The sequence below is a fragment of the Nesterenkonia alba DSM 19423 genome, assembly GCF_000421745.1.
Taxonomy (GTDB): Bacteria; Actinomycetota; Actinomycetes; order Actinomycetales; family Micrococcaceae; genus Nesterenkonia; species Nesterenkonia alba.
The window spans coordinates 1-57,671 of sequence record NZ_ATXP01000011.1 but is presented as its reverse complement, the minus strand read 5'-3'; the positions used below and the strand labels follow the sequence as shown (position 1 = coordinate 57,671).

Sequence of the window (57,671 nt, the reverse complement as noted above, 5' to 3'; positions counted from 1 at the left end):
CCTCACCGAACACGGCGTCGACCTGGTGTTCGCCCCGCCGGTGGAGGAGATGTACCCCGACTACCCCCATGGCCCCCTGGTGCGGGTCACCACCGGAGAGCTCGGACGGCGGTGGGAAGGTGCTTCTCGGCCTGGACACTTCGACGGTGTGGCCACGGTGGTCACCAAACTCTTCACCATCGCCACCCCACAGCCCGGAGCGGTGATGCCCAGCGGCACAGCCCCGCAAGTAGAAGCGTGGTTCGGGGAAAAGGACGCTGAACAGGTGGCGATCATCCGCCGGCTGGTGGCTGACTTCAACCTGCCGGTGAGAATCCGCTCAGTGCCGATTGTCCGCGACGAGAACGGGCTGGCCCTTTCCAGCCGGAACCAGCGACTCAGTCGGGCCGACTACCAGGCGGCCTTAGCCCTCCCGCGCGCACTGTTCACCCTCCGGGAGGCTGCCGCGGCAGGTGACCCCCTGCCGCTTCAACGCCTCCGAGCCGAGCTAGACCGCACCGAGGGTGTGGACCTGGACTACCTCGTCGTCGTCGACCCCCACACCCTGGCCGAACTGCCGGAGCCTCACACCCCCCTGACCGGCCCGGCGCTCGCGCTGGTGGCCGCCAGGGTCGGCCCCGTCCGGCTGATCGACAATCTTGCTGTAACACCGCCCCTGTAGGCTTCCCGCTAGTGAGCCCGTCACGACCTATCTGTCCAAAGGAGTGCAGTCACCGATGACCGCCACCGCATCCTTCCCGTACATCGACGACACCGTCCGCGCCCAGGACGATCTCAACCGGCACGTCAACGGCAAGTGGCTGGCCACCGCGCAGATCCCCGACGATCTCGACGCCTATGGCAGCTTCCTCGAACTGCGGGACAAAGCTGAGGCTGATGTGCGCGCCATCCTGGAAGAGTGCGCTGAGGCCGCACAGAACCCCTCCACCGGGGAAGACGACCAGCTGCGAACCCGGATCGGCACCTTCTACTCCGCGTTCATGGACGCCCAGCAGGCCGAGGAGCTCAAGCTCACCCCGGTGACGCCATACCTCGAGGCCATCGAGCTGATCCGCAGCCCGGAGGAACTCATCCGGCACAGTGCCACCTGGCAACGCGAAGGCGTGGACGGGCTGCTGCAGGCCGGGGCGATGCGCGACGCCGGCGACCCCACCCGGATGCTCTGGCACATCATGCAAGGTGGGCTCGGTCTTCCCGATGAGGCCTACTACCGTGAAGACACCTACGCGGAGATCAGGCAGAAGTACCAGTACTACCTCACCCGGGTGCTCAGTGCCGCCGGATACGGCGACGCCGCCAGCTCCGCCGAAGACATCCTCGCCCTCGAGAAGCGCCTGGCCGCGGCCCACTGGGACCGGGTCGCCACCCGGGACGCGCAGAAGCGGTACAACCTGACCTCCCGGGCTGAGGCGGAGAAACTCTTCCCGCTGCTGCCCGAGGCGATCAGCGGCTGGGGATTGACCGAGGACCAGGCCGCAGAGATCGTCATCGGCCAGCCCGATGTGCTGCCAGCCTTCCACGCCGCGCTGACTGAGGAGAGCCTCGGCACCTGGAAGCGCTGGCTGGCGGCCCGTGTGCTCTCTTCCTTCGCACCGCTGCTGCACAGTGACCTGGTCACCGAACACTTCGAGTTCTACACCAAGACCCTCGGTGGGGCCACACAGCTCAAAGAGCGGTGGAAACGCGGTGTGGCCCTGACCAACGCACACCTCGGTGAAGACGTGGCCCAGATCTATGTGGCCCGCCACTACCCGCCGGAGGCCCGCGCTGCCATGGACGAACTCATCGCCGCGCTGGTGGAAGCCTACCGCCGCTCCATCTCCCACCTGCCCTGGATGGGAGAGGAAACCCGCAGCAAGGCGCTGGAGAAACTGCACGCCCTGCGGCCGATGATCGGCTACCCGGTGAAATGGATCGACTACTCCACCGTCCACGTCGCCGCAGACGACGTCGTCGGCAACGTCACCCGGGCCAGTGTGGCCGCCTGGGAACGGGACATCAAGAAGCTCGACGACGGCCCGGACCCGGACGAATGGCACATGACTCCGCAGACGGTCAACGCCTACTACTCCCCGCTGGAGAGCGTCATCTGCTTCCCTGCGGCCATCCTGCAGGATCCGTTCTTCACCGCCGAACGGGACATGGCTCAGAACTTCGGGGCCATTGGTGCGGTGATCGGGCACGAGATCGGCCACGGTTTCGACGACCAGGGCTCCCGCTACGGTGCTGACGGGTCCCTGACGAACTGGTGGACCGAGGAGGATCGGGCGGCTTTCGAAGAACGCACGGGCAGTCTCGTCGAGCAGTACAACGAGCTTTCCCCCTCCGTGCTTGAGGACGAGCTCACTGTCAACGGTGAACTCACCTTGGGAGAGAACATCGGTGACTTAGGCGGAGTGGGCATCGCCTACCAGGCGTACAAACTGTGGCTGGCGGCGAAGAATCAGGGTGTGGCCATCGCGCAGGTCGAGGGCCCAGAAGACAAGGACGACGACGTCGCTGAGGGCCTCACCGGCGATCAGCGGTTCTTCTACTCCTGGGCGCAGATCTGGCGGAACAAGACACGCCCTGAGCGGGCCAAGACCCTGCTGAGTATTGACCCGCATGCTCCGGCCGAGTTCCGGGCCACCCAGCCGGTGAAGAACGTGGACGCCTTCCACGAGGCCTTCGGCACCGCACCCGGAGACGGGATGTGGCTGGACCCGGACCAACGCGTCACTATTTGGTAAGGCGTGTGGGCGCCGCCTGTGGTGTCAGCTACACCCCACACGTGTTCTACGGGGTGTAGAAGACCGTAGGATAGGGGGGTGACTGCACAGAGCCCTTCCACCGAGATCGACACCACTGACCAGCGTGCCGTCCGCATGGATAAGCGGGCCCGGCTGTTCGATAAGGGGGTTGACCCCTACCCGGTGAGCGTGGAACGCACCAGCTCCCTGGCGGAGGTCCGCGCCCGTTTTCCTGACCTGGAACCCGGCGCCTCCACGGGGGAGACCGTCTCGGTGACCGGGCGGGTCATGTTCATCCGCAATACCGGCAAGCTGTGCTTCGCCACGCTGCAGGAAGGCGGACCGGAAGGTCGCGGCACCCGGCTGCAGGCCATGCTCTCCCTGGCCGAAGTTGGAGAAGAGGCCCTGGCGGACTGGAAGGCACTGGTAGACCTCGGCGACCACGTCCAAGTCACCGGTGAGGTCATCACCTCCCGGCGCGGAGAGCTCAGCGTGATGGCCAGCTCGTTTACCGTCGCCTCCAAGGCCCTACGCCCGTTGCCGGTGCTGCACGCTGACCTCAATGAGGAGACCCGGGTCCGGCAGCGCTATGCCGACCTCATTGTCCGCGATGAAGCGCGTCAGATGGTCTACACCCGCGCCGCGGTGACCCGAGCCATCCGTGACACCCTCCACTCCCTGGATTATGTGGAGGTAGAAACACCTATTCTTCAGCTGGTGCACGGGGGAGCCCAGGCGCGGCCTTTCCGCACGCACCTCAATGCCTTTGACCAGGACATGACCCTGCGGATCGCCACCGAGCTCTACCTCAAGCGCGCCGTCGTCGGGGGTATTGACCGGGTCTATGAGATAGGCCGGGTTTTTCGGAATGAGGGCGTGGATTCTACGCATTCTCCAGAATTCACCACACTGGAATCCTATGAAGCCTGGGCGGATATGTATGTCATGGCCGAGCGGATGCAGCAGATGGTCCTCAACGCCGCTGACGCCGTGGGTGCTGGCCGCCAGATCGACACCGCCGAGGGCACGATCAACCTCGACGGTGAGTGGGCATGGGTCTCGGTGTATCCGGGCCTCTCTGAGGCCGTGGGGGAGGACATCACCGTCGAGACCGACGCGCAGACGCTCCGCAGGATTGCTGCAGAACACGACGTCGACGTCGCAGCTGACTGGGATGCCCAGAAGCTGGTGATGGAACTGTTCGGAGAGATCGTCGAGCCCACGCTGATCCAACCAACATTCGTCTGTGACTACCCGCCGGCGGCTCAGCCACTGGCCCGCCCCCACAGGGATAAGCCCGGGGTGATTGAGGCCTGGGACCTCATTATCGGCGGCATGGAGCGCGGCACGGCATTCAGTGAGCTCATCGACCCGGTGGTTCAGCGTGAACGGCTGGTGGAACAGTCCCGCAAGGCTGCTGCCGGGGATGATGAGGCCATGCAGTATGACGAGGACTTCCTCCGCGCCCTGGAGTACGGGGCCCCGCCGATGGGTGGGATCGGATTGGGGATCGACCGATTGGTGATGCTCTTCACCGGTGCCGGGATCCGGGAAACGATCCTCTTCCCGCTGTTGAAGCCCGAGGCGCAGGAAGGCTGAGGGTACCGATGGACACTTTCTGGACCTACTTTGAAGTCCTGGCCCCCTCGATCGGTGTGGGGCTGGTGTTTTGGTTCGCTATTCGATCGATTTTTCGGGCAGACAGGTACGAACGAACTACTGAAGCGCAGGTGCGTGAAGAACTGTCAGAACAGCCCGTTGAACAGGAAGAACCCACTGAACGTGATGGCAAATGAAGCTGAATTTTTCCTGAAATAGTTCGAGTTGACGCCGTTTCCTGTTTCTTGAAACACTGAGCTCGTTGCCGCAGCTTCTTGCTCGCGGGACTGACCATCAGCAAAATGCCGGAGATCAGTGTGTACGGGGTGGGTTTCCGGGCCATGTCTAAACAGTGAGGTGCTTGAAAAATGGCGAAGAAGGTTGAAGAGGTTCTCGTCGACGATCTCGACGGTTCCCCGGCCAAAGAGACTGTGACTTTCGGTCTCGACTCCCGGTTCTACGAGATCGACCTCAATGAGGAGAACGCCAAGGAATTGCGGGACGCTCTGCGTAAGTTTGTGCGCAAGGGCCGGCCGATTGCCCCGCCGACCCCGCAGAATGAGGCCAAGCAGATCCGCGAGTGGGCCATCGCCAATGGCTACCAGGTGGCCAAGCGCGGTCGCCTGCACCGCGACATTGTTGAGGCCTACCGCAACGCGAAGAAGCGCTGAGGAAATTGATGTGACCCTTCGCACATTTTTTCTGGTGTGAGGGGATGAAATACCCCGGGTGCCGCTGTGTGCAGTGCGGTTGCCCGGGGTGTTTCGCGTATCGGGGACTTTTCCCTGTGGCGAACAGGGGAGTACGACGTCGTCGGCTGGCCGTAGTCTTGAGACTCAGAGCGACATCGAGGAGTGTTTGTTGGCTATGTTCGAGCGTTTTACCGACCGCGCGAGGCGGGTAGTGGTGCTGGCCCAAGAAGAGGCCCGCATGCTCAATCACAACTACATCGGCACTGAGCACATCCTGCTGGGCCTCATCCACGAAGGCGAGGGTGTGGCCGCCAAAGCCCTGGAGTCTCTGGATATCTCCTTAGGTGGCGTGCGGGAGAAAGTGCAGGAGAAGATCGGCCCTGGGCAGAATGCTCCCAGCGGGCACATCCCCTTCACCCCCCGTGCCAAAAAGGTGCTCGAACTCTCCCTGCGCGAAGCCTTGCAGCTGGGACACAACTACATCGGCACTGAGCACATCCTGCTCGGTCTCATTCGTGAGGGTGAAGGTGTTGCCGCCCAGGTGCTGGTAGAGATGAACGCCGACCTCAACAAGGTTCGCCAGCAGGTCATTCAGCTGCTTTCTGGATACTCCGGTGGAGGCGGGGAGCAGCAGAAGGCTGGTGCCGGCGTCGGGCAGGGTGGCTCCTCCGAGGGCACCCCCGCCGGTTCAGTGGTGCTGGACCAGTTCGGCCGCAACCTCACTGCTGCCGCCCGAGAAGCTCAGCTGGACCCCGTGGTGGGTCGTGACTACGAGCGCGAACGGGTCATGCAGGTGCTCTCCCGCCGGACCAAGAACAACCCGGTGCTCATCGGTGAACCCGGGGTGGGCAAGACCGCTGTGGTCGAAGGCCTCGCCCAGGCCATCGTCAACGGGGATGTGCCGGAGATCCTGCGGGACAAACAGCTCTACACCCTGGATCTGGGGTCCCTGGTGGCCGGTTCCCGCTACCGCGGTGACTTCGAGGAACGCCTGAAGAAGGTGCTCAAGGAGATCCGCACCCGTGGGGACATCATCCTGTTCATCGACGAAATCCACACCCTGGTCGGTGCCGGTGCCGCCGAAGGAGCCATCGACGCCGCCAATATCCTCAAACCCATGCTGGCCCGCGGTGAACTGCAGACCATTGGTGCCACCACCCTGGATGAGTACCGCAAGCACATTGAGAAGGATGCCGCTCTGGAGCGGCGTTTCCAGCCCATCCAGGTGGAAGAGCCCTCCGTGGAGACCACGGTGCAGATCCTGCGCGGACTGCGGGACCGCTACGAGGCCCACCACAAGGTCTCCATCACCGAGGAGGCTCTCGAGGCCGCGGCGAACCTGGCTCACCGGTACATCAATGACCGGTTCCTGCCGGATAAGGCCATCGACCTCATCGATGAGGCCGGTGCCCGGCTGCGCATCCAGAAGATGACGGCTCCGCCGGAGCTGAAGGAATACGACGCGAAGATTGAGGAAGTCCGGCGGGAGAAGGAAGCCGCTATTGACGCCCAGGACTTCGAAGGTGCCGCCGCGCTGCGCGACAAAGAGCAGAAGCTCGTCGAGGAGCGCAATGAGAAGGAAGAGGCCTGGAAGTCCGGGTCCATGGATGAGATCGCCGAGGTTGACGCTGACCTCATCGCTGAAGTCCTGGCCTTCTCCACCGGTATTCCGGTCTTCAAGCTCACTGAGCAGGAATCCGACCGGCTCAAGCGGATGGAGGAGGAACTGCACAAGCGCGTCATTGGCCAGGATGAAGCGGTCAAATCCCTCTCCCGGGCGATTCGCCGCACCCGTGCCGGCTTGAAGGACCCCAACCGCCCCTCCGGCTCGTTTATCTTCGCCGGGCCCACCGGTGTCGGGAAGACCGAGCTGGCCAAGGCGCTGGCCGAGTTCCTCTTCGGAGATGAAGATGCGCTCATCACCCTGGATATGTCCGAGTTCAGTGAGAAGCACACCGTCTCCCGGCTCTTTGGTGCCCCTCCGGGGTATGTGGGCTATGAGGAGGGTGGCCAGCTGACGGAGAAGGTCCGGCGTCGTCCGTTCTCCGTGGTCCTCTTTGACGAGGTGGAGAAAGCCCACGCCGACTTGTTCAACTCCCTGCTGCAGATCCTCGAAGACGGTCGCCTGACCGACTCCCAGGGGCGGGTGGTCGACTTCAAGAACACAGTCATCATCATGACCACCAACCTGGGGACCAAGGACATCTCCAAGGGTGTGATGACCGGGTTCACCTCGTCGACTGATACCACCACCAACTACGAGCGGATGAAGGGCAAGGTCAATCAGGAACTGCGCCAGCACTTCCGCCCCGAATTCCTCAACCGTGTGGATGACACCATCGTGTTCCCGCAGCTGGAGCAGCACGAGATCGTCCGGATCGTGGACCTGTTCGTCAAGCGACTGCAGTCCCGGTTGGCTGAACAGAGCATGACACTGGAGGTCTCCACCGAGGCCAAGGAATTCCTGGCGGAGAAGGGCTACGACCCCACGATGGGTGCCCGTCCACTGCGCCGGACGATTCAGCAGCTCATCGAAGATCAGCTCTCCGAGCGGATCCTCTACGGGGACATCCCCCAGGGGGCTGAGATCAGCATCGGCCTCACCGGTGAAGGTGAGGACCGCGAGCTCACGTTCGACTGGAAGATGCCTGCCGACCAGCTCGAGGCGGCCGAAGAGCCCGCTGAGATCGAGGCCTAAACCCTCCCTCTTCGACTACGAAAGCCCCGGGGCGCTCACCGCGTGGCCCGGGGCTTTCGTATGCTCTGCAGAGCTGTGCTGGCCGCTGGTCACCCGTGAGAGAGGGACGTCATACTCACGGTGATGTCCGGCCCTCCGATTAGCATCGAAGGCACGTACCCAGGACGTGGAGAGGCGGCAGCATGCGTGAGGCGACCAGCGGACAGGACCCGAACACCAGCACCGGCAAAAACAACCCCGGTCAAGACGGCCGGGACAACGAGGACATCCAGGAGAAAAACCTGGAGGAACTCAAGACCGAGCTCGGCGTGGACTCATGGGGTGATGTCGGTCCCGAGCAGTTGCTGCGTCTGGGTGAGGCCCGTGCGCTCGGGGACATCGACCCGGAGACCGCCCGCAATGCGCTGGGGACGATTCCGCATTTCAAGGAACTCGTCGTCGAGACCTCTGAACATCTCAAAGCGACGGTCTCCGATGCCAACGCCTCCAATGACCGCAGCCAGGAGCGGGTATACGCGACGTTCGAGCGGGTCCAGCACAGGATTGACAAGGAGCTTGAACGCGATGACCTCACCCCGGAGCGCCGGGACCACCTGTTGGAGCTGATGCTCAAGGCCGCTGATAAGTCGTATGAGAAGGACACGGAGAACAAGCGGTACCTCGGGGACACGATGAAGACTGTGGCGAAATGGAGTGCCGGCGCGATCGCCGCCGTCGGTGCCGTCGCCGTGGCCGGAGGCGCGGTCGTGGCGCGCGAAGTCATCCAGCAGCGCGGCTCCAACGGCGGCCAGAACCGGGGCTGAAACACCGTGTGAGTTTCTGGAACGGTTCAGTAGGTGTTCGGCAACGCGCTTGATATGTGACTGAACCCACGGCTCATCTCGGCAAACGCTGTTATCAAGCTGTGATGCAACTGAACATCCTGAGTGTGCCGGGTGAACGTGGACGTTCTCCGTAACCTTGGCTGTATTCATCCTGAGGCTAACTGTAAGTAACTTTTAGTTGCTTGAGTCAACGAAGTCACTCGTACTTCGTCTTGACCAAGGGGCCCATGGTGAATAAAAGCCGTGCATCGGCGCGTGCACTTCAGCCGCGCCACCAGCCAGGCAGGTTCGCCGCCGTCGCGCTGACCGCACTGCTGGTGCTCACCGGAATCGGCATGGGCCCTGGTCAGCCTGCGCATGCTTCCCTCGGCGGGCAGGTGCAGACCCATCCCGTGGACGGGACGCTGCACCCGATCATCGCCGAGGGTTCGGCCAGCGGCATCGTCAACACCCTTATTGACTTCCCACAGATTCTCGGGGATGAGGGGGATTACCAGCTCCCGGGGCTCAGCGCACCCACCGGCGATGAGAACGGTCACGGCAGTGCTGAACAGGAGCTCCCAGTCGGCCCGGTGGACGGTGTCATCACTGATGCTGAGGACGGGACAGTCGATGAAGACCCCGGCCGTGGACTGAATATCGACGGGGGCCACGAAAGCATTATTCGCACCCCCGCTGGGTTGCGCGCGGTGAGCCAGGTTGAGGGTTTCGAACTCAATGTTGCTGAAGTCAATGAGCGCATTGGGGCAGTGCTGGGCCACGACGAAGTCGCCTACGCCGACCAGGTGCGCACGGAAGCCTTCGCTGCGGTGTGGGATGAAGTAGAGGTCAGCACCACCGTCAGCGGACTGCGTCTCCTCGGAGAAGACATCACCCTCGAGGACGGTCGGCTCGAAGAGCCGGTCAGCCGGGAAACCACGATTGAGAGCAACGACATCCCGGAACTGATGCGTAGCCTCGGGGTCCGCGAAAGCGACATCGAGGAGTACGCCGGGCTCATCAGCAGTGGCACGATCCACGCCACGTTCACCGTGACAGCCGACACGCCCGAGGCCGGGGGGCTGCAGATCGGCGCGGATCTCGACATCAGCCTTCAGGTCAGTGCAGGCCTCCTGGGTAGTGCTCAGGCGGGGTCCGAAGGTGCCGTGCTTGAGGTGACAGTCGCAGGTGTGGCTGCTGAGTCACCGCAGCCCATGGTGCCGCACACCCTGGAACTTGAGTCCACCGAAGCAGGAGTGGGCCAAGAGGTCACCGTCACCGGAGAGGGGCTGGCTCCCCGGGTGACCGCGGTCTATGTCGGCGGTGTCGAGGCCGAGGCAGAGGTTGCCGAGGACGGACGCTCCCTCGTCTTTGAGGTTCCCGACGGTCTCCCCTCCGGTGAGCACCCGGTCACCGTCGTGGCCGCGGATGCTGAGGTGGCTGTCGGTGACCTGCAGGTGGTCCGCGATGACTTCGAGGTCACCTCGGTCAGGCCGCGCACCGCTGCCGACGGGTCCGAGGTCACGATCCACGGCGCCGGTTTCTTAGCGGGAGAGACCTCGGTCTTCGTCACTGACGCTGACGGGGAGATCGCCGTGATCCCTGCAGCTGAAGTCACGGTCGCCGAGGACGGGGAGACTCTCACCGTTCGGCTGCCCGAAGGCCTAGCCACCGGCGAAGCGACGGTGAGCGTCGAGACCGCTGGCCGTACAGGCTCCGCTCCGGTGGATATCACGGCGCTGACGCTCGAACCCATCACCGCTACCGGTGGTGGGGGTTCTTTCGCCCTGGAGACCACGACCCAGGCCGTGCGCCAGGAGGAAAACCACTCCAGCGGTCTCACCAGCCCTGATTGGCCGAGCCTGAACAACCCGGCGGGGACGACCTCCGGCCCCGTCCGCGCCGGCGACGTGAAGGTCCCGGCGCCGGATGAGGCCGGATTCGGTTCATCTGCCGATGCTGCTGCCGGGCTGACCACCACCGTCACCCGCGACCTGGAAAGCATCGAGTCCACCGTGATCGGGGAGAACGTCACGCTGGAGCTCCCCGCGCCCTGGGACCACCTGGTGGAGGCACCTGTCACCGTGGATGCCCTGGAGGTCACCTCCTCTGCCGCCCACACCGGGGAGACCTCAGCCTCGGTGGAACTGGCCGGTATGCACGTCTTCGGTCAACCGGTGGACCTCACCGACGGGCAGGTCACTGAGGCCCAGGAGTTCAGCCTCCAATACGACCACAACGACATGCGCCAGCACCGGCTCATGGACGGCACCTTCTGGTCCGCGGCCCATGAGGGCTACGACATTATGACCCAGGACGACCGCAACCTCATTCACCTGTGGATCCGGGTAGAGCCGCTGGCCGTCACCGAGGACGACGACGCCGCCTCCGCAGGAGCCTTCCGCCTGGTGGGGGATCTCCGCTACCGCTACCGTGGCGAAGGCCCAGAGGTTCTGTGGACTCAGGGTATTCGTCGCCACGGTTCTGGCTACAGCGATAACGGCGAACGGGTCAACTTCTTCACCCAGGACGTCGCCGTCGCCACGGCCCAGGCGCCTGAGCCCGTTGTCTCCGCCGTCACGGCAGCCGCACCGAACCTCATTGACGCCGGCGACGAGATCACTCTCACTGGCCGTGGTTTCACCGCTGAGACCGTGGTCCTCTTCGATGACCGAGAGATCACTCCCGAGACGATTGTGGACAACGGCACGGAACTGCGCTTCACCACCCCTGAGGATGTGTCACCGGGCACCTATGTGGTCGGTGTCCGCACCGCAGCGGGGCAGAGCAGTGTGGACCGAACCATCACTGTGACCAGCCAGCCGGAAGTCACCGCCCATCCGCAGGACCAGACGGCAGGGGTCGGAGAAGCCGTCTCCTTCACCGCGGCCGCAGACGGTCACCCTGCCCCGCGCCCCCAGTGGCAGCGGCTGATCGACGGGCAGTGGCACAACATCGAGGGCGCTACCGGCAACCACTACACCGTGGATCCGGAGGTTGACGACGACGGCGCCCAGTTCCGTGTCCTCTACATCAGCCCCATTGCCGAGGTCGCCACGGATCCAGCGACCCTCACCGTGGAACTGCCACCCACAGAGGAGCCGACCACCCCGGCGCCGAGCGAGGAACCCACACAGGAGCCCACCGAAGACCCCACTGCTGCCCCGACGGAGACTCCCACAGCAGGACCCACAGCGGACCCATCGGAGGAGCCCTCAGAGGAACCCTCCGACCCGTCGACACCCCCGGCGGATGAACCCACCCCCGAACCGACCTCCACCGGACCTCCCACCGATGAGCCAACCGCTACCGATGAGCCAACCGAGGACCCCACCGAACCAGTGGAGCCCTCAGAGAACCCCACGGACACCCCCACCACAGAACCCACACCGGAGCCGACCGAAGAGCCGACGGCCGAACCCACTGGGGAACCGACGCCGACGTCCACGCCCACGGAAGACCCCGCCGAACCCACCGAGCAGCCAACCAGCACCCCGGCTCCGCTGAGCAGCGAGGAAATCGACCAACTGGAGCCCATCGCCACGGACGTGGAAGACCGCCGAGTCACCGCAGACCTCGGCGAACAGCACGCCACCGGCTGGGTCGCCGCCTTCATTCACTCCGACCCGGTGTTCCTGGGCTGGCACCAGACCGACGCCCAGGGCCGCCTCACCGTGGAACTCCCCACGGATCTCCCCACCGGTGAGCACCGTCTGGTGATCCTGGATGCACAGGGTGAACCCCTCGGCATGGCAGTTCTCAGCCTCGAGGATCAGCCAACTGACGACCCCACCCCTTCTGACCCGACATCGGAACCGGACCCAGAACCCACCACGGAACCGACTGACACCACCGAACCGATTGACACCACGGAACCGCCTCAGGAGCCGAGCTCCGAGCCTTCAGACGCACCTTCCAGTGCACCGAGCCCGGACCCGTCAGAAGACCCAAGCTCCGAGCCCACACAGGACTCCACGGCAGAGCCGACCACCACGCCCACGGGGGAGCCCTCGGAAGCCTCACACCCCGAGGGTGAGACCTCATCAGGCGATCCCGAAACCGCCCCCGCCTCTCCCAAGCCGTCCCAGGGGTTGGCCGTGACCGGTGCCGAGACCACGGCCCTGGGGCTCGTGGCACTGGCGCTGCTGGCCTGGGGAGGGATGCTGATCCTTGCCGCGCGTCGCTCCCGCGCTGCTGCTGCCGAAGACCCCCCTGAATCCACCTGACCGCTGTACCCCACCCCTGAAATGAAGAACCCACCACTGAAGAGGAGACACACTCGTGTCTGAGACATCACGATATCGCCGGGGCCGATCAGGCGCCTGCGCTGCCGCAGCCTCTCTGGGCTTGAGCATGCTCATTGCTCCGTTCCCTGCTACTGCTGCGGGGGCCGAAGAGGAAACCGGCAGTGCGACCACCACACCGGTCAGCGCCGAACTGCACACGCTGCTCGCTGACGGTGACGCCGGAGGCCTGCTCTTAAATGCCGCCTTCGGCGGCGAGCTGCCCTATGGGATGACCCACTACGGCACCTTCGGTCTGGAGGGGATCGACTCTCCCACCGAGAACGACACTGTGGATCAGTCGCTGCCGGCCGGGGCCGTGCCCGGTGAGACCTTCCGCTACCGGGATGACTCTCCGCGGGACACCCCCGAGGGCATCACTATCAGCGGTGGCCAGGAGTCCATAACCCGCACCGGGGAGTCCATCACCGCTGAGTCCACGGTGCAGGACTTCACCATCCTGGTGGATGAACTCAGCGAAGAGGCCGCGGGTCTGCTCAATGTCGACACGGCTGTGAGCATCGGGGAAGTGTCCACCGCCGTCGACGCCGCTGACGGTGAAGTCTCCACAGAGACCACAGTGGAGGATCTGGTGATCCTGGGGGACACTGTGGAACTCACCGGCGGGGCCCTCGAAGAACCGGTCACCCGCACCACGGAATTCCAGACGGACAACGTCGTGGAACTGCTCCCGGGCCTGGGTGTCGATCAGGACGACGTCGACACATACGCTCCGCTCATCGACCGCGCTGAGGTCGACGCCGCGTTGACGGTGACTGTCTCTCCCGGTGAGAACGGCGGAGTCGAGGTGCTGCTCGATGTCTTCATCGACGTCGAACTGGACACCATCGGTGGCGCCATGGGGTACGCCTACCTTGAGGTGGACCAACCGTACCTGGAGGCTTCTGTGGCTCAGGTCTCCGCTGTTGCGCCTGCCGGGAGTGGTGAACAACCCGGTGACGAGGACGCCGACCTCCCCCTTGACGGCTTGGTCTCCCCGCTGCGGGTCGACATCAACCGGATCGAAGGTTACGGCGAGGCCCGCGGCGGTGCCATGGCCGGACTGGTCAACGCTGAGCTCGGCGACGGTGCCCGTCTCATCCGCGACGGCGAATTCCACCTGCCCACACTGGATGCTCCCGCCGAACCCGGAGTGGAGACATACCAGCGTGACGCCGGCAGCGCCCGCCACAACGGGGTGCGCTTCGGTGAGGTGAACTCCCAGATCGAGCGGACGGAAGAGGGCGTGCTAACTGCTGAGCACCACCTCGAGTCGCTGGTGGTGGACCACTACACCTTCGACGACGACGGCATGATCGGTCATCTGCTCGGAGACCCCGAGTTGGAACTCATCCGCATGACCACCAACGAGACCTCCGCAGCGGCAGGCACCGACGGTCTCGACGCCGGCGTGGAGATTGAGACGCTCGAACTGATGGGCGAGACCGTGAACCTGGTGGATGGTCGGCTCGAGGAGCCGGTGCAGCGTGAACTCAGCAACGAGCTTACCGATATCGACGAGATCCTCCAGGCCGCCAGTGTGACCGACGACATCGCCGACTACATCGACGACCCGAGTAACCTCTCCGGTTCGATGACCGGTACGGTCGACGTCATCGCCTCCACCCCGGTCAGTGCCGAGGACGACCTCGCCCAGGCCGCCATCGAATTCGAGATCGGTGTTGAGGTCGAGATCGAACTGCGCCTCTCCGGAGCCGATGCCATGCTGCTGGAAGAAGCTGACATGAGCACCGAGGGCCGGCAGGTGCTCTCTACGGTCACCGTGGGGCTGGCCGCCGCCGCCCAGAACGAGGCCGAACTACCGGCCCCCGGTGAGAGCCAGGACCCGGAGGAACCCGGAACCCCGGACCCCGACCCGGGTGAAGAGGCCCCGGAAGACTTCACCGGGTTGCCCAGTGAGACCCCGGACCGGGTCATCCTCACCACCACGGAGGATCCCGCCACATCCCAGTTCATCACCTGGCGCACCGCACCTGAGATCGCCAACGGTGTTGTTCAGTTGCGCTCCGGGGACACCGTCGAAGAGATCGAAGCCACGACCGGGGAGATCTTCACCGCGCACAGCTACGAGGAAGGCGACTACGACAGCCGCTCCCACAGCGCCACCCTGGAGGGTCTGAGCCCGAACACGACCTACGAATACCGGGTGGGTGACGGCGGTGAGAACTTCAGTGGCTGGTACAGCTTCACCACCGCCAGCGACTCCCACGACGCTTTCGAATTCCTGTGGCTCGGTGACGTCCAGAACGACATCACCGAACACGGTGGACCCAATGTGCGCCGCGCCATTGAAGGTTCCCCGAACGCGGAACTGGTGCTGCACGCCGGCGACCAGATCAACTACGCCGATAACGATTACGAATGGGCCGAGTGGTTCGGCATCGACGAGGACTTCTACGCCGAGATGAATCACGTCATCACCGCCGGTAACCACGAATACCACGCGGCGTTCCTGGGTCCCATCTGGCGGGAGAGCTACACCCAGCCGGGTAATGGTCCGCAGCCTTATGACGACGTCGACGAGTGCACCTACATGTATCAGGAGCACATGTCCGACCTGATGAAGGACACCGTGTTCTACACCGACTATCAAGGTGTGCGGTTCATCGTGCTTAACTCCAACACTGTCGAAGGCTGGCGCGAAATGCTCCCGGCCAACGACGTCGTCGAACAGTACGGCTGCGCCGACAGCAACCTCAACGCTGTGGAGATCTGGCTGGACTTCCAGGCCCGCTGGGTGGAGGACATCGTCGCTGAGGCCCCCGGTGAATGGACCGCGGCGCTGTTCCACCACCCGGTGTACTCCATGTCCTCCGGACGGGACAATGAGCACATCCGCGCCTCCTGGGCGACTGCCTTCGAGAACGCCGGAGTGGACCTCGTCCTGCAGGGTCACGACCACACCTACGGTCGCGGCTACTCCATCAACCACGAGATCGACCAGTCCACCGGCCTCAACGACGGTCCCAACTACGTGGTCTCCGTGGTCGGACCCAAGTACTACACCCTCGGCTCCGCCGAGACCTGGGAGAACTGGGGCGCCCGCCGGATGCAGGCGCTGCAGGACACCTCCGTTTATCAGCGGGTGAACGTGGACGGCAACACCCTGGTCCACGAAACCTACGACGTCGACCACAACCTCGTGGACTCGTTCGTTATGTGCTCCAGTGGTAACGGTGAAAAGTACGCAGCCAACACGGCTGAGGCGCTGCCGGCGGACTGCACCACCGAAGATGGCGGCGAGGAGGACCCCAGCGAGGAGCCCACACCGGACCCGACAGGGGAACCGACTGAAGACCCGACCGGTGACCCAAGTGAGGATCCCACCCCGGATCCCACCGAGGACCCCACAGGGGAACCGACAGAGGACCCGACCGGTGATCCGAGCGAGGATCCCACCGGTGACCCCACCGCGTCACCGACCTCAGATCCCACCGACGATCCGACCCAGGATCCAACGGGTGACCCCACCAGCGATCCGACAACGGACCCGACCGATTCACCGAGCACTCCGGCAGGGTTCAACCCCTCCACTGAGGACCTGGACGAGGAGCTTGAGGACCTCATCGAGATGCTCGGCTCCGGTGAGATCACCCCGGGCGGTGAAGCCACCGTGGTGGTCGGTGAAGAATTCGCCGATCAGGAGGCCACCGGTGTGCTCTTCTCCGACCCAGTCATCCTCGGCACCGAAACAGTGACCTCTGAGGGAACGGTGACCTACTCCGTGCCCTCGGACGTACCTGCCGGTGACCACCGTCTGGCGGTCTACGACACCGACGGGGAGATCATCGGCTGGACCGCGGTTTCTGTGGTCGCCACCGATGATGAGGACCCGGACGCCACCACCGATCCCACCGGAGAGCCCACTGAGGAGCCGACGGGTACGTCCACCGAGGAGCCCACCGAGGACGGGACCGGGCCGGCGGATGAACCAGATACCACCGAGGACGAGGAAACCCCCTCCGCGGATGGTTCCTCACAGAAGGACGGTGGACTGGCCGTCACTGGTGCGCAGGGAGTCTGGGTCTCCCTGGCAGCGCTGACGATCCTGCTAGTCGGCGGATTACTGGTGGTCCTCAGCCGCCGTCGCCGCCACGCTGCGCACCGTCACTGAGGCGCAGACGCCCCTGGTGTGAGCCGGTGACATCACCGGCTCACACCACCTAGCTGGGAGGCCCGGGACGGTCCCCACAGACCACACCCGTCCCGGGCCTCCCTTCCCCATGAGACCTGATCTTGACCCTCTTTCTGGTTCGCTGAAGGACATTCCATGAGACTCGCCCTGGCCGAGAGATCGCTGAACCGTAGCAAGAAGATCACCGGTGGTGCGCTGGCTGTGATGATGCTGGCCGCCGTGTTTTTCACCGATCTTCACCCCTCACCGACACCTGCTCCCGCCTCGGCGGTTCAGGGCGGTCAGATGCACACCCAACCGGTGGTCGGCGAGCTCACCCCGATCACCGCCCACGGCAGCCTCGGTGGCCAACTCAGCGGATTGCTTGATTTCCCCGAACCCCTCGGTGACTACGGTGACTACTCCCTGGGCGGATTGACCGCACCCTCCGGAGACCACACCGGCAACGGTGAAGTGCACCAGGATCTGCCCGCAGGCGACGTCGAGGGTGTCCTCTTAGACGGTGAAGACCGCAGTCCCAAGGACGAACCGGGGCGCGGGATGAGCATCAGTGGAGGCTCCGACCGCATTGAGCGCACCCCCGCCGGACTTTTCCAGAGCACTGAAGTCCTGGACTTCGCCTTGGATGTCGACGAACTGAATTCTCGAGTGGGGGCAGTGCTCGGGCAGGACGAGGTGCTGCGGGCCGAGGCCATCCGCACTGAGACCACAGCCAGTGTCACCGGGGACATCGACATTGAGACCCGGGTCGAAGGGCTGGAAGTCTTTGGCGAACAGATCCAGCTCGACCAAGGGCGCCTCCCGGAGCCGGTGAGCCGCACCCACCAGGTGCACAGCACCAATGTCCGGGACGTCATGCGCAGCCTGGGGGTACGGGAATCCGACATTAGCGACTACAGCTCCCTGGTGCGGCGGGGTAGCCTCGAGGCCGACTTCACGATGACAGTGGCCACACCGGCCTCAGGTGGCTTGAGCATCCAGGCCGAAATGCGTCTGGATGCCGAAGTCCGGCTTCAGCTGAGCCTGGGCAGCGGCGATGTGTGGGCTGATGACCAGGTGCTCGACGTCGTCGTCGCCGGTGTGCAGAACGTGGCAGCCCCCGAGCCGATGGAACTTCACGACTTGGCGCTCTCTGCTGAGGAGGCAGAGCCCGGGGATGAGGTCACCATCACCGGTCTTGGGATGGCTCAGGGGCTGACCGATGTGAGCCTGGGTGGCACTCAGGTGCAGGCGGAGACGTCCTCAGACGGCACCAGCACCACATTCACTGTCCCTGACGGTGTCCCCGGCGGTACTTACACCGTCACCGTGGCCAGTGCCGGAGACACCCGCAGTGCAGGTGCCCTGCGGGTGACCGGAGCCGAGACCGTCCCCGTGCGAGTGACCGGACTCGAGCCCAGTCAGGCGTTCCCCGATTCCGAAGTACGCGTCAGCGGTCAGGGTTTCCGGGCGAATGAGACCACTGTGGTGGTCACTGACGCCGATGACGAGACCTTCACGATCCCCTGGTACCAGGTCGATGTCGACGGCACGGGGCAGAATCTCACGTTCCGGCTACCGGCAGGGACTGCTAGTGGGGCTGCCACAGTCTCTGTGCGCATCGCAGACCAGTCGGACAGCAGTCAGCTGCAGGTGACCCCCTTCAGTGACCCTGGGCTGGCACCGCACAACGAAGACATGGAGCTGCTGGGACGGGTGCTGAACGACTATTCCATCGGCATCACCGAGCGTAACGACAGTTCGAACACGCTCACCCGGTGGAATTTTCCCCGGCTCCTCGACGGCTGGAACAACGAAGGTATCGGCCCGAGTGGCACTACGCGCAACGCCGTCTATCTCGCGGACCGACAGTATCCCGATCTTGACGCCGGCGGATACGGCTCAGATTTCATCAACGCGGCCGGGAATGTCCGGGTCGAACTGGACCGTGAGTACGACGCGCATATCGGCCGGGGGATGAGCAGGGACCGGATCGAGATCGAGCTGGACCCCTACTGGCAGGCGCTCTTCGGCTCAGACCCCATCGTGACGGTGGATTCCTATGAGATCGAAGCCCGCGCGAATGCGGACGGCACGACCTCGGAGGAGACCACGATCTCCGCCATGCAGGCGCTGGGACAGACTGTGCAGCTGCAGAACGGACGAATCGCCCAGCCCCAGGAGTTTCACCTCCGGGTCACACGCGATCAGATCAACAACGGTCACCTGTGGAACGGGGTGATCTGGGCCGATCAACAATCCGGTTACTCCACGATGGAAGGTGCCGATACGAACTACGCAGACCTATGGGTGACGGTCGAACCGGGCCGGAACAACGTCTCTGAGGGGGCCGTCGAAGCCAGTGCGTTCCGTGTGAGCGCAGATCTGCAGTTGCGCTACCGGGGCGACAGGAACAGCGTGACGGTGCGTCAGGGCTCCGGTGGCAGTGAGTCCGGCGAGCGGGTGACCTTCTTCGAAGCAGAGTACGGCTACCTCAATATCCTCGCCCCGGAGCAGCAGGCGCCGGTCATCACCGACATCTCCCATACCGAACGCTCCGGAGGCGAACGAGTCCGGCTCACCGGGCGGGGCTTCACCGAGGACAGCACTGTGCTCTTCGGCGACCGTCGACTGACACCGGTCGAGCGGGTAAGCAACGGAACGGAACTGGTGTTTGTGGTGCCGGAAGGGGCCGAAACCGGGGTACCGCACGACGTCGCCGTCGAAACGAGGAACGGGACCACCGAACCTTCCCGCAGCGTGACGGTCTATGGAACGCCGGTTGTAGTGGAGGATCCGGAATCGCAGACGGTGAGTACCTCTTTGCCGGTTGAATTCACCGCTCGCGGGTACGGGCATCCAGAGGCCTCGGTCCAGTGGCAGCAACGCCTGGAGGGGGGCCAGTGGGAAGACCTCGAGGACGAAACCGCCGAGCGGCTCGTGGTGGAACCACAGCGTGAACTCAACGGCACCCAGTACCGTGCCGTCTTCAGCAACTCCCGGGGATCAACATCCACTGAGCCGGCAACGTTGCACTACGAGTTCCGTCCCGAATTCACCACCCACCCGGAAGACGCCACGTTAGGTGAGGGTGAGACCCTGCAGCTGAGTACCGCAGTGGAGGCTCAGCCGGAGGCCGAGATCACCTGGGAAGTCAACCGGGGTGGCAATTGGCAGAGCATCGAGGACGCTGCGGGGGAGAACCTCGAATACGAGGTCACATGGGAAGACCACGGTGCCCAGTTCCGTGCCGTGGCCGAAAACTCCCACGGCAGCCGACACTCGGACACCGCAAATGTGGCGGTCACGTACGCGCCACAGATCACACGTCAACCCCAAGACGTCGTCACCGAGGCCGGCTTCCCCGTCCTGCTCTCGGTGAGCGGGCGAGGCAATCCTGTTCCCCAGGTGCAGTGGCAACACGTCAACGGCGAGGAGTGGGAAGATCTCGACGGCGAAACCGCCACCGAACTGACGATCACGCCCAGCAGGGAAGACAACGGTACGCAGTACCGTGCCGTACTGACCAATGACGAAGGTCGTGTCTTGAGTGAACCGGCCGCGGTGGTCGTGGAATACGCCCCGGAGTTCCTCCGCCACCCCGAAGACGCTGAGGTCGCAGAAGGCGAGACCGCCGAGTTCGACGTGGAGATTCGCTCCGAACCAGACGCCGAGATCCGCTGGGAGATCCTGCGCGATGAGGAGTGGGTCGTCGTCGAGAACGTCGAGGGTACTCACCTCAGCGTGGAAGCGACCCGCCAGGAGCACGGGGCGCAGTTCCGAGCAGTGGCCGAAAACGACCTCGGCGAGGTGGCTTCTGACCCGGCACGGCTGACCGTTGAGGTCCCTGCCGAGGAAGAACCAGAGCCCACCGAGGAGCCCACGCCCACCGAGGAGCCGGCCCCCACTGAGGAGCCCGTGCCCACGGAACAACCCAGCACGGAGCCGACGCAGGACCCCACCACCGAACCAATACCGGAACCGAGCGAGGAGCCGACCTCTGACCCGACCAGCGGCCCCAGTGAGGAACCGAGCCAGAGCCCCACGGATGGGCCCACCACAGACCCCGGGCAGACACCGACCGCTGAACCGACTGAGACCGAACAGCCCTCGGAACAGCCGTCTGACGAGGTCACAGAAACCGCTTCACCCACTGTCGAACCGACTGAGGAACCGACAGAGCTCGACCCCACTGGCTCCGCGCCCAGCGATCCGGGTGAGCCTACTGAGGAGCCCACAGAGAGTGCCACCGCCGAGCCCACAGACAGCTCGTCGCCACGGGAGGAACCGACCAGCACTCCTACGGCCTTGACCCCCGAGGAGCTGGAGGAGATTCCCGGCGATCGCTTTGCCGTGGACCTTGATGGACGCACAGTGACCGTGGAATTGGGGGACCAGCATGCTGAGCAATGGGTTGCGGCCTTCGCCCATTCCGAGCCGGTGTTCCTTGGATGGCACTTCACAGACAGTGAAGGGACATTCACCGTAGACATCCCCGACACGCTCCCGGCGGGCGAACACCGGCTGGCGGTGCTCAGTGCAGACAGCGAACCCATCGGCTGGGCGAGCATGACCCTGGTGGAGGAGAACGGCACACCACCATTCACCACGGAACCCACCACCGAGCCGAGCCCGGAGACCACGACGGAACCCACTGAGGGTGGTGATCCGACGTCGGAGCCCTCCAGAGCACCCACCCAGTCAGTGGAGACTCCCACGGCTGAAGCCACGCAGACGGAGTCCTCCGCACCCTCCGCCTCGCAATCTCCCACCTCGACACCTTCCACCTCGACACCGCCACAGAGCGCCGGTACCACGGAGCGGCCGATGGCCGAAGACGAAGATCCACACACTGAGGGATTGGCCGCGACCGGAGCTCCGCCTGCTGGCTGGTTACTGCTGAGCCTGATAGCACTTGGCGCCGGAGGGCTCGCTCTGCTGGGAGGCCACCGTGCATCCCGCGGACACCGGGCCCACGGGGGTGCTCGATGAGGCAGCGGCCAGAGCGCACCATGGAGCAGTTGGGCGGCCACATCAAGACGTGGCGGATCGTGTTGGAACTTTCGCAGAAGTCACTGGCCGACCAAGCGGGGGTCTCCGTGCCGGCACTGCGTCGGCTCGAATCCGGAGAACCGGGCGTGAAGCTGGACACGCTTCTTCGGGTGGTCCGCACACTGCATCTGGATAAGAACCTGCTGAACTCAGTAGACCCCGCCCTGCACGTTCTGGGGCGTTCCCATGTGAATGCTACCGATATCCCTCCCGAAGAGGACATCCCCGACATGGAGGTCACACACCACAGTGTGCGCCCTCAGGATCCCTGTCTGTCCTAGCTCCTCAGCCGGTCAGAAGATGCCCGGCAACGCGATGGACTGGCCTTGCCGTTCGGCCAGTCCATCCGCCAGCAGCGACTCCAGACAGCGGCGGCGTTGCTCAGTGGAGGCATGCGGCAGCGGTAGTGCCTCCAACAGGGTGTGCTCATCTACCGGTCGCTGTGTGGCGGCGGCCTCCCGCAGGGCCGCCATGATCGCGCCGCGGACCTGACGGTCGGTTCCATGCCACGGCTGGCCGCGCGGTCTCTCATCCTGGCTCGGAGCAGGGGAGCCGGAGGCCACCCACGTACACATCTCACGCACCGGGCAGCGGTCACAGGCCGGGCTCTTCGCGGTACACACCAGCGACCCCAACTCCATCGCCGCAATGTTCCAGGTACAGGCGAGTCCGCCGTCGTCGAGCTCTGGATCCGGGAACACATCGTGGGCCAGCCGGCGCTGCGCCGCAGTGTAGGTCTTCCCCGCCGTCGGTGCGCCGGTGAAGACCCGCACCAGGACCCGGCGCACATTGGTATCCACCACGACCTCCGGCTGCTGATACGCGAAGCAGGCCACCGCTGCGGCGGTGTACTCACCCACCCCCGGCAAAGCGCGCAGCTGGTCACTGGTGGCGGGGACCTCTCCACCGTGTTCGGTGACCATCGCCTGGGCGGCCTGCTGTAGTCGGAGGGCACGGCGCGGATACCCCAGCCGGTCCCACACGGTGAGGATCTCAGCGGTGGGAGCAGCGGCACAGTCCGCCGGGGTCGGCCAGCGATGCAGCCACTCTTCCCACCGGGGCAGAACACGCGCCACAGGTGTCTGCTGCAACATCACCTCAGAGACGAACACGCCCCACGGCGAGCAGTCCTCCCGCCGCCACGGCAAATCCCGTTGGAAGCTGTGATACCACTCGATGATGCGTTCATGAACCGGCTCGGAATCCGGCATCATCACAGCGGGGGCGGGCATCACACCAAGTCTAGTGCGCTTGTGGGGGCGCCGATTGATGTCCCGGACCGCCGCTAGTCTGGGCACGTGGCAAAGAGGAAGAGCACCCCCGGTTTCGAGTGCACCGAATGCGGCTGGCAGACCGTCAAATGGGTTGGCCGCTGCCCGGAGTGCCAAGCGTGGGGGACGATCGAGGAGAAGGGCGGGCAGGTGACCGCTCGCACCCCCGCGGCGAAAACCGTGACCGCTCCAGCGGCCGCCATCGCCGATGTGGATGCCTCCACCGCCGAATTCCGCCCCACCGGGGTGCCTGAGCTGGACCGGGTACTCGGTGGGGGATTAGTGCCCGGGGCGGTGATCCTGCTCGCCGGAGAACCAGGAGTCGGCAAATCCACCCTGCTATTGCAGGCCGCTGCCGCCGTCGCCGCAGCACATCCGGACCAGCCGGTGCTCTACCTGACCGGGGAAGAATCCGCCGCGCAGGTGCGTAAACGCGCCGAACGCATCGATGCCATCACCGAGGGGCTCTACCTGGCCGCCGAAACCGACCTCTCCCAGGCGCTGGGGCAGATCGAAGCCACCGGCCCGCAGTTGACTGTGATGGACTCGGTTCAGACCCTGGCCTCGGCGGAGGTCGACGGCGCCGCCGGAGGGGTCACCCAGATCCGGGAAGTTACCGCGGCGATGATCGAAGCCGCCAAACGCCGCAATATGACCACTATCCTGGTTGGCCACGTCACCAAGGAAGGCGCGATTGCCGGGCCACGGATGCTTGAGCACCTCGTCGACGTCGTCTGCCAGTTCGAAGGGGAACGCCACTCGCGGCTGCGGATGCTGCGTGCGGTGAAGAACCGGTATGGTCCCACCGACGACGTCGGCTGCTTCGATTTAAGCGAAACCGGCCTGGAATCATTGGCCGACCCCAGTGGACTGTTCGTCTCGGCGATGACCGAACGGGTCCCCGGCACCTGCATCACCATCACCCTGGAAGGTCACCGCCCACTGACCGCGGAGGTGCAGGCGCTGGTGGCCGAATCCACCGCCTCCCAGCCCCGCCGTGCGGTCTCCGGGCTGGACTCCCCGCGGGTCTCCATGCTGCTGGCGGTCCTGCAGCGTCGGGCGAAACTCGCCGCCCTGATGAAATCCGAAGCCTACGTGGCCACAGTGGGCGGGGTGCGGATCACCGAACCGGCCGCCGACCTCGCTGTGGCCCTGGCCATCACCTCAGCAGTACTGGAGCGAGCCCTGCCCAACCGGTTCCTGGCCTTCGGTGAAGTGGGCTTAGCCTCCGAGGTGCGGCCGGTCTCCGGGCTGCAGCGCCGCCTGGCCGAGGCCCAGCGGCTCGGCTTCACCCATGCGCTGGTCCCACCCGGGGGAGCAGAGTCAGCCCCGGAAGGCATCACAGTCAAGGAGATTGGCTCCCTACCGGAGGCGCTCAGCCTGCTCTTCGAGGGGTGAGAGCCACATGAGGCTGCGGCTTTACAGCACGGGCAAATGCTCATCCGCCTCATCGTGCGGCATTCCGGTGGCCTCCAAGAGGTCCACCACCATCGTGCGCAGCAGCAGCACCTCGGTCTCCCCCTCCAGTGCCTCAATCCCCAGGTGCTTCGGATGCAGCTTCGCTGCCACTGCGGCCAGGGCATCCTGGGCTGCCTGCATTCCCCGCTCGAAACCCGGCCCGGGCTCCACCACCGCCCGGGAGATCAACACCGAACCATCGGCCAGTTCCTCTAACACTGTGGCCAATGACTCCATCCCCGCATCAGAGAGCGCGGCGTGGTCGATCACACTGATCGCCCGGCGCGTGACCACTCGCAGACTGCGCACCGCCAGGTCGAGTTTGTCCGCGGCGTGTTCGATCCGGCGCATGTAGGGCCGGTGCCGCCGATGTGCCGGCGAGTAACGGGTGAGCTCCCGTGCGGCAGTGATTGCCTTGGCGACGTCGTCGATCTTCGGTTGGATGCCCCGAGAGCGGATGAGCGCATGCCAGGCCTCCCGGGAATCCGAGGACCGTAGGGCCGTGGCCGTCTCCCGCAGCGCCCGGGACAGCTCATCGGAGACCGCCTTGAGTTCCCGGACCGGTTCCGAACGGGGGTCCTTGGGGGTCAGCAGAGCGATGAGCAGAGCCGTCACCCCACCGATCACCGCATCCACGCTGCGGGTGAAAGGACCCAGCGGGGAATCCACTGGGGCGGGCAGCATCACCACCAGCAGCGCTTGTAAGCCCATCTGCATGGCCAGCACCGGGCCCGAATCCAAGAACCGGGCCAGCATCACCGAGATGAACACCACCCCCAGGGCCACCAGGGCCCCGGAGCCGAAGGCGTGCACCAGCAGATCCCCGATGAGCACCCCGAGGGTGCAGCCCACCGCGACCTCCAGGACTTTGCGGATCCGCGGTTCCCGCGTGAACCCCATGGCCAGCAGAGCTGCCACCGCGGCGAAGATCGGAGCATCATGGCCCAGCAGCTGCTCGGCGGCCACATAAGCCCCCACCCCGGCCAGGGTCATCTGCAGGGCCGGTACCACTGAGCGTCGCGCCCGGGCACCCCCGGCCCGTACCCGGCGGGACAGAAATCGGGTGGCAGAACGCAGCAGGTGCCGCCCGTACGCGCTCAGGCCCGCAGTGTGCTCAGACACGGTACAAGTGGCGGAAGTTCTGCGGGATCGGGTAGGCGATCCGCTCCGCCTGCGGGCTGGGCAGCTCCACTCCGCGCTGACGGCGCCCCACCTCGGCGGCAAACATATTGATCCCCGCACCGGAGACTACAAACGCCGGGCCCGTGCACAACAGCAGTCCAGCGATCAGGTGCCAGGCACTGGGGTTCTGCGGGGCCTCGGCCACCGCACTCCACCCCCCGGCGAAGAGAAAGCACAGCCCGGCCGCCACTGTCAGCACAATCCCGGTGAACCACGCCAGCACCGCAGCGGGAGCGGTGATCGGCTCGTTCTCCACGAACACGGTGTTATCCGCCGGGGCGGCGCGCATGACCAGCCAGCCGGCCGCCAGCGCCCACACCGCCACCACCAGATATGCGGCGACGACGTCGGAGGGCCGGTGCCACGTCTCCGTGAAGGTGTACATCCCCACCGCCGAGGCGTAGCAGGCGGCGAACAGGGCAGCCAGTGGTCGGCGACGCGGACTGCACACTAAAAACACCGCCACCGCCGCGGAGGCGGCAAACGTGGTGTGCCCACTAGGCAGGGAATTGCCCGCCCAGTACGGCACTCCGTTATCCAGGTCGGGGCGGTGCAGCCACTGGGCTTTCAGCAGCTGGGTGGATAGATTCGCCGCGATGACCATCCCCACCGCGATCAGTGCGGGCACCCAACGCTGCCGGGCCAACACGATGGTCAGAAACAACACTGCCGGGATCGCCACTGCCAACGGTTGCAACCACCACGGGTCCAGACCGATCTCAGACAGCGGCCGGATCCGGGCATCAGCGGCCGAAAGCATGGCGTACTCCAACCACTGCCCGGAGTGAGACCGCACAAAGTACTCGTAGACCACGATGAACGCGGCACAGCAGCCCAGCAGCCACACCACCCACAGGCCGGTGCGCCGGGCAGGCGGACGCAACGTGCTCCTAGCCGACATGCAGCTTAGTATCGCATCCATGCTGCCCGCTCTCGAAGCCCTGCAAGAGACCGCTGTGGTCGTCGCCTTACCGATGCGCACCCGGTTCCGTGGGCAGACCCGCCGAGAAGCCATGCTCTTCCGCGGCCCCGCCGGTTGGGGGGAATTCGCGCCCTTTAGCGAGTACGGGCCCCAAGAGTCCGCGCGCTGGCTCGCCGCAGGCATCGAAGCCGCCTGGAACGGACTGGGCCGACCCCGGCGGGAGACCATCCCGGTCAACGCCATCATGCCCGCAGTCCCGGCCGCCGAGGTTGCTGAGGTACTCACCCGCTCCGGGGATCCGTCCGCCATCCCCGCGGTGAAGATCAAAGTGGCCGAACCCGGGCAAAGCCACGACGACGACGTCGCCCGCCTCAAGGAAGTCCGCCGACTCGCCCCGGGTGCCGGGATCCGAGTCGACGCCAACGCCGCCTGGAGCATCCCCCAGGCAGTGCGCGCGCTAGCAGAGTTCGCCGAGATCGCAGGGGACCGTTTCGAATACGCCGAACAACCCGTTCAGGGGGTCGAAGCCCTCACCGAGCTGCGTGAGGCACTGGCCCGGGACGGAACACCGGTCCCCCTAGCAGCCGATGAGGCCGTGCGTAAAACCTCAGACCCCCTGCGGGTGGTACGCCTCGGCGCCGCCGATCTGCTCATCGTCAAAGTCCCCCCGCTGGGCGGAGTCACCGCGGCCATGGAGCTCGTCGCCGCCGCAGGCCTGCCCGCGGTGGTCTCCTCCGCCCTGGACACCTCCGTTGGTCTGGCCGCTGGGGTGGCCCTGGCCGCCCGGCTGCCTGAGCTGCCCTACGCCTGCGGCCTGGGCACCGGGACCCTGCTGGCCGGTGATGTCACCGCAGCGCCGCTCATCCCTGACAAGGGAGCGCTACAGGTGCCTGTGGCACGGCAGGCCGACGGCGACGTCGTCGTCACTCCTTCGGCACCCGAGCCGCACCTGCTTGCCACCCACCGGGTGACCGGGGAGCGGGAGAGGTGGTGGCGGCAGCGCTTGCAGGAGGCCCACCGGATCCTGCAGACCAGCGGTGCGTAGGATGTCAACTATGAGGTCGCGCCGGGGGTTCCGTGAGTTCGACGACTCCCACGACGCCGAATCCCTCCGCTTGGCGCGGCGGGTCATCCGGGGGCTGAGCATCCGGATGCGGCAGGTGGTCCTGGCCCCCGGGTCACGTTCGGCCCCACTGGCCTACGCTCTGGCCGAGGCCGAACAGCTCGGAGCGATCACCTTGTACGTGCGCATCGACGAACGTTCCGCAGCGTTCACCGCACTGGGACTGGCCATGCAGACCGGGGAGCCCGCTGCGGTGGTCACCACCTCCGGCACCGCCGCAGGAAACCTCACCCCCGCGATCATGGAAGCCGATATGGCCGGGGTGCCGCTGGTGGCGATCACCGCCGACCGGCCCGAACCCCTCCACGGCACCGGCGCCAACCAGACCACCTGGCAGCAAGGCATGTTTTCCGGGCGGGTGCGGGACGAACTGCACCTGGAGCAGGGTCAGGTCCGGCTGGAGCCGGAGTCCCGTGACGACATCCTCGCCGCTGAGACCCAGACCGCCCTGCTGTTGGCCGCAGCGACCCGTTCGACCCCGAAGAGCGCACCCGGCCCGGTGCACCTCAATATCGGTTTCGCCGACCCCCTGGTGCCGGCCGAAGCCCCCGATGTGCACCGTTCGGCCCAGCGGTGGGCACGCCGGGGGATCCTCGGCGAACAGGACCGTGCCCGCCTCTACGCCGCTGCCCGGGGCACCACACCGGCTGAACACTTACGCGCAGGCGAGCTCAGTTCCGGGGAACTCCGCGCCGGGGAACTCAGTGAGGACCTTGTCGCGGCGCCGGCGGGGGAGAACGGTGCAGAAGAACTACGACGACGCCGCACCCTCTTCGTTTTCGGGGACCGGGCTCCGGCTGAGGCCATCGACGCTGCCCGCAGCCTGGGCCATCCCATGCTCGCTGAACCCACCTCCGGGGCTCGCTGGAGCGACCTGGGAGCCGTGCAGGCCTACCGCCTGTTGCTCCAAGCCCCCGCTGAGACTACGGCCGGTCAGCTCGCCGCCGGGGTGGAACGGGTGGTCGTGGCCGGCCGGCCTACTCTCACTCGCCCGGTGCAGCGACTCATCGCCCGAGCCGATGTCCAGACAGTGCAGTACGCCCCGGTTGCTGAAGCCTGGTGGACTCCAGGCCGGCTGCCCCGGCGGCTCCTCACCACACCGGAGGAGCTTGAGGACTTTGCCGGCACTGCGGAGACCGCCTGGGCTCGGCAGTGGGAGGAACTCGGCTTGGCAGCACAACGGGCAGTGGACTCCGTCTTGCAGGCGGAGGCCTCCCTCAGCTCGGTCCGGGCCGCGCAGTTCGTTGCCGAGACAGTCCGCACCCCCCTGCTGCTGGGCTCATCCTCGGTGATCCGCGACGTCGACCTCACCGCGGTGTTGACCCGGGCGCAGACCTCCGAGTGGCGCAGCATCCGAGCCTTGCGCGGGTTGGCGGGGATTGACGGGAACCTCTCGGCGGCCTCAGGGATGGCGCTGGCCGCCGGTCAGCGGGTCACCGCCCTGGTGGGGGACCTGACCCTGCTCCACGACGCCAATGCGCTGCTGGTACCGACCACCGAAAGCCCTGTCTCTGTTGACGTGGTGGTCATCAACGACGGTGGTGGGGCGATCTTCGACCAGCTTGAACACGGGGATGTGGGTCGGCGTCCCGGGCAGGCGGAGATTGTCGAACGGCTCTTCGGTACCCCGCAGGCGGTTGACGTCGAAGCGCTCGCTGACGCGTACCACGTCGATTACCGGGCTGCAGAGACTCTTGAGGAGCTTGCCGACGGGCTGGCCCATCCCGATGATCGGATCGGGGTGCGGCTCATCGAAGTCCGGACCGAACGCAGTGAACTGCGCCAGTTGCATGCTCGGATCCTGCAGGCAGCCGCTGAACTCTAAGCCAGGGAAGAGTCCGGATTGCTGAGTCAGGTCCGCCGCAGTCCTACTCGCCTTGTCCCTGAAGGCCGAGGGCGGAGAGCATCGGCCGCAGCTTCGCCCGCGTCTCGGCCAATTCTGATTCCGGCTCCGATCCGGCGACGATTCCGCAGCCGGCGCACAGCCGGAGCTGGCGGGCATCGGCGCTGAGCATCCCGCCCCGTAACGCGATCCCGAAGTCCGCGTTGCCCTTCGCATCCATCCACCCCACCGGCCCGGCGTAAGGGCCGCGGTCCATCCCCTCGAGCAGGGCGAGCAGCTGGCCGGCCCGATCGGTGGGGGTACCGCAGACCGCGGCGGTGGGGTGGGCGTGTTCGGCCACCTGCAGCGGTCCGGGCAACCTGCCGGCGTCGTCAACAGCCAGCTCACCGGTGACCTCCGTTGCCAGGTGGTACACGTTCGGCAAAGTGAGCACTTGCGGGTCCAACGGAGTGTGTAGGGATTCGGTGACCGGTGCCAGTTGGCGGGCCAGTGATTCCACGGCGAGGTCGTGTTCCCGGTGCTGTTTGGCGTCGCGGAGCAGGGTGGCGATATCGGCGGTGTGATCGACAGTGCCGGCCAGCACGCGGGAGAACAACCGGGCACCGCGCAGTTGCACCAGCATCTCCGGGGTGGCACCGAGGACTTCACCGGCCAGGTATGTCCAGGTCTGCGGGTAGGCCCGGGCCAGTCGCGCCAGCAGTGCACCCGTGGGGATGGGATGCTCAGCGGTGACGACGACGTCGCGGGCCAGCACGAGCTTCTCCACGGTCCCTTCTGCAATGGCGCTCAGTCCTGCGGTGACCGCCTGGCGGTAGTGCCGGGCGGACCGCTGCCCAGGGTGCACGTGTGCTGCCGGTAACTGTGCGTCTGAGGTGGCCTGCGGAGTGAGGCGGCCGGCGTCGTCGAGCCTCACACCGTGAGTCTGCAGGGTGCGGTCCAGCTCCTGCGGTGAGGTATCGGCTGCGGTGATGTGGACGAGGCGGGTGTTGCCGTCCTCACTGCGTAGCAGCACCTGCGGAACGATGAGGCGGGAAGCGTACTGGGAATCCGCCGCAAAGGTCACCGAGACAAAGGCCACCGGCCCGCTGAGTGCCGGGGCTGTGCCGTTCTCTGGGGCTGCTGTGTCGGTGTCCGTGCGGGGGTCTGTCACGCGTCTCTGGCTGGTGTCCCAGGCGGCGCTGATGGTCTCCCAATAGTCGCTCAGCTCGGCGAACCGCCGTGTCCCCCGGGCGGTCCGGGCGGCTGCGACCCCCAGGCCTACCAGCCCTTCGTCATCACGCAGCCACACCCCGCTGGGGTCCAGGTGCGGTAGCAGGTCGGTGAGTGTGCCCTCTAACTGGACCGGGACTTCCCGGATGGACAGATGCGGGGCAGCTTCACTCATGACCCGGCAATCCTACTGCCCGCACCCCACTGCCCCATCTGCAGGAGGCTCACCGAGGACCTCGGCTGCGCTCCGGGGTGACGGTGCGCACCGGTCTTGTGGTTCTGGGACAATACTCGGGTGATTCGACAAGGCCGCAACCGGCGGGCAGACCTCGACAAACGTCCCGACGACGTCGCTTCCATGTTCGACGAGGTCGCGGCACGCTATGACCTCACCAATGACGTGATCTCCCTGGGTCAGGACCGGCGGTGGCGCAAAAAGCTCGTCGAGGCGCTGGATGTCACCGCCGGTGAGTACGTGCTCGACCTTGCCGCCGGGACCGGTAGCTCTACTGAACCGTTCCACCGGGCTGGGGCGCGTGCGGTGGCCTGTGACTTCTCGCTGGGTATGTTGCAGGTGGGCAAACGTCGCCGTCCGGAGATGACCTTCGTCGCTGGTGATGGGATGAACCTGCCCTTCGCCGATGATGTCTTCGACGCGGTGACGATTTCCTTCGGGCTGCGCAACATTGCCGACCCGCAGGTGGGACTCGCCGAGCTGCTGCGGGTCACCAAACCGGGGGGCCGGTTGGCGGTCATGGAGTTCTCCGACCCCACGTGGCGGCCCTTCAACCTGGTCTACAAGAGCTACCTGATGCGCGCCCTGCCGACTGTGGCCCGGGCGGTCTCCTCCAACCCCGAGGCCTACGTGTACCTGGCCGAATCGATCCGGGCCTGGCCGGATCAGGACGCTCTGGGCCGGCTCATTGCAGACACCGGGTGGACTCAGGTGCGCTACCGGAACCTCACCGGCGGTATCGTCGCCATCCACCACGCGGTCAAACCCTCCGGTTCAGTAGGGTTGGATCGATGAGTGACCACGCAGCGGAGCCGCTGACCATCAAGCTGCCCGCCGGATTCGACGTCCTGGCCGCGGATGAGGACCTTGCCGCCGAGGTCAGTGACGCCCTCGACGCCGTCGAAGACCAGCTGTTGACTGCGCTCTCCAGCGACGGTGACCAACTGGCCCACAGCACTGCCCGCTACCTGGCCGAAGCCGGGGGTAAACGTGTCCGGCCGCTGCTGACCATCCTGACCTCCATGCTGGGAGACGGTCTCAATGATGCGGTGCTGCGGGCCGCCGTCGTGATGGAGATGACCCATCTGGCCACTCTGTACCACGACGACGTCATGGATTCGGCGCCGATGCGTCGCGGTGCTCCCAGCGCTCACGAGGTCTGGAACAACTCGGTGGCGATCCTCACCGGCGACCTCATTCTGGCCCGGGCCTCCGCTCTGATGACGGAACTGGGTCAGGATGGTTCCCGCATCCAAGCGGCCACGTTCGAACGGCTCGTGTTGGGCCAGCTGCACGAGACCGTCGGGCCGGGGGAGCACGACGACGCCTACGAGCACTACATCAGTGTCATCGCCGATAAGACAGGTTCCCTTGTGGCTGCCGCCGCCCAATTGGGCACCCACTTCGGAGGGGCCGAGGAGCACGTCTCTGAGATGTTGAAGGCCTACGGGGAGGCTGTCGGGGTGGCCTTCCAACTGGCCGACGACGTCATCGACCTCACCGCCACTGGCGCTTCCTCCGGTAAAACCCCGGGCACCGATCTGCGCGAAGGTGTGCCCACCCTGCCGGTGCTGCTGTTGCGGCAGAACCGTGATGCGCAGGCAGAACGCGTGCTCTCCTTAGTGGATGCGGACCTCAGTGATGACGATGCCCTGGCTGCGGCGGTGCAGGCCGTGGTGGACCACCCGGTGATCGACCAATCCTGGGCGGTGGCGCGCGGTTGGGCTGAACAGGCGAAGAACGCCATCGCTCCGCTGCCTGACTCAACGGTCAAACGCGCTCTGCTGAGCTTCGCCGACGCCGTCGTCAACCGCGAAGGGTAAGAGGGGTTTACGGAGGGCCGAGGCGGCCGCGATACTTCAAGTGAGGAGTGATTCGCCGCGGGCTAACGGGCGTTGACGATCTCCTGGAGCGCGGGTCTGAGTTCAGATGCTTTGCGGGCGCGAAACTCCACATCCAGGGGCTCGCGGACCTGGCGGTAGAGCATATCGCCGCGGTACCGGGGGAAGACGTGCAGGTGGTAGTGCCACACGTGCTGATTCCCGGCCGGTTCGTTGTGCTGGCGCACGCTCGTTCCCTCCGGGTCCCAGGCCAGCTTCATCGCCAGCGCGACATCCCGTGACATCGCACCGATCCGCCCCAACAGAGCGTCATCGAGGTCGTAGAGGGCCTCATAGTGAGCATTCGGCACGATCATCGCGTGCCCCGGGTGCGGGCCGAAACCGTCACAGGCGATGAACACCAGCAGGTCCTCATCCTGGTAGACCAGGTCACTGAGCTCACAGCGGTTGCCCGGATCGGAGACATCCCCGGCAGCCAGGCCGCAGAACGGGCACCGGTACCCGGCAGGCTGGTGAGAGACCCAGGTGAGCTGACCGTGCGACGTCGTGATCTTCCCTGGCACGTTCAGCTGACCTCCTGCATGGATTCATCCTATGGTCCCCACCCTGAGCGGTGGCTGAGCCGCACCCGCGCATCTCGGAGTGTGACACCGCTGACGGCACATCCGGTGGTGAATACGTCATACTGTCCTGAGCGTTTCGAGCATCCTTACCGAAAGGAACCACCCCGCCGTGTCAGAGACCTTCTCCTCCCGGCCCGTCCGTGTTGCCGTCATCGGCGCCGGTCCCGCCGGGGTCTACGCCTCAGACATTCTCGCCAAGGCGCAGAAGAAGCACGACCTGCGGTTCAGCATCGACCTCTACGACCGCTACCCGGCGCCCTTCGGGCTCATCCGCTACGGCGTGGCCCCCGACCACCCGCGGATCAAGGGGATCATCAAAGCACTGCACAAAGTCCTCGACCGCGGTGACATCCGGCTGCTCGGCAACGTCAACATCGGCACCGACCTGACCATTGAGGACCTGCGCCGCCACTACGACGCCGTCATCTTCGCCACCGGGGCGATTAAGGACGCCGACCTCGACATCCCAGGTATCGACCTAGAGGGTAGCTTCGGCGCCGCCGACTTCGTCTCCTGGTACGACGGCCACCCCGACTACCCACGCGAATGGCCCCTGGAGGCCGAACAGGTGGCCGTCATCGGTAACGGAAATGTGGCCCTCGACGTCGCCCGGGTGCTCTCCAAGCACGCCGATGACCTGCTGAGCACTGAGATCCCAGAGAATGTCTACCAAGGACTGAAAACCTCACCGGTCACCGATGTCCACGTGTTCGGGCGCCGTGGCCCGGCCCAGGTGAAGTTCACCCCCCTGGAGTTGCGGGAGCTCAGCCACAGCCGCGACGTCGACATCGTGCTCTACGAGGAAGACTTCGAGTTCGACGAAGCCTCCGATGAGGCGATCAAGTCAAACAACCAGGTCAAGACCATGGTCAACACCCTGGCCAACTGGCTGGTCGAGCAGGAAGAGCGCACGGAGGAAGCCTCCCGGAAGCTGCACCTGCACTTCCTCCACCAGCCGGTGGAAATCCTGGAGGGCAAGAACCCGGACGGCTCCGGCACCGGGAAAGTCGCCGGCATCCGGTTCGAGCGGATGGAACTCGACGGCACCGGAAACGTCAAAGGCACCGGTGAATACCTCGACTACGATGTCCAGGCCGTCTACCGGGCCGTGGGGTACTTCGGCTCCGAGGTGGAAGGCATCCCCTTCGACGAGAAGAAGGGCGTCATCGTCAACGAGGCCGGACGCGTACTCGATGAGGACGGTCGGCACATCCCCGGCACCTACGCCACCGGGTGGATCAAACGTGGTCCCGTGGGGCTCATCGGTCACACCAAAGGGGATGCGATGGAAACCATCGACTGCCTCATCGAGGACATCAACCACCTGCCCGAGGCCGAGCAGCCCGAGGAGAACGCAGTCGTCGAGCTGCTGGAATCCCGCGGTGTGGAGTACACCACCTGGGAAGGCTGGTTGAAGCTCGATGAGCACGAGGCCGCACTGGGCCGCAAAGCAACCGAATCCGGGCCCGTGGAGCGCGAACGCGTCAAAGTGGTTCCCCGCGAAGACATGGTCAAAATCTCCCGCGGCTAGACCGCAGGACCCCCGGTGAACGCCGCGGGGCTTTGGGCTCCCTGGTGGTGCCTGCGCCTTCACCGGGTGGCACAGCTCCAGGGTGCTGACGCTTAGCGGCGGCCAGCGAGGGCTTCGAGCCGGGCGATCCGGTCCTCCATCGGAGGGTGGGTGGAGAACATCTGCTTAGCCCGCGGCCCGAACGGGTTGGCGATCATCATGTGGGCGTGCGCATCATGCTTGGGGTCCTCCGGCAGAGGCCGGCGTGAGACCCCGTGGTGCAGTTTCTCCAAAGCTGAGGCCAGCGCCAACGGGTCCCCAGAGAGCTCGGCACCGTCGGCGTCGGCGTCGTACTCCCGTGTGCGGCTAATAGCCGAGCGGATCAGCCCGGCGGCGAGCGGCATGAGGATGACCGCGACCAGTGCGCCGACCAGCATCAGCGGGTTCTGCTGCCGCCCACCCCGGCCGCCGAAGAGGAAGAAGAACTGCGCGATCGTGGTGAGGAACCCCGCCACCGCGGCAGCCACGGAGGAAATGAGGATGTCCCGGTTGTAGATATGCATCAGCTCGTGGCCGGTCACCGCCCGCAGTTCGCGTTCGGAGAGTAGGTGCAGGATGCCTTCGGTGAAACACACCACACCGTTGTTCGGGTTACGTCCGGTGGCGAACGCGTTCGGTGTGGGAGTGGGGGAGATATAGATCCGCGGCACCGGCTGCCCGGCCCGGTGCGCGAGTTCTTCAACCATGGCGTAGAGCTGAGGGGCTTGTTCGCGGCTCACCGGGTAGGCCTTCATGGCCCGTAACGCGATCTTGTCCGAGTTCCAATAGGAGATCGCCACTGAAATCACCCCGATGAACCCGAAGACGAAGATCATCTCCGGGGTCTGAGTCGCCGCAGAGATGATGGCACCGACCAGCAGCACCAACGCGAAGAGGAACGCCAGGAGGCCGAAGGTGCGCAGCCGGCCGTGATGGTGGTGCATACTGTTGACTCCTCAACATGGTGTCCGGGGGGTGTTCTCTCACCAGGGGTAACGTCATTGTAGAGACGCAGCTTCCCGGCCGGCTCGCTCCGGTGGTGACAGCGGCAATGACAGTGCGCACCAGGCGGTTCACCGGGGGTCTGAGCCTCCTCGTCGAACACCTCGATGGAACTGTTGAGTACAGTTTCCTGGCTGTTTACCTAAAGTTCACTTTGGACTGGCACTGTTCTTCTGGATGACGAACTAGACCGTTCCAGTGGAGCGGTCATCGGCTGCGAAGAACAGGAGCACCACGGGATGGCCGTACTCCCGGCGCCGGAGAAGCACACCCCCGCAGTGGATGTGCCGCCGGCACCCTCTCCCCTTCCGGGTCCCGTCAAGCACAGCAGGCTTTCCCCACGTACGGCCACTGTTCTGAACTGGCTGGCCGTCGCGCTCGGGGTCTATGTGCTCATCACCGCAGTGAACGTGATCGGCTCCGGATTCTCTCTGGCCGTTGGCGACCAGGCCGAACAACTCTTCTCCTTTGCCTCCAACCCGGTGGTCGGGTTGATGATCGGTGTTGCCGCTACTGCGCTGACCCAGTCTTCCTCGACGACGACGTCGGTGACCGTGGGTTTGGTTGCCGGAGGTCTGCCACTGAGTATCGCTGTGCCGATCATCCTCGGGGCGAACATCGGCACCACGTTGACGAATACCCTGGTGAGCTTGGCGATGGTCCGTGACCGGGAGCAGTTCCGACGTGGATTCGCCGCCGCCACTGTTCACGACTTCTTCAACCTGCTGGCCGTGCTGGTCTTCCTGCCCCTGGAGTTGGCGTTCGGGCTGCTGGAGCGAGCCGCCACCGCTGCGGCCTCCGGCCTCTCCGGGGCGGAGGCCGGGTTGTTCTCCACGGTGCTGGGCGGTCTGGGTGCGGTCATCAAGGGGGCCACCACCCCGTTGTCCGAGCTCATCCAGTTCGGCTTCAGCTGGCTTCCCGATGTCGTGGCCGGGGTGCTGATGATCGCAGTGTCCATCGGGCTCATCCTGGCGGTTATCAACATGATCAGCCGCAAGCTCAAGGCCCTGCTGGTCGGCCGGGCCCAGCGGGTGCTACACGCTGCTGTCGGCCGTGGGCCGGTCACCTCGATCGGCTCTGGCGCTCTGGTGACCGTGATGGTGCAGTCCTCCTCCACTACTACGGCACTGATGGTGCCGTTGGCCGGTTCCGGGGCTCTGAGTCTGCGGCAGATCTACCCCTTCACCCTGGGGGCGAATATCGGCACCACCATCACCGCGTTGGTCGCCGCCCTGGCTTTCGACGGAGCCCTGGGGACTATCGCACTCACCGCCGCCCTGGTCCACCTGTTCTTCAACCTCTTCGGCACCCTGGTGATCTTCGGGTTGCCGGGCATCCGCCAGTTGCCTGTGCTCGGCGCTCAAGGGCTCGCCGCCCTGGCGGTGCGGCGCCCCGCCGCAGCCTTCGCCTGGGTGCTCGGGGTCTTCGTGGCCCTGCCGCTGCTACTCATCATCCTGCTGTAAACGAGGTGAGACGCCGACGTCGTCGGCTCCCCTCCACTCCATGCCTTCTGTGAGTTTGCTTCACAGTAACTGAATTCACCCGGAGTTCACTGTGGTGTCACCCGCCGTTACACCTGCGCCTTTCATCCTGGAGCCGTGGTTCTGAACAGGATGTGACGGTTGAGACGGAATTCGCCAGGAGTACGGATACCGATGAGCACCAAGACCCCCACCCCAGAATCCCGGGAACACCCAGAGTACGAGGATAGAGAGCACGGCGCAGCCGGCGCCGCCACCGCGCTGAAAGAACAAGCGGAGCAATACGATCCGGTCCGGGGTCAAGACCCGCTGACCGAGGATGACCCCGAAGGACAGCTAGGCGATGAGGAACTCGCCCGCCGGGCCGCTGAACAGGAACGCGAACCCCAACAGCTCATCAGCGTCTTTGAACGCATGGGCCTGCAGGGTCGGGCGCTGGATATCGCCAACTGGGCTTCAGTGGCGGTGGGTGTGTGGCTGCTGCTGACTGCCGTTAACGCCATCGGCTCTGGTTTCGAGATCGCCACCGGAGACCAGGCTGAGGAACTCTTCGAGTTCGCGACCAACCCGTTTATCGCCCTGATGATCGGTATCGCCGGTACCGCCCTGACCCAGTCGTCCTCGACGACGACCTCAGTGACAGTGGGACTGGTGGCCGGGGGTCTGCCCCTGGAGATCGCAATTCCCATCCTCATGGGCGCGAATATGGGCACCACGATGACCAATACCCTGGTCAGCCTGGGAATGATCCGCGATAAGGAGCAGTTCCGCCGGGGGTTCTCCGTGGCCACGGTTCAGGACTTCTTCAACCTCATGGCCGTCATCATCATCCTGCCGCTGGAGCTGCTGACCGGGTTCCTGGAGCGGACCTCGCTGTGGTTGTCTGAGCAGACCGCCGGTGCCGAGGGCGGCCCGGTGGCTTATGTGTTCGACCAACTGGATGAGGCGATCAGCTTTGTCACCGACCCGGGGGCTGAAGCGTTGGAGGCTGGTCTGAGTTTCCTACCGGCGGTGTGGCACGGAGTGCTGATGATCGCCGTCGGCATCGGATTGATCCTGTTGGTCATCAACTTCATCTCCAAGATGCTGAAGGTGCTGCTGGTGGGTACCGCCAAGAAGGTCCTTCACGCCGCGATTGGACGCGGACCGGTCTCCGGGGTGGCCTCCGGGGCTGCGGTCACCGTGATGGTGCAGTCCTCCTCCACTACGACTTCCCTAGCGGTTCCGCTGGCTGGATCCGGGCACTTCGGGTTGCGTCAGCTCTACCCCTTCACTGTGGGTGCCAATCTAGGAACCACGATGACAGCGCTGATCGCCGCGTTCGGTTTCTCCGGGGCGGAGGGGACCATCGCTCTGCAGGCAGCCCTGGTGCACTTGCTGTTCAATGTCACTGCGCTGATCGTCATCTTCTCCATGCCGTATATCCGTAGCCTGCCGCCGCTGGCCGCCCGCCGGCTGGGCGACCTGGCCGCCGAACGGAAGCTCTATGCCGCAGTGTGGGTTCTCGGTATGTTTGTGGCCCTGCCACTGGGGCTGATCTTCGGGAGCGTGATGCTGTGATGAGCGAACACCGGAACCCGTCAGACGCGCAGGAGTCCTACCCCGACCACGCCTGGGACCGGGAGTGGGAAGAAAAGCTGAAGGATATGGAGACCGAGCTGGAGATCATCTTGCGTGATGCCGAGGCGACGGTCCACCAGATCCGTAAAGAGCTTGCCGAGCAGCGGCTGCGGCGCAAACAGCACGAACAGATCGAGAAGCTACCCGAATACTTGGCCAGTACCCGGGTGCGCTGGCGTGACCTGCGAGTGCTGTTTGAAGAAGTCCTCCACGAACTGCGCAGCACCCGCGAAGAGGACGACGACGAACGCCCCGCCTGAGTGCGCTGAGGTTCGGGACTTTCAGTCCTCGGCCGGATTATTGGGGCTGTGCCGATGGACTAAGACGCTCCACCTCCCGTTTTCCACAGATTGTTCATTTCGGCGGAAAGAGACGCCCGGTTCCCCTACCGTGAAGTGAGTAGAACGTCTTGCTCACAGTAGGGGTGTGAACTACAGTTGACACATATTGAGGTGCTCAAGAGCGATGAATACGAGCAGTGGTTTCGTAAACTCCGAGATCGCCAAGCCAAGCAGAAGATTAGACGACGGATTGATCGGCTCGCTCATGGGTACAGCGTTGATGAGAAATCCGTCGGTGGAGGGATTTTTGAGCTTCGAGTCCACCACGGGCCCGGCTACCGGATCTACTTTCTTCGGGAGGGTTCTCTGGTGGTTCTGCTGCTTTGGGCTGGTGATAAATCATCGCAGCGACGAGACATCAGGAAAGCTCAGCAACTTGCTGAGTACTGGAGGAAGTCATGAGTGAGACTTTGACGAAGAATGAACTAAGCCTCGAAAAGCCCGGGTTCAGCAAATATGACGCCGCTGATTATATCGAGGATGCCGATGACGCCTTGGGTTATTTTCTCGGGTCTCTCGAAGAGAACGGTGACCATCCCGAGCTCATCGTTGCTGCACTTGACGCCATAGCCCGTTCAGGCAACCTCAGTGAACTTGCCCGGCGTGTAGGGATGAGTCGACAAGGGCTGTACAAAGCACTCTCCGGGGAAGGTCAACCCACCTTCGAAACGATCCACAGGATCGCCAAGGCTCTAGGGTTCAGGATCCGGCTCGAACCGATTCCTGCTGAGGAGCAGTAGCTGCCAGCTCCCGTGCCTAGCCCGCGTCGATCAGCGGAAGTTGATGAACTGCAGGTCGGCGTCGTCGAAGTCTTTCAACAAGGCAATGGTGGCCTGCAGATCATCACGGGACTTGGAACTCACGCGCAGCTCATCGCCTTGAATGGTGGCCTTGACGGACTTGGGCGCCTCATCGCGAATGATCTTGGAGATCTTCTTGGCCGTGGGCTGGTCGATCCCCTCCTTGATGTGACCCTCAATGCGGTACTCCTTGCCGGAGGCCTTCGGTTCCGAGGCTTCGAAGCTCTTCAGGGAGATCCCCCGCTTGATGAGCTTGGACTCGAAGACGTCCTGAGCAGCCTTGGCTCGCTCCTCTGAGTTTGCGCGGATGAGGATCACATCCCCGGTCTGCTCCACGGAGGCCTCAGTGCCCCGAAAGTCGTAGCGTTGCGAAATCTCTTTGCTTGCCTGGTTCAGTGCATTGGAAACCTCTTGCTTATCCACTTGGGAGACAATGTCGAAGCTTGAGTCCTTCGCCATGAGGGGGTCCTTCCGTCGTCGGTGATGGGTTCTGTCTTGAGTGTAATTGTCATGAACTTCACGACGTCGTCGTCGTATGGTTATGATGAACACGAGGGTTGAACATAATCCTCACGCAGCGAGCATGCGAAGCCTCGCGTCCGTACCGCACAGTCTCCCTGGCGAGAGTGAGCCCCTGCGGACACCGCTGCGAACCCGCTCTGACCGACGAAAACACCGGCAGAGGGCGGTTCGCGCGAGAAGCGAGAGCACCCTTCTGCCGCATACCGAAAGGAATCGGCTCGCATGCCCGATATCTCACAGGACCCCACACAGCAGATCCTGGTGTCCCACGCCGGATCCCTGCCTCGCACCCCCGAGCTCATCGAAGCCAACGCTGCCCGTGAGTTCGAAGACGACGGCCTCACCCTGAAGCGCACCGAGGAGTTTGACGCCCTGCTCTCCACGGCGGTCAAAGACCTCGTCGCCCGGCAGAAACAGCTTGGCGTGACCGTCCCCGGTGATGGCGAATTCGGCAAAGCGATGAGCCAGGGGGTGGATTACGGCGCGTGGTGGTCATACATCTTCCAGCGAGTCGATGGCCTCGAAGTCACCGGTGAAGATATTTTCAGCCAGCCGCACGTGGAATCCAGCCCCGGCAATGTGCAGCTGACCAGTTTCCCTAACCGCCGCGATTGGGTGAAATTCCACGAGGCCTATAACGACCCCACCACCGGGATCGGCACCGGTTCCACCGCTACTCCGTTCCCCGCGACGACCGGGGAACTGAAGTACACCGGCTATGACCAGATCCGTTCGGATGTGGAGAACTTCCGTGCCGCCCTCGACGCCGCCGGGTATGAAACCGGCTTCCTCACCTCTCTCTCACCGGGCTCGGGTGCCCGGATCGCCGACCGGTACTACGGGGATGACGAGAAGCACATCTACGCCTGGGCCGATGTGCTGCGCGAAGAGTACAAGGCCGTCATCGATGCCGGACTCATCCTGCAGATCGATGACCCCTCCATCGCGGAGAACTGGGACCAGATCAGCCCGGAGCCTTCAGTGGAGGACTACCGGAAGTTCACGCAGCTGCGCATCGACGCGCTGAATTACGCCATTCGTGACCTCCCTGAGGAGCAGATCCGGTTCCACCTGTGCTGGGGCTCCTGGCACGGTCCGCACACCACCGACATCGAGTTCAAGCACATTGTGGACCTGATGTTGCAGATCAACGCGAAGTACTACAGCTTCGAGGCGGCCAACGCCCGTCACGAGCACGAGTACATCGTCTGGGATGACGTGGAGTTGCCCGAAGGTAAGGTCATCGTCCCCGGGATCGTTTCTCACGCCACCAACGTGGTGGAGCATCCCGAGCTGGTGGCCCAGCGCATCACCCGCTTTGCCGAGCGAGTCGGACGCGAGCGGGTCATCGCTTCCACCGACTGTGGGTTGGGTGGGCGTATCCACCCGCAGATCGCTGAGGCGAAGCTCGAAGCTCTCGGCCAGGGTGCCGCCTTGGCCACTCGGCGTCTCTTCTAGCGGGCAGCTGACACATTGAGGAGGGCGCGGCTGAGGCCTCGTCACCTCCGCGGCGGTCTAGCACGTGATGTGCTGGGCCGCCGTTGTCGTTGTGGACGCCGAAAGCGGCCGCCAGCAGTGCCCGGGCGAGGGGGCCGGACGACGTGTCTGGCCCCTGTGCGACAGTAGTGGGGATGACGACGACGCCGGCTCGGCTTGTTTCGCCCGTTTCTTCGGTGACAGCGGACACTGTGGTGACCTTTGAGGGTCCCTATGATTTACCCCGCACACTGGGGGTGCTTCAGCGCGGTTCTGGGGATCCTGCGGTACGGGTGGATCCAGGGGATTTCCCTGGCGGTGCCCGCGGTACTCCGGGAGCTGGTGCATGGATGTGTCAGCGACTGGGGCCCGACGACGACCCAGGAGCCGGGCAGGGGCAGGTGCTCTACCGTTTCGATCAGCTCACTGCCTCTCAGGTGCGGGTGCGTGTGGCGGTGTCAGCGGAGTCGCTGGTGCACACGGCCCTGAATCGAGCGGCGATGATTCTGGGCGCCCATGACGACTGGTGTGAGCTGGAGATGCTACTCGACGCCTTAGGCGACCGGGTTTCGCTGAAGTTGGCGAGTCTGCGCCGGCAGCATCCGGGGTTGCGGCTGCCGGCTACGGGTGCGCTGTTTGACCAGCTCGTCACGGTCACTCTGGAGCAGAAAGTCACCCATGAGCAGGCACGCTATGCCTGGCGGAACCTGTTGCGTCGGTATGGGGAGCGTCCGCTCTCTGCCTCGGGGCTGGCTGCCCCAGAGTGGATGCGGTTGCCGCTGACTGCGGAGCAGTTGCGGGCGGTGGCCTCCTGGCAGTGGCACAGTCTGTGGGTCCAGCCGCCGTTGTCCCGCACGGTTCAGCGCCTGGCCCATCGAGCAGGCACCATCCACCAGCTGGGCGCGTCCACCCCTGTAGATACCTCGGATGTGGAGCAGCTCGCGGAGCGGCTACAGAGTGTGGCGGGAATTGGCCCGTGGACGGTGGCCGAGGCACTGCAACGCTCCCATGGGGCGGCGGATCTGCCGGCGGTGGGGGATTACCATCTGGCGCATTTTGTCGGGGAGGCGTTGACGGGGCGGCGGACCGACGACGACGGCATGCTGCAGTTGCTTGAACCGTTCCGTCCGCATCGGCAGCGAGTGGTGCGGTTGCTGGTGCTCAGTGGATTCCGGATGAGCCGCTACGGCCCCAGACTCGCCCCCGAAGACCACCGAGGACGGTAGGAATAGCTAGGCCTTGCTCAGAGCGGATCTGACCGCGGGCCGCTCAGGCAGACCCTCGCACCCGCTCCGCTTCGCTCCGGGGTGCTCCCGCCAGCCCCGGAAGCCAGCCTTCGCTTTCCCCGCGGCAGATCCGCTTCCTCAGTGGCTTAGCCTTTGGGCTCGTCGTCGGCGTTTTGCTGCTCGGCGACCTGTTTGTGGACTTCATCCATGTCCAGGTCTTTGACTGCGGAGATCACGCCGTTGAGCTGTTCTGCGTTGAGGGCACCGGGCTGGGCGAAAACGAGGACTTTCTCCCGGAATGCCATGAGAGTGGGGATGGACGTGATGTTCGCGGCGGCGGCGAGTTCTTGTTCGGCCTCGGTGTCGACTTTGGCGAAGGTCACATCGGGGTGCTGTTCGGAGACTTCTTCGTAGACGGGGGCGAACTGTTTGCAGGGCCCGCACCAGTCGGCCCAGAAGTCGATGAGGAGGATGTCAGACTCGTCGAGGGTCTGTTGGAAGTCTTCGGCGGTAAGGTCCTGAGTAGCCATAGGGCCCACGATACGCACCGGGGAAGCGTGTGTCGGCCTCAGCGGGGACTTACGCAGTAGGTGAAACCTGGAATAGACCCACCGGAGGCGCCGTCAGGCGCCTGATCTGTGACGGTGGGGTGGTCTTCAGGTCGGAGGCGGCGAAAGCCTTCGCCGCCGACAGTTCACGCGGAAGAGCTGCAGTATGACCCTGAACACCGGCTTTAGGTCGGAGGCGCCGTCAGGCGCCGACTATGACGCGAACGAATTTTCCATGGTCTTCCCTCAGGAAGACAGTCCTGTCTTGAAAATTCGTGGCGGGCGAGGGATTCGAACCCCCGTAGGCAGTGCCAGCTGATTTACAGTCAGCCCCCTTTGGCCGCTCGGGTAGCCCGCCGGGATGTGTGCTTGCTGGCGGTGTGTACCGCGCACAAGGCACCCGACAACTTTACCGGACGGCGAAGCGTTTCACCGAATCGGGTGAGCGTGCGGTGGGTCACGGGGTTAGGCTGGGGGTTATGTCTGAAATTGACGCGGTCGCGCTTGCTGAGCGCCTGGGTACCCGGACTCCGGGTGGGATCGCGCAGCAGATTCATCAGCTCGTCGATGATGGAGTCCTCAGTCCGGGTACGCGGCTGCCCACGGTGCGTGATTTGGCGCAGGAGATCGGCGTCAGTGTGGGCACGATCGCCCAGGCGTGGGCTCAGTTGCGTGCCGATGGGGTCGTGGAGACTCGTCGGCGTGGTGGGACTCGGGTCTTGGAACGGGCGGAGGCTGGCGGGGAGTTCCCTGGTTTCGCCCGTATTGATGTGTTCGCCGGGAGTCCGGATCCAGCGTTGCTGCCGGATCTGCAGGAGGCTGCTGCGGCTGCTTTGAAGCATCCTTCGATCAACACGTGGAGCCGGGAGCACCTGGCTGCGGAGTTGTGGGAGGCGGTGGCCTCGGATGTGCCGTTCACTCCGGAGGCGGCGGTCGCGGCCGGTGGTGGCGCTGAGGGTCTGTGGCTGGCGGTCCGTGCGGCGGTGGAGCCGGGTGAACTCTTGGCGGTGGAGACCCCGGCTTCTCCTGGGGTGTTGGAGCTCATCACGCGCCTCGGTGCGGAGGTCGTGGAGGTGGACACCGATGAGTCGGGTCCGACGCCGGCTGCGGTGGGTGAGGCGGTTGATGCTGGGGCACGTGCCCTGGTCACCTCGCCGGCGGGGGCGTTTTCTTGGCGGCACCGTCTCACGGCTGAGCGCGCCGCGGAGCTGGGGCAGGTGCTGGCCGGTACGGGTGTCATCGTTGTCGAAGACGACCCCTTGGGCCCGTTGGCGGAACCTCCAGCGGTTTCGGTGGGGGAGTCGTTGCCGGAGCAGACGCTGCGGGTTGTGGACTATGGGCGAGTCTTCGGGGTGGATTTGCGGACCTCGATCCTGGCGGGCTCGGAGCGGTTGATTGACCGGACAGTGGAGTTGCGGGCTCAGGGCTTGGGTTCGCACAGCCGGATCTTGCAGCACATGCTTGCTCATTTGGCGTCCTCTGCGGACCAGCGCCGTCAGGTGGCCAGTGCCCGACGTCGGTATCAGCGCCGGCGCACCCTGGCTTTGGAGGCTTTTGTTCGCGCGGGGCTTGAGGTGTCCAGCGGACCGGGCAGCTGGAGCGTGTGGGTGGAGGTCCCCGATGAGCAGAAGGCGGCTTTGGCGCTGTCGGCTGAGGGGATCGTCGTCGACGTCGCTGGCTCGTGTTACCCCTCGCCGCCGGGGTGGTCTGCGGTGCGGATCGCGGTGGCGCACCTGCCGGAGGATGACCAGCTGCTGGACCAGTTGGCGGCCCGGGTGAAGGCCGCCACCGTGACAGCACCCCGGCCGAGCCTGGTCTGATCTGCGGCCTGGCTGCCCCCGCCCGCTGGGGTCGTGTTGCGCTTCAGGTCGGTGTCCAGCGTATCCTCAGGCCTGCCCCGGTAGCCTGGTACCACCAGTGAGCCGGAACACCCCGGGAAGGTAAGGAGCGTCAGCCAGTTATGAAGTACGCCGAGTCCGTCGTGGAGTTGATCGGCGGGACCCCTTTGGTGCGGCTCAACAGCGTCACCGAAGGCATTGAAGCCACTGTGCTAGTCAAGCTGGAGTACCTCAACCCGGGTGGGTCCATTAAGGACCGGATCGCGCTGAAGATGATTGAAGAGGCGGAGAAGGCCGGCAAATTGGGCCCTGGTGGCGTCGTCGTCGAACCGACTTCCGGTAATACAGGGGTGGGGCTGGCGCTGGTGGCCCAGCAGAAGGGGTACCGTGCGGTGTTTGTCACCGTGCCGAAGGTGACCCAGGAGAAACGGGATGTCCTGCGTGCTTACGGGGCTGACGTTGTGGTCGGTCCTGCTGGAGTGGACGCCGAATCCCCGCTGAGCTACTACGGGATCTCTGACCAGCTCGCCGCGGAGATTGAAGGCGGTTACAAGCCGGACCAGTTCTCCAACCCGGCTGCGCCCGGCTCTCACTATGAGACCACCGGCCCGGAGATTTGGGCCGATACGGAAGGCAAGATCACACACCTGGTGGTGGGGGCGGGTACTGGCGGAACGGTCACCGGAACCGGACGGTATCTGAAGGAGGTCTCAGCAGACCGTGCCTCCGGGCCGGTGCGGGTGGTCGTTGCCGACCCAGACGGGTCGATCTACTCCGGCGGGGAGGGGCGGCCGTACTTTGTCGAAGGTGTCGGTGAGGACGTCTGGGTGAAGAACTACGACCCATCGGTACCGGATGAGCACTACGCGATCACTGATGCGGAATCCTTTGCCATGTGCCGGCGGCTTGCCACGGAGGAGGGGCTACTGGTGGGCGGGTCTTCGGGGACCGCGGTCTCTGCGGCACTGAAGGTCGCCAAGGATTTGGGGCCCGACGACGTCGTCGTCGCCGTGTTGCCCGACTCCGGGCGCGGGTACCTGGCCAAGATCTTCAACGACCAGTGGATGATTGACCACGGGTTCGGGGAAGTGGTCTCCACATCCACCGGTACTGAACTGGCGGTGAAGAGCTCTCAGGAACTCACCGAGGCGGTGCGCAGTGGGGTGATCGGCTCGGCCAATACTCCGCAGGCTCCCGGAACGGGCGTGCGGGACCCGCAGACCACCACGGCAGGGGATCTACTGGAGGCCAAGCGGGACATGTTCTCCGAAGCACTACCGGAGGTGATCTCCATCTCCCGGCAGACCACTCTGCGGGAGGCGGTCTCGGTGATGAACCGTTACGGGGTGGACATCGTTCCGGTGATTGACCACCCGGGCCGGGTGGCGCGGATCGGGGAGGTCTACGGCATTGTCGACGTCGAGCACCTCTCCGAGGACGTCATCGAAGGGCAGGCCAGTCCGGATGAGGTGGTCGCAGACCACCTGCGCGATGACTTGCCCCTGGTGGGGATCACTGAGACAGTGCCGCAGATCCTCGCCAAGCTGCGCGTGAACCCCACGCTGCTGGTGGCCCGCGACGGTGACATCGTCGGAGTGCTGACCCGCAATGACCTACTGGCCCACCTCTCCGGAGCAGATACCCAGGAGCCGACCATTGACGAATAATCACGACGACGCCGCCACAGCCGAGGGTGCCCGCCGCCGCTTCGCCACCCACGCGGTCCACACCGGCCAGGCCGTGGACGAGGTCTACGGGGCGGTGGTGCCCCCGGTGCATTTTTCGACCACCTATGCGCCGGATGGCATCGGGAACCTGCGCAACGGGTACGACTACGGTCGCGCCGGTAACCCCACCCGGACCGCCCTGCAGCAGCAGCTGGCCGCCTTGGAGGGTGGTGCTCACGGGTTCAGTTTTGGTTCGGGACTGGCGGCAGAGGATGCGGTGATCCGTGCGGCGATGCGTCCGGGCCAACGCCTGGTGATGGGCAATGACGCCTACGGGGGGACCTACCGGCTTTTCGCCCGGATCCACGGGGAGTGGGGGATCGCCAACACCCCCCTGGACTTGGCCGACCACGACCGGGTCGCCGCCGAACTGGAGCATGACGACGCCACCGTGCTCTGGGTGGAGACCCCCTCGAACCCACTGATGAACGTGACCGATATTGCCGCATTGGCGCGGATCGCCCATGAGCGTGGTGCCCTGCTGGTGGTGGATAACACATTCGCCACCCCCTATTTACAGCAGCCGTTGGCCCTGGGTGCCGATGTGGTGGTTCACTCCACCACCAAGTACATCGGGGGCCACTCCGACGTGGTCGGCGGAGCAGTGGTGCTCAACGACGACGATCTGGCCGAGAAAGTCGCCTTCCAGCAGTTCGCTGTTGGGGCCGTCTCTGGACCGCTGGATGCCTACTTGACCACCCGGGGGCTGAAGACCCTAGCAGTGCGCATGGACCGGCACTGTGCCAACGCCCAGGCGATCGCCGAACACTTCGAAGGGCATGCGGCCATCGAGCGGGTGCTCTACCCGGGGTTGGCCAGCCACCCAGACCACCAGCTGGCTGCCCGGCAGATGCGCGGCTTCGGCGGCATGGTTTCCCTGCAATTGGCCGGGGGAGAACCCGCAGCCCGCAAAGTGGCTGAGGCCACCCGGTACTTCATCCTTGCCGAGTCACTCGGCGGAGTGGAGTCCCTGATGAACTACCCGCATGAGATGACCCACGCCTCGGTGCGTGGCACCGAGCTGGCGGTGCCGGAGAATCTGCTGCGGCTCTCGGTGGGAATTGAGGATGTTGCCGATCTCATCGAGGATCTGGAACAGGCCCTCGGCGGGCTGTAAGCAGCCGATGCGGGATCCGGACCCATCATGTCGTACACTAGTGGAGCATTCTCCGGATTAATCCCGTTAATCTGTGCTGACTCCCGGCGCAGGGCTCGTGACGAGCCCTGGTAGGACCGGTCGAGATCGTGTGTGTTGTCACGGGTCGATTCCGGAGCCGATAAAAAACGGCCCCTATCCCCGTGTCCTGTTCTTCAGCGATACCACCTGATGCATCCTGCCGTGCCCATGCACCCGGCCCAGCCGAGGTTCGAGCACCGGTGGATGAAGCATCCTGCGCGAGCAGAACACGTGGATGGCCCGGCCGCCCGATGTGACAAGGAGTCACCATGACCGCATCTGCGACCACTGAGACCACTCAGACCGCCACGACCGACCAGGCCGCTGAGGCGACCGAGGCACCCCAGGGGTCTCGTTTCGCCGAGCTGGGGCTCGACGAGCGGGTCCTCAAGGCCGTCGAAGCCATGGGGTATGAGACCCCCTCACCCATCCAGGCTCAGACGATCCCCCACCTGATGGCCGGACGTGACGTCGTCGGGCTTGCCCAGACCGGAACCGGGAAGACGGCAGCCTTCGCCCTTCCCGCACTGAGTCACATGGCCCGCGCCGCCGACGCCGGGGAGACCGGCACCGCCCCCAGCACCCTGGTGTTGGCTCCCACCCGGGAGTTGGCCATCCAGGTGGCTGAGGCGTTCACCAGCTATGCCCGGCACACTGACGGGATCTCCGTGCTTCCCATCTATGGTGGGGCCCCCTACGGACCCCAACTGCACGGGCTGCGGCGAGGGGCCGACGTCGTCGTCGGGACTCCCGGTCGAGTCATCGACCACATGACCAAAGGGTCCCTGGACCTCAGCGGGGTCAAGCACCTCATCCTGGACGAGGCCGACGAAATGCTGCGCATGGGCTTCGCCGAAGAGGTGGACAAAATCCTGGCCCAGACTCCGGAGCAGAAGCAGGTGGCACTGTTTTCAGCCACCATGCCCCGGGCCATCCGCCGGATCTCCGAGGATTACCTCAGTGACCCGGTTGAGGTCTCAGTGAAGGCCACCACCCAGACCAGCTCCACCATCCGGCAGCGGTTCGTGTTCATCAAACACCACGCCAAGCCGGAGGCTCTGGCCCGGATCATGGAGACCGAGCCGACTGAGGCGGCCATTGTGTTCGTGCGGACCCGTTCAGCCACGGAGGAGGTCGCCGCCAAATTGAGCGCTCGGGGGTTCCGTGCCGCCGCCATCAATGGTGACGTGCCGCAGAACCTGCGGGAGAAGATGGTCGAACAGCTCAAAGATGGCCGGATCGACGTGCTGGTGGCCACCGATGTGGCCGCCCGTGGTCTGGATGTGGAGCGCATCAGCCACGTGTTCAACTACGACATCCCGTTGGACACCGAGTCCTATGTGCACCGGATTGGACGCACCGGGCGGGCTGGCCGTTCCGGGGAGGCGGTACTGTTCGTCACCCCGCGGGAGAAGCGGATGCTGCGTAGCATCGAGAAGGCCACCCGGCAGCAGGTCGAACAGATGAGCCTGCCCAGCGTGGAGGATGTCAACGCCTCCCGTCTGGCGCGGTTCTCCGAGCGGATCACCGAGACGCTGGCTTCCGCGGAGTTGGAGGAGTACCGCGGGCTGGTCAGCCGGTACGTCGACGAGCACGACACTCCTGCCGAGGATGTCGCCGCGGCCCTGGTGGCCCTGGTGCATGAAGGCCGCCCGTTGCTGCTCGATGAGAACGACGACGCCGACTTGAGTGCTCCTGCCATGGGTTCCGACCGTGGGGCTTCCGATCGGGGAGACTCCCGACGGGGGCACCAGGCTGGGGACCGCGGGAAGCGTGGCCGTACCGCCGAGGCCGGACCGGGCAATGCGATGTACAAGATCGCGGTGGGCCGTAAGGACGGGGTCAACCCCGGGCACGTGGTTGGTGCCATCACCGGGGAGGCCGGGCTGCACGGTGGGCAGATCGGCAGCATCGATATCCGCCCGACTCACACTCTGGTGGAACTGCCGGAGCGGCTGACCTCCGAGCAGTGGTCCGCGCTGCAGAAGACCCGTATCGGCGGGGAGCTGATCCGGATCGAACGCGACACCGGCCCCCACGGTCCGCGCGGTCGGAACGAAGGGAGCGGGTTCCGTAAGGGCGGACCTCGCAAGGGTGGTTTCACCAAGCGGGACAAGCCCCGCTGGCGCGACCGCTGAGCCCCTGAGCTCACCGGGCACTGATCTGCGGGGTTGTCGGTGACAGTCCGCCTCACCTGGGTTCGTCCATCCCTGTGATGGGCCCAGGTGAGGGGCTCGGTGGAAGGTTTCGCTGAAGTTGAGTGGCTTTCCTCCGCGGTGATAGAGTGTCCTGTCGTTGCCCCAATAGCTCAGAGGTAGAGCGCAGTCTTGGTAAGACTGAGGTCCCGGGATCGATTCCCGGTTGGGGCTCGCGAAATAGACGCCCGCGCAGCGCAGAGTCACTGCGCGGCGCGGGCGGTTTCGTTTACGGCTGTGTAGCTCAGTTGGTTAGAGCGCACCACTCATAATGGTGAGGTCGGCGGTTCGAGCCCGCCCACAGCTACTCTGAAGTACTCACTCGGTCCGGGGGATATCGCGCCCCAACTGTGTGCTCCACCACTGGGCGTCGGCGCTGTTGTAGGAATACACCGCCGGTCCGGTTGGCGGTCATGAAGAAGACTGTACGGTCCGGAGGCGTTGCGGGCGCATCAACGGTAGGCTTTCTAGGTCCGCGTTAAGAAGGAGACCGTGTTGTCAGATCATCCCATCCGCGTTGCCATCGTCGGCGTCGGCAACTGTGCCGCATCCCTGGTTCAGGGGGTGGAGTACTACAAGGACGCCCCAGATGACCAGGACGTTCCCGGCCTGATGCACGTGCGTTTTGGCGATTACCACATCTCGGATGTCGAGTTCGTCGCCGCCTTCGACGTCGATGACAAGAAAGTCGGCAAGGATCTCGCCGAGGCGATTATCGCCAGCGAGAACAACACCATTCAGATCGCCGAAGTCCCCACCAGTGGTGTCACCGTGCAGCGCGGCCCCACGCTTGACGGGCTCGGCCGCTACTACCGCGAGACGATCGATGAATCCGCCTATGATCCGGTGGATGTGGTGACTGCCCTGCGGGAGGCCGCTGTCGACGTCGTGGTCTGCTACCTGCCGGTGGGCTCGGAAGAGGCCGCGCGGTTCTACGCCCAGGCCGCCATCGACGCCGGTGCCGCGTTCGTCAACGCCCTGCCGGTTTTCATCGCCGGAACCGAGGAATGGGCGCAGAAGTTCACTGATGCCGGGCTGCCGATTGTCGGTGACGACATCAAATCTCAGGTGGGTGCCACCATCACGCACCGGGAACTGGCTCACCTCTTCCAGGCCCGTGGTGTGCATCTGGACCGGACGTATCAGCTCAACGTCGGCGGCAACATGGACTTCAAGAACATGCTGGAGCGGGAACGGCTGGAGTCCAAGAAGATCTCCAAAACCCAGGCGGTGACCTCTAACACCACCGCGCAGCTGGCCGATAGGGACGTGCACATCGGTCCCAGTGACTGGATCCAGTGGCTGGATGACCGCAAGTGGGCGTTCATCCGCCTGGAGGGGCGCAACTTCGGCGACGCCCCGGTTTCCATTGAACTGAAACTGGAAGTCTGGGATTCACCGAACTCCGCTGGGGTCATTATCGACGCCATTCGGGCTGCCAAGATCGGCCTTGACCGGGGCATTGGGGGTCCGCTTCTCTCAGCCTCCAGCTACTTCATGAAGTCCCCGCCGGAGCAGTACAACGACGACGTCGCCTACGAGAAGGTCGAGGCCTTCATCCGTGGCGAGATCGACCGCTGAGCAAGGTATATGCAGCGGGCCGAGTACTGAGCGCGTACAGCGAATACTGAACGCCCCGGCGAGGCAGCACCCGCCGGGGCGTTGATTTGTGAACGGTGAGTGCTTACTTGATGAGCTTGATGTCTACCGGGTACCGGTGCGGCTGACCGTTGTTCGCGGCGATCGCGCTCATCACACCGAACACCACCGCAACCACGAACACCGCAAAGTAGATGAGCAGCCCGATGAGAATGAACATGGTCAGCACTGCCAGGAGGTAGCCGCCCAGCAGCAGGATGTGCCAGTTCAATGCCGCCTTGCCGTGGTCGTCGAGGAACGCGCTGCGTTCCCGGTAGATCAGCCAGATGATAAGCGGCACGACGAATGAGGTGAGGATCCCGCCGAGGTGGATGGCCAGGGCCAGTCCACGTTCCTCACTGGGGCTGGGCGGTGTGGGTTGCCCGCCGGCCGGCTGTTGGGGGTGGCCGGGTCCACCCGGTGGCTGACCCGGGCCACCTGCTGGTTGTCCCGGACCACCGGGTGCTCCGCGGTGCGGGTCCTCGGGCTGTTCGGGGTTGGGTGGGGACTGCGTCACAGTACTCTCCTCGCTCCAGTTCCGTTCCAGGGCACTACACACGACATTAACTCGGATCCGTGCCCACCGGTAGGATGTGGTGCCGATGACAAATGCGCAGATGGACCCCTGGTCGACCGGCACTCCGGCGTACCGTGCCGCCCTGGTGACCGGCATGGGTGCCACCTTTCTGGGGGTGGTGACCCTCATCACCGCGGCTTTTACTGACTCTGAATCCTTAGCGGGGACGCTGCGCACCACGGGACTGGTGCTTGTCGGCGTCGGGCTGCTCAGTCACCTGGTCGGTATTGGACTGCGCAAGCGCCAAGCCCTGCAGATTGTCCGCAACAGAAAGAGCAACTCGTGAGCGTCAACCCAGACCGGGAAGGTCACACCTACCCACCTGCGGAGCCGTACCAGCTCAGCCGTGATGCCGTACGGGAGTTCGCCACAGCGGTGATGGCCCACCATCCGGCGCATCACGACGTCGACGCCGCCCGCGATCTGGGGCACCGCGACCTCATCGCCCCGCCGACTTTCGTGGTGCGGGTTGCCCAGCGGGCTGAGGCCGCCGCCGTCAACGACCCCGAAGCTGGTATCGACTTCTCCCGGGTGGTGCACGCCGAAGAACGCTTCACCCACCACAGCCCGGTTCTAGCCGGCGATACGCTCACCGCCCAGACGACCCTGGAGCGCATCCGGGTGATGGGAGCTGGCGCCATGGTGACCACCCGTACCGAGGTCCATAACGACGCGGGCACGCACACCACCACAGTGATCTCCTCTCTGCTGGTGCGCGGCGAGGATGACCAGGAGGCCACACCATGAGCACCCGCCCGCAGATCGACCAATTGGAGAAGGGGCAAAGCATCGGTGAGCAGACCGTAGGGATCTCACGGGCTGACCTGATTCGCTACGCCGCCGCCAGCGGGGACCACAACCCTATCCATTGGAATGACCGTTTCGCCCGTGAGGTGGGGTTGCAGGGAGTGATCGCCCACGGCATGCTCACCATGGGTCTGGCCGCTGACCTGGTCACCGCCTGGGCTGGCGACCCCGCCGCAGTGGTTGACTACCAGACCCGGTTCACCAAACCGGTCCCGGTCCCAGACGCTGAAGCCGGCTCACCGGAGACGCACACCGCCTGGCTGAACATCAGCGGCAAGGTGGGCAAGATCGACGCCGAAGCCGGCACCGTCAGGGTGGACCTCACCGTGGCGTGGAACAGTCAGCCCGCTCCCGGCACCCCCGGGGAAGGCAGTGCTGGTGAGAAAGTCCTGGCCAAGACACAGGCTGTCGTCGCTCTGTGACCACGTTCCGCGAGCACACCACGGCACGGGTCGGGGGTCCGGCCGGGGAGTGGATCACCGCTTACAGTGCGGCGGAAGCCCGCGAGGTACTGGCGGCCCACCCGCTGCCGGATGAGGCGGTACGCGCCGCCGGGGACGATACTCTCCTGGTCCTCGGTGGAGGATCCAATCTGCTGGTCTCTGAAGAGGGGTTCTCCGGCACGGTTCTGCAGCTAGGTTTCACTGGCATCACTGTGGAGCATGACTCCGACGACGCCGTAGAGGTCACCTTCGCTGCGGGCCAGAACTGGGATGAGGCGGTCGCCTGGGCGGTGGAGAACCGGTTATCTGGGATTGAAGCGCTCGCCGGAATTCCTGGATCCTGCGGGGCCACCCCGGTACAGAATGTGGGGGCTTATGGTTCCGAGGTTGCCCACACTCTGGTGCGAGTTCGAGCGTGGGACCGGGCGGCAGGTGCAGAGGTGACCCTCTCCGCTGAGCAGTTGGGTTTCGCGTATCGGGATTCGATGCTTAAGCGCACGACGATCAGCGGGTCTGTCCGGTACGTGGTGTTGAGTGTGACGGTGCGGCTGCAGCGCAGTGAGCTCTCCGCGCCGGTGCGGTACGCGGAGTTGATCCGGCGGCTGGGGCTGGATGACCACGCCCCCGACCACGCCCGTCGAGCCCCGCTGGAGCAGGTGCGCCGCACGGTGTTGGCTTTGCGGGCGGGCAAGGGGATGGTGCTTGACCCGCAGGACCAGGACACGTGGTCAACGGGCTCGTTCTTCACCAACCCGATTGTGCCGGCGTCGTTGGCTCATCAGCTGCCCGACGACGCCCCCCGGTTCCCTGCCGGCACGACGGAGCAGTCAGAGGTGATGGTGAAGCTCTCTGCCGCCTGGCTGATTGACCGTGCCGGCTGTGGCAAAGGCTTCGGCGCTGAGCTGACAGACGGCCGGGCCTCCTTATCGACCAAGCACACTCTGGCGGTCACCAACCGGGGGAAAGCCAGCACTGAAGACCTGCTGACTGTGGCCCGCGCGGCTCGAGACAGAGTCCGGGAAGCCTTCGGGATCGAGTTGCACCCCGAACCCGTCCTCATCGGCTGCTCCCTGTAAGCGTCGGCAGCACTCCGCGCCTTATTCGCTGACTGTGGAGGCGTCTCGGAGCTCATCCCGCGCGGAAGCGGTCGCTTCCTCATCGACGAGCAAGTCGTCAGTGATGATGACGCCGTAAGCCTTGGCGGCATTGCTGATGCTAATGAATCCGTCAATCACGTCCTCGCGAACCAGGGCGGGATCCCGTTCGAGGGGATCGCCATACCCACCCCCTCCGCCGGTAACATTATTGAGCGTGGTACCTGCAGGGCGGGGATATGTCCCCCCGCCAGTGATGCGTTCATCGGGGGTGTCCTGATCTAGGACGATTTTCGCCGGTTCGGCATCCGCACCGCCCTGGAGTCCGTAGGGCCGAGATTTCGTCTTGTAGACCAGGCAAATTCCGGTAGAGTCCGCTTCGAACCGGTAGTGGCGGGCGACCCCTACTCCACCACGGTGTTTTCCAGCTCCGGCCGTGTCAGGAGCATAACCGTAGGACTCAATGAAGAGAGGAGCTTTCTGCTCCAGCACCTCAACTGGGTTGTTGCGACACCCGGGCTCGGAGAGGTGCATAATTCCGTCTTCACCATCTCCGCCGGCATGACCCCCGAAGCCGACCGCCTCGTTTGTCGCCTCCACCCATGGTTCACCCGTTCTGGGGTTGGTGCCGAGTCCCATCATCGAGGAGACATCACCGCCTGAGGACGCTGGAATACGGTCAGGCATACCCTGTGCGAGAGCCTTCAGAATAACTTCGCCCGCCAAGAGTCCCGTCCACAGAGTAAAGGTAGGCATGGGATGGACGGCATGCATCACTGAACCCTCTTCGGTGACTACGCGCATCGGTGCGAAGTTTCCAGCCACCACGGGTGAATCCGGTGTTGTAATTGATTTGAAGATCAGGCTGGAGACTGCTTCGGTCTGCCCTGGGGGCAGGTTGATCGGTCCTGGTACGTCACGATCACTGGGGGACCAGTCCACGATCATCTCGTCATCGGTGATCGTTACCTCACACGCCATCTTGACCGGTTTGTCGAGGTCGATGCCATCGCTATCCATAAAATCTTCGGCATACCAGGTGCCTTTGGGTAGCTTCTGCAGAGCAAGACGGGCCAGACGTTCACCGTGTTCGTTAATGTCTGCCATCGCCTGGATAAGTTGTTCAGTTCCATACTTCTCGGCGACTTCCTGCATGCGTTTGACTCCGGTCATGCAAGCTGAGACCTGTGCCTGGATGTCACCGATGGTGTGTTTGGGTAGGCGGGAATTGAAACGGATCAGGTTCAATACGTCGTCATTCGGCTTTCCCTCGGCGTATAAGCGGCTTGCGGGGAAGACGATGCCCTCCTGATACGCGTCAGTGGAATCCAGTACGTACCCGGGGTTCTTCTGTTTGAGGTCCATGACGTGGATACGGCAGGACGCGAAGCCGATGAGCTCATCTTTGGCGTGCACTGGAGCGAACACCAACGGATCCAAGGTATGTGCGGAGGACCAGTAGGGGTAGTTCAAGATGAAGACGTCGCCTGGTCGCATGGCATCTTTACCCAGGAACTCTACGGATTTTTTGACGCCGTAGTCATTGCCACGGGTGAAGACGGCGATTCCGGGAGCATCTGCCACCACATTGTCCCGCGTCAAGTAGTTGGCAGGATTTCCTTGGTTTTGAATGTCGGGGTGGTGGGGTCGGCCAGGCCCAGGTGCACCTCCTTGGGCCGGTTCCATGAGATGGCCTCGTGGGGCCGGAGCTCGTTGTACTCGATCCGGTAGTCCTCGGCCCGCTCGGCGAGCACGATCGCGTCGTCGATCTCGTCCAGGTAGAGCCGTTCGTACTTCAGCGTGCCGAAGCCGCGTTCACGGGACCCGTTCTGCCCCGGGGTCTTCACTCGGGTGCGCACGTGGTGTAGCTCGGGGTGGGCGGCGATGAAGGACTCGAAGCGGAAGGACCGGA

General features: G+C 64.7%; 43 protein-coding genes, 3 tRNA genes and 1 pseudogene (1 of these 47 running past the window's edge). 35 read left to right on the top strand and 12 right to left on the bottom strand.

Annotation, left to right across the window (positions count from 1 at the left end):
* The 11 genes from panC to H578_RS15665 form a co-directional block, all read left to right on the top strand.
* Window positions 1-661 carry the 3' portion of a pantoate--beta-alanine ligase gene (gene panC / locus H578_RS0108995; RefSeq protein ID WP_022873357.1) on the top strand. 269 nt of this gene lie to the left of the window's left edge, so the window shows 661 of its 930 coding nt (coding positions 270-930); its start codon lies off the left edge, out of view; it ends in the stop codon at window positions 659-661.
* A 55-nt stretch (window positions 662-716) separates the two neighbouring features.
* Entirely contained in the window at window positions 717-2,729 is a 2,013-nt protein-coding gene (locus H578_RS0108990) for a M13 family metallopeptidase (protein WP_022873356.1), read from the top strand.
* Window positions 2,730-2,807: 78 nt separating this feature from the next.
* Window positions 2,808-4,328, top strand: coding sequence for a lysine--tRNA ligase (gene lysS / locus H578_RS0108985; protein ID WP_022873355.1), 1,521 nt, complete (start codon window positions 2,808-2,810; stop codon window positions 4,326-4,328).
* A gap of 8 nt (window positions 4,329-4,336) precedes the next feature.
* Window positions 4,337-4,525, top strand: coding sequence for a hypothetical protein (locus H578_RS0108980; protein ID WP_022873354.1), 189 nt, complete (start codon window positions 4,337-4,339; stop codon window positions 4,523-4,525).
* Window positions 4,526-4,696: 171 nt separating this feature from the next.
* The gene (locus H578_RS0108975; protein WP_022873353.1) at window positions 4,697-4,999 is read left to right on the top strand and encodes a histone-like nucleoid-structuring protein Lsr2; all 303 of its coding nucleotides are present in this window, start codon (window positions 4,697-4,699) and stop codon (window positions 4,997-4,999) included.
* Window positions 5,000-5,195: 196 nt separating this feature from the next.
* Window positions 5,196-7,718, top strand: coding sequence for an ATP-dependent Clp protease ATP-binding subunit (locus tag H578_RS0108970; RefSeq protein ID WP_022873352.1), 2,523 nt, complete (start codon window positions 5,196-5,198; stop codon window positions 7,716-7,718).
* 182 nt (window positions 7,719-7,900) lie between these two features.
* On the top strand, window positions 7,901-8,521 hold the full coding sequence (locus H578_RS14380) for a hypothetical protein (protein ID WP_022873351.1): 621 nt from the start codon (window positions 7,901-7,903) through the stop codon (window positions 8,519-8,521).
* A 248-nt stretch (window positions 8,522-8,769) separates the two neighbouring features.
* Window positions 8,770-12,747 carry an IPT/TIG domain-containing protein gene (locus tag H578_RS16700; RefSeq protein WP_022873350.1) on the top strand — a complete coding sequence of 1,326 codons (3,978 nt, stop codon included), beginning with the start codon at window positions 8,770-8,772 and terminating at the stop codon, window positions 12,745-12,747.
* Window positions 12,748-12,802: 55 nt separating this feature from the next.
* Complete coding sequence (locus H578_RS16695; RefSeq protein WP_156837278.1) at window positions 12,803-16,939, top strand: fibronectin type III domain-containing protein; 4,137 nt, start codon at window positions 12,803-12,805, stop codon at window positions 16,937-16,939.
* A gap of 156 nt (window positions 16,940-17,095) precedes the next feature.
* Window positions 17,096-21,931 (top strand): IPT/TIG domain-containing protein, encoded by a 4,836-nt coding sequence (locus tag H578_RS0108940; protein WP_022873348.1) that lies wholly within the window; start codon window positions 17,096-17,098, stop codon window positions 21,929-21,931.
* A complete protein-coding gene (locus H578_RS15665; protein ID WP_084710129.1) occupies window positions 21,928-22,272 on the top strand; it encodes a helix-turn-helix domain-containing protein in 345 nt (114 codons plus the stop codon). Before H578_RS0108940 ends, H578_RS15665 begins: the two co-directional genes overlap by 4 nt.
* Window positions 22,273-22,284: 12 nt before the next feature.
* Here H578_RS15665 and H578_RS14365 read toward each other — a convergent pair whose 3' ends face one another.
* The gene (locus tag H578_RS14365; RefSeq protein WP_022873346.1) at window positions 22,285-23,223 is read right to left on the bottom strand and encodes an HhH-GPD family protein; all 939 of its coding nucleotides are present in this window, start codon (window positions 23,221-23,223) and stop codon (window positions 22,285-22,287) included.
* Between the two features lie 66 nt (window positions 23,224-23,289).
* On the opposite strand from H578_RS14365, the gene radA reads away from it, so the two are divergent.
* Window positions 23,290-24,660, top strand: a complete 1,371-nt coding sequence (gene radA / locus H578_RS0108925) for a DNA repair protein RadA (protein ID WP_022873345.1) — start codon at window positions 23,290-23,292, stop codon at window positions 24,658-24,660.
* A 21-nt stretch (window positions 24,661-24,681) separates the two neighbouring features.
* Here radA and H578_RS0108920 read toward each other — a convergent pair whose 3' ends face one another.
* Together H578_RS0108920 and H578_RS15660 are read right to left on the bottom strand one after the other, a co-directional pair.
* Complete coding sequence (locus H578_RS0108920; RefSeq protein ID WP_022873344.1) at window positions 24,682-25,842, bottom strand: FUSC family protein; 1,161 nt, start codon at window positions 25,840-25,842, stop codon at window positions 24,682-24,684.
* Entirely contained in the window at window positions 25,835-26,803 is a 969-nt protein-coding gene (locus H578_RS15660) for a phosphatase PAP2 family protein (RefSeq protein WP_169558515.1), read from the bottom strand. The genes H578_RS0108920 and H578_RS15660 overlap by 8 nt, the downstream gene beginning before the upstream one ends.
* Before the next feature lie 19 nt (window positions 26,804-26,822).
* On the opposite strand from H578_RS15660, the gene H578_RS0108910 reads away from it, so the two are divergent.
* Window positions 26,823-27,869, top strand: coding sequence for an o-succinylbenzoate synthase (locus H578_RS0108910; RefSeq protein WP_033420516.1), 1,047 nt, complete (start codon window positions 26,823-26,825; stop codon window positions 27,867-27,869).
* Window positions 27,870-27,879: 10 nt separating this feature from the next.
* Window positions 27,880-29,772, top strand: a complete 1,893-nt coding sequence (menD, locus tag H578_RS0108905; protein WP_022873341.1) for a 2-succinyl-5-enolpyruvyl-6-hydroxy-3-cyclohexene-1-carboxylic-acid synthase — start codon at window positions 27,880-27,882, stop codon at window positions 29,770-29,772.
* A 43-nt stretch (window positions 29,773-29,815) separates the two neighbouring features.
* Here the strand turns inward: menD and H578_RS0108900 are convergent, their stop codons facing one another.
* Window positions 29,816-31,174 (bottom strand): isochorismate synthase, encoded by a 1,359-nt coding sequence (locus H578_RS0108900; RefSeq protein WP_022873340.1) that lies wholly within the window; start codon window positions 31,172-31,174, stop codon window positions 29,816-29,818.
* Between the two features lie 123 nt (window positions 31,175-31,297).
* Here H578_RS0108900 and H578_RS14355 point away from each other — a divergent pair, with 123 nt between their 5' ends.
* Both H578_RS14355 and H578_RS0108890 read left to right on the top strand, forming a co-directional pair.
* Entirely contained in the window at window positions 31,298-32,029 is a 732-nt protein-coding gene (locus H578_RS14355) for a demethylmenaquinone methyltransferase (RefSeq protein ID WP_033420515.1), read from the top strand.
* Window positions 32,026-33,057, top strand: coding sequence for a polyprenyl synthetase family protein (locus H578_RS0108890; protein ID WP_022873338.1), 1,032 nt, complete (start codon window positions 32,026-32,028; stop codon window positions 33,055-33,057). The genes H578_RS14355 and H578_RS0108890 overlap by 4 nt, the downstream gene beginning before the upstream one ends.
* A 62-nt stretch (window positions 33,058-33,119) precedes the next feature.
* Here the strand turns inward: H578_RS0108890 and H578_RS0108885 are convergent, their stop codons facing one another.
* Window positions 33,120-33,638, bottom strand: coding sequence for an HIT family protein (locus H578_RS0108885; protein ID WP_022873337.1), 519 nt, complete (start codon window positions 33,636-33,638; stop codon window positions 33,120-33,122).
* Window positions 33,639-33,807: 169 nt separating this feature from the next.
* On the opposite strand from H578_RS0108885, the gene H578_RS0108880 reads away from it, so the two are divergent.
* Window positions 33,808-35,229, top strand: coding sequence for an FAD-dependent oxidoreductase (locus H578_RS0108880; protein ID WP_022873336.1), 1,422 nt, complete (start codon window positions 33,808-33,810; stop codon window positions 35,227-35,229).
* Between the two features lie 92 nt (window positions 35,230-35,321).
* Here the strand turns inward: H578_RS0108880 and H578_RS0108875 are convergent, their stop codons facing one another.
* Window positions 35,322-36,191, bottom strand: a complete 870-nt coding sequence (locus H578_RS0108875; RefSeq protein ID WP_022873335.1) for a M48 family metalloprotease — start codon at window positions 36,189-36,191, stop codon at window positions 35,322-35,324.
* 297 nt (window positions 36,192-36,488) lie between these two features.
* Between H578_RS0108875 and H578_RS0108870 the strand changes: the two genes are divergently transcribed.
* The 5 genes and pseudogenes from H578_RS0108870 to H578_RS0108855 form a co-directional block, all read left to right on the top strand.
* Window positions 36,489-37,712 (top strand): Na/Pi symporter, encoded by a 1,224-nt coding sequence (locus H578_RS0108870; protein ID WP_022873334.1) that lies wholly within the window; start codon window positions 36,489-36,491, stop codon window positions 37,710-37,712.
* Window positions 37,713-37,904: 192 nt separating this feature from the next.
* A complete protein-coding gene (locus H578_RS0108865; protein ID WP_022873333.1) occupies window positions 37,905-39,290 on the top strand; it encodes a sodium:phosphate symporter in 1,386 nt (461 codons plus the stop codon).
* Window positions 39,290-39,610 carry a hypothetical protein gene (locus H578_RS0108860; RefSeq protein WP_022873332.1) on the top strand — a complete coding sequence of 107 codons (321 nt, stop codon included), beginning with the start codon at window positions 39,290-39,292 and terminating at the stop codon, window positions 39,608-39,610. The genes H578_RS0108865 and H578_RS0108860 overlap by 1 nt, the downstream gene beginning before the upstream one ends.
* Window positions 39,611-39,802: 192 nt before the next feature.
* Window positions 39,803-40,093, top strand: a complete 291-nt coding sequence (locus H578_RS15945; RefSeq protein ID WP_245554960.1) for a type II toxin-antitoxin system RelE/ParE family toxin — start codon at window positions 39,803-39,805, stop codon at window positions 40,091-40,093.
* A pseudogene (locus H578_RS0108855) lies at window positions 40,090-40,344 on the top strand (addiction module antidote protein); the annotation flags it as partial. The gene H578_RS15945 and the pseudogene H578_RS0108855, both read left to right, overlap by 4 nt.
* A 117-nt stretch (window positions 40,345-40,461) precedes the next feature.
* On the opposite strand, the gene H578_RS0108850 reads toward H578_RS0108855, so the two are convergent.
* Window positions 40,462-40,950, bottom strand: a complete 489-nt coding sequence (locus H578_RS0108850; RefSeq protein ID WP_022873329.1) for a YajQ family cyclic di-GMP-binding protein — start codon at window positions 40,948-40,950, stop codon at window positions 40,462-40,464.
* Window positions 40,951-41,235: 285 nt separating this feature from the next.
* Between H578_RS0108850 and H578_RS0108845 the strand changes: the two genes are divergently transcribed.
* Window positions 41,236-42,471, top strand: coding sequence for a cobalamin-independent methionine synthase II family protein (locus H578_RS0108845; protein ID WP_022873328.1), 1,236 nt, complete (start codon window positions 41,236-41,238; stop codon window positions 42,469-42,471).
* 173 nt (window positions 42,472-42,644) lie between these two features.
* On the top strand, window positions 42,645-43,715 hold the full coding sequence (locus H578_RS0108840) for a DNA-3-methyladenine glycosylase family protein (protein WP_022873327.1): 1,071 nt from the start codon (window positions 42,645-42,647) through the stop codon (window positions 43,713-43,715).
* 146 nt (window positions 43,716-43,861) lie between these two features.
* On the opposite strand, the gene trxA is transcribed toward H578_RS0108840, so the two are convergent.
* The gene (trxA, locus tag H578_RS0108835) at window positions 43,862-44,245 is read right to left on the bottom strand and encodes a thioredoxin (protein ID WP_022873326.1); all 384 of its coding nucleotides are present in this window, start codon (window positions 44,243-44,245) and stop codon (window positions 43,862-43,864) included.
* Window positions 44,246-44,539: 294 nt separating this feature from the next.
* Window positions 44,540-44,621: transfer RNA gene (locus H578_RS0108830), tRNA-Tyr, on the bottom strand.
* A gap of 121 nt (window positions 44,622-44,742) precedes the next feature.
* On the opposite strand from H578_RS0108830, the gene H578_RS14350 reads away from it, so the two are divergent.
* From H578_RS14350 to H578_RS0108795, 7 genes are all read left to right on the top strand, one after another.
* The gene (locus H578_RS14350) at window positions 44,743-46,083 is read left to right on the top strand and encodes an aminotransferase class I/II-fold pyridoxal phosphate-dependent enzyme (RefSeq protein WP_022873325.1); all 1,341 of its coding nucleotides are present in this window, start codon (window positions 44,743-44,745) and stop codon (window positions 46,081-46,083) included.
* A 140-nt stretch (window positions 46,084-46,223) separates the two neighbouring features.
* Window positions 46,224-47,768 (top strand): pyridoxal-phosphate dependent enzyme, encoded by a 1,545-nt coding sequence (locus H578_RS0108820; RefSeq protein WP_022873324.1) that lies wholly within the window; start codon window positions 46,224-46,226, stop codon window positions 47,766-47,768.
* A complete protein-coding gene (locus H578_RS14345) occupies window positions 47,758-48,945 on the top strand; it encodes a cystathionine gamma-synthase (RefSeq protein ID WP_022873323.1) in 1,188 nt (395 codons plus the stop codon). Before H578_RS0108820 ends, H578_RS14345 begins: the two co-directional genes overlap by 11 nt.
* Window positions 48,946-49,274: 329 nt before the next feature.
* Complete coding sequence (locus tag H578_RS14340; protein ID WP_022873322.1) at window positions 49,275-51,143, top strand: DEAD/DEAH box helicase; 1,869 nt, start codon at window positions 49,275-49,277, stop codon at window positions 51,141-51,143.
* 159 nt (window positions 51,144-51,302) lie between these two features.
* Window positions 51,303-51,374 (top strand) — tRNA-Thr (locus H578_RS0108805).
* Window positions 51,375-51,433: 59 nt separating this feature from the next.
* A tRNA-Met gene (locus H578_RS0108800) sits at window positions 51,434-51,507 on the top strand.
* Window positions 51,508-51,695: 188 nt separating this feature from the next.
* Window positions 51,696-52,781 carry an inositol-3-phosphate synthase gene (locus H578_RS0108795; protein WP_028464110.1) on the top strand — a complete coding sequence of 362 codons (1,086 nt, stop codon included), beginning with the start codon at window positions 51,696-51,698 and terminating at the stop codon, window positions 52,779-52,781.
* Window positions 52,782-52,884: 103 nt separating this feature from the next.
* Here the strand turns inward: H578_RS0108795 and H578_RS15655 are convergent, their stop codons facing one another.
* Window positions 52,885-53,355, bottom strand: coding sequence for a DUF4870 domain-containing protein (locus H578_RS15655; RefSeq protein ID WP_169558514.1), 471 nt, complete (start codon window positions 53,353-53,355; stop codon window positions 52,885-52,887).
* An 85-nt stretch (window positions 53,356-53,440) separates the two neighbouring features.
* Between H578_RS15655 and H578_RS16195 the strand changes: the two genes are divergently transcribed.
* The 4 genes from H578_RS16195 to H578_RS0108770 are packed head-to-tail and all read left to right on the top strand — an operon-like array spanning window position 53,441 to window position 55,741.
* On the top strand, window positions 53,441-53,701 hold the full coding sequence (locus tag H578_RS16195; RefSeq protein ID WP_169558513.1) for a hypothetical protein: 261 nt from the start codon (window positions 53,441-53,443) through the stop codon (window positions 53,699-53,701).
* Window positions 53,698-54,162, top strand: coding sequence for an FAS1-like dehydratase domain-containing protein (locus H578_RS0108780; RefSeq protein ID WP_022873318.1), 465 nt, complete (start codon window positions 53,698-53,700; stop codon window positions 54,160-54,162). Before H578_RS16195 ends, H578_RS0108780 begins: the two co-directional genes overlap by 4 nt.
* Window positions 54,159-54,644, top strand: coding sequence for a MaoC family dehydratase (locus H578_RS0108775; protein WP_022873317.1), 486 nt, complete (start codon window positions 54,159-54,161; stop codon window positions 54,642-54,644). The genes H578_RS0108780 and H578_RS0108775 overlap by 4 nt, the downstream gene beginning before the upstream one ends.
* Window positions 54,641-55,741, top strand: a complete 1,101-nt coding sequence (locus tag H578_RS0108770) for a UDP-N-acetylmuramate dehydrogenase (RefSeq protein ID WP_022873316.1) — start codon at window positions 54,641-54,643, stop codon at window positions 55,739-55,741. Before H578_RS0108775 ends, H578_RS0108770 begins: the two co-directional genes overlap by 4 nt.
* A gap of 21 nt (window positions 55,742-55,762) precedes the next feature.
* Here the strand turns inward: H578_RS0108770 and H578_RS14325 are convergent, their stop codons facing one another.
* Together H578_RS14325 and H578_RS15255 are read right to left on the bottom strand one after the other, a co-directional pair.
* Window positions 55,763-57,361, bottom strand: coding sequence for a hydantoinase B/oxoprolinase family protein (locus tag H578_RS14325; protein ID WP_245554959.1), 1,599 nt, complete (start codon window positions 57,359-57,361; stop codon window positions 55,763-55,765).
* The coding region (locus tag H578_RS15255) for an integrase core domain-containing protein (RefSeq protein WP_156837276.1) at window positions 57,358-57,671 on the bottom strand (314 nt) is incomplete at its 5' end. The genes H578_RS14325 and H578_RS15255, both read right to left, overlap by 4 nt.

Excerpts from the sequence above, each read along its gene's own strand:
- H578_RS14340 (WP_022873322.1), top strand. The coding sequence starts at position 49,275 with ATGACCGCATCTGCGACCACTGAGACCACTCAGACCGCCACGACCGAC.
- trxA (WP_022873326.1), bottom strand. The coding sequence starts at position 44,245 with ATGGCTACTCAGGACCTTACCGCCGAAGACTTCCAACAGACCCTCGAC.
- H578_RS15660 (WP_169558515.1), bottom strand. The coding sequence starts at position 26,803 with ATGTCGGCTAGGAGCACGTTGCGTCCGCCTGCCCGGCGCACCGGCCTG.
- H578_RS0108860 (WP_022873332.1), top strand. The coding sequence starts at position 39,290 with ATGAGCGAACACCGGAACCCGTCAGACGCGCAGGAGTCCTACCCCGAC.
- H578_RS0108875 (WP_022873335.1), bottom strand. The coding sequence starts at position 36,191 with ATGCACCACCATCACGGCCGGCTGCGCACCTTCGGCCTCCTGGCGTTC.
- H578_RS0108870 (WP_022873334.1), top strand. The coding sequence starts at position 36,489 with ATGGCCGTACTCCCGGCGCCGGAGAAGCACACCCCCGCAGTGGATGTG.
- H578_RS0108775 (WP_022873317.1), top strand. The coding sequence starts at position 54,159 with ATGAGCACCCGCCCGCAGATCGACCAATTGGAGAAGGGGCAAAGCATC.
- H578_RS14365 (WP_022873346.1), bottom strand. The coding sequence starts at position 23,223 with ATGCCCGCCCCCGCTGTGATGATGCCGGATTCCGAGCCGGTTCATGAA.
- H578_RS0108975 (WP_022873353.1), top strand. The coding sequence starts at position 4,697 with ATGGCGAAGAAGGTTGAAGAGGTTCTCGTCGACGATCTCGACGGTTCC.
- menD (WP_022873341.1), top strand. The coding sequence starts at position 27,880 with ATGAGGTCGCGCCGGGGGTTCCGTGAGTTCGACGACTCCCACGACGCC.
- H578_RS16700 (WP_022873350.1), top strand. The coding sequence starts at position 8,770 with ATGGTGAATAAAAGCCGTGCATCGGCGCGTGCACTTCAGCCGCGCCAC.
- H578_RS0108840 (WP_022873327.1), top strand. The coding sequence starts at position 42,645 with ATGACGACGACGCCGGCTCGGCTTGTTTCGCCCGTTTCTTCGGTGACA.
- H578_RS0108990 (WP_022873356.1), top strand. The coding sequence starts at position 717 with ATGACCGCCACCGCATCCTTCCCGTACATCGACGACACCGTCCGCGCC.
- H578_RS0108940 (WP_022873348.1), top strand. The coding sequence starts at position 17,096 with ATGAGACTCGCCCTGGCCGAGAGATCGCTGAACCGTAGCAAGAAGATC.
- H578_RS0108910 (WP_033420516.1), top strand. The coding sequence starts at position 26,823 with ATGCTGCCCGCTCTCGAAGCCCTGCAAGAGACCGCTGTGGTCGTCGCC.
- H578_RS0108980 (WP_022873354.1), top strand. The coding sequence starts at position 4,337 with ATGGACACTTTCTGGACCTACTTTGAAGTCCTGGCCCCCTCGATCGGT.
- H578_RS14350 (WP_022873325.1), top strand. The coding sequence starts at position 44,743 with ATGTCTGAAATTGACGCGGTCGCGCTTGCTGAGCGCCTGGGTACCCGG.
- H578_RS0108850 (WP_022873329.1), bottom strand. The coding sequence starts at position 40,950 with ATGGCGAAGGACTCAAGCTTCGACATTGTCTCCCAAGTGGATAAGCAA.
- H578_RS0108865 (WP_022873333.1), top strand. The coding sequence starts at position 37,905 with ATGAGCACCAAGACCCCCACCCCAGAATCCCGGGAACACCCAGAGTAC.
- H578_RS0108845 (WP_022873328.1), top strand. The coding sequence starts at position 41,236 with ATGCCCGATATCTCACAGGACCCCACACAGCAGATCCTGGTGTCCCAC.
- H578_RS0108970 (WP_022873352.1), top strand. The coding sequence starts at position 5,196 with ATGTTCGAGCGTTTTACCGACCGCGCGAGGCGGGTAGTGGTGCTGGCC.
- H578_RS0108820 (WP_022873324.1), top strand. The coding sequence starts at position 46,224 with ATGAAGTACGCCGAGTCCGTCGTGGAGTTGATCGGCGGGACCCCTTTG.
- H578_RS0108900 (WP_022873340.1), bottom strand. The coding sequence starts at position 31,174 with ATGAGTGAAGCTGCCCCGCATCTGTCCATCCGGGAAGTCCCGGTCCAG.
- H578_RS14380 (WP_022873351.1), top strand. The coding sequence starts at position 7,901 with ATGCGTGAGGCGACCAGCGGACAGGACCCGAACACCAGCACCGGCAAA.
- H578_RS16195 (WP_169558513.1), top strand. The coding sequence starts at position 53,441 with ATGACAAATGCGCAGATGGACCCCTGGTCGACCGGCACTCCGGCGTAC.
- H578_RS0108890 (WP_022873338.1), top strand. The coding sequence starts at position 32,026 with ATGAGTGACCACGCAGCGGAGCCGCTGACCATCAAGCTGCCCGCCGGA.
- H578_RS15665 (WP_084710129.1), top strand. The coding sequence starts at position 21,928 with ATGAGGCAGCGGCCAGAGCGCACCATGGAGCAGTTGGGCGGCCACATC.